This window comes from Arthrobacter sp. D1-29, from assembly GCF_054130585.1.
Map to the genome: position 1 here is coordinate 1,251,655 of NZ_CP096383.1, position 55,212 is coordinate 1,306,866.

General features: G+C 64.3%; 56 protein-coding genes and 4 pseudogenes (2 of these 60 cut by a window edge). 31 read left to right on the plus strand and 29 right to left on the minus strand.

Features of this window, described 5'->3' with window-relative positions:
• The 3 genes and pseudogenes from M1E17_RS05860 to M1E17_RS05870 form a co-directional block, all read right to left on the minus strand.
• Positions 1-298 carry the 5' end (the start) of a sacsin N-terminal ATP-binding-like domain-containing protein gene (locus M1E17_RS05860; RefSeq protein WP_457966077.1) on the minus strand. 4,388 nt of this gene lie to the left of the window's left edge, so only the first 298 of its 4,686 coding nucleotides appear in the window; it begins with the start codon at positions 296-298; its stop codon lies off the left edge, out of view.
• A 359-nt stretch (positions 299-657) separates the two neighbouring features.
• Complete coding sequence (locus M1E17_RS05865; protein ID WP_457967590.1) at positions 658-1,518, minus strand: DNA cytosine methyltransferase; 861 nt, start codon at positions 1,516-1,518, stop codon at positions 658-660.
• 33 nt (positions 1,519-1,551) lie between these two features.
• Positions 1,552-1,803: pseudogene (locus M1E17_RS05870) on the minus strand (DNA cytosine methyltransferase); the annotation flags it as partial.
• Positions 1,804-2,169: 366 nt separating this feature from the next.
• On the opposite strand from M1E17_RS05870, the gene M1E17_RS05875 reads away from it, so the two are divergent.
• From M1E17_RS05875 to M1E17_RS05885, 3 genes are all read left to right on the plus strand, one after another.
• Positions 2,170-2,367 (plus strand): hypothetical protein, encoded by a 198-nt coding sequence (locus M1E17_RS05875; RefSeq protein WP_457966078.1) that lies wholly within the window; start codon positions 2,170-2,172, stop codon positions 2,365-2,367.
• Between the two features lie 432 nt (positions 2,368-2,799).
• The gene (locus M1E17_RS05880; protein WP_457966079.1) at positions 2,800-5,601 is read left to right on the plus strand and encodes a DUF4365 domain-containing protein; all 2,802 of its coding nucleotides are present in this window, start codon (positions 2,800-2,802) and stop codon (positions 5,599-5,601) included.
• Between the two features lie 104 nt (positions 5,602-5,705).
• On the plus strand, positions 5,706-6,974 hold the full coding sequence (locus M1E17_RS05885) for a hypothetical protein (RefSeq protein ID WP_457966080.1): 1,269 nt from the start codon (positions 5,706-5,708) through the stop codon (positions 6,972-6,974).
• 362 nt (positions 6,975-7,336) lie between these two features.
• Here the strand turns inward: M1E17_RS05885 and M1E17_RS05890 are convergent, their stop codons facing one another.
• Positions 7,337-7,567 (minus strand): GNAT family N-acetyltransferase, encoded by a 231-nt coding sequence (locus M1E17_RS05890; RefSeq protein WP_457967592.1) that lies wholly within the window; start codon positions 7,565-7,567, stop codon positions 7,337-7,339.
• 447 nt (positions 7,568-8,014) lie between these two features.
• Here M1E17_RS05890 and M1E17_RS05895 point away from each other — a divergent pair, with 447 nt between their 5' ends.
• Positions 8,015-9,043: a DUF4365 domain-containing protein gene (locus tag M1E17_RS05895; protein ID WP_457966081.1), complete on the plus strand. Its 1,029-nt coding sequence runs from the start codon at positions 8,015-8,017 to the stop codon at positions 9,041-9,043.
• A gap of 370 nt (positions 9,044-9,413) precedes the next feature.
• Here M1E17_RS05895 and M1E17_RS05900 read toward each other — a convergent pair.
• Positions 9,414-9,638, minus strand: a pseudogene (locus M1E17_RS05900) (DeoR/GlpR family DNA-binding transcription regulator); the annotation flags it as partial.
• A gap of 49 nt (positions 9,639-9,687) precedes the next feature.
• Positions 9,688-10,554, minus strand: coding sequence for a ribokinase (locus M1E17_RS05905; RefSeq protein ID WP_457966083.1), 867 nt, complete (start codon positions 10,552-10,554; stop codon positions 9,688-9,690).
• Between the two features lie 142 nt (positions 10,555-10,696).
• Here M1E17_RS05905 and M1E17_RS05910 point away from each other — a divergent pair, with 142 nt between their 5' ends.
• Together M1E17_RS05910 and M1E17_RS05915 are read left to right on the plus strand one after the other, a co-directional pair.
• Entirely contained in the window at positions 10,697-12,139 is a 1,443-nt protein-coding gene (locus M1E17_RS05910) for an MFS transporter (RefSeq protein ID WP_457966085.1), read from the plus strand.
• 25 nt (positions 12,140-12,164) lie between these two features.
• The gene (locus tag M1E17_RS05915) at positions 12,165-13,175 is read left to right on the plus strand and encodes a nucleoside hydrolase (protein WP_457966087.1); all 1,011 of its coding nucleotides are present in this window, start codon (positions 12,165-12,167) and stop codon (positions 13,173-13,175) included.
• A gap of 5 nt (positions 13,176-13,180) precedes the next feature.
• On the opposite strand, the gene M1E17_RS05920 is transcribed toward M1E17_RS05915, so the two are convergent.
• Positions 13,181-13,963, minus strand: a complete 783-nt coding sequence (locus M1E17_RS05920; RefSeq protein ID WP_457966088.1) for a GntR family transcriptional regulator — start codon at positions 13,961-13,963, stop codon at positions 13,181-13,183.
• 120 nt (positions 13,964-14,083) lie between these two features.
• Here M1E17_RS05920 and M1E17_RS05925 point away from each other — a divergent pair, with 120 nt between their 5' ends.
• Complete coding sequence (locus M1E17_RS05925) at positions 14,084-14,461, plus strand: VOC family protein (protein WP_457966089.1); 378 nt, start codon at positions 14,084-14,086, stop codon at positions 14,459-14,461.
• A gap of 132 nt (positions 14,462-14,593) precedes the next feature.
• Entirely contained in the window at positions 14,594-14,947 is a 354-nt protein-coding gene (locus M1E17_RS05930) for a hypothetical protein (protein ID WP_457966091.1), read from the plus strand.
• Here the strand turns inward: M1E17_RS05930 and M1E17_RS05935 are convergent.
• The 7 genes and pseudogenes from M1E17_RS05935 to M1E17_RS05965 form a co-directional block, all read right to left on the minus strand.
• Positions 14,944-15,108 (minus strand): annotated as a pseudogene (locus M1E17_RS05935) (HNH endonuclease); the annotation flags it as partial. The gene M1E17_RS05930 and the pseudogene M1E17_RS05935 overlap by 4 nt on opposite strands.
• Before the next feature lie 180 nt (positions 15,109-15,288).
• Positions 15,289-16,014, minus strand: a complete 726-nt coding sequence (locus M1E17_RS05940) for a hemerythrin domain-containing protein (RefSeq protein WP_457966092.1) — start codon at positions 16,012-16,014, stop codon at positions 15,289-15,291.
• Positions 16,015-16,196: 182 nt separating this feature from the next.
• Positions 16,197-16,772, minus strand: coding sequence for an HNH endonuclease (locus M1E17_RS05945; protein ID WP_457966093.1), 576 nt, complete (start codon positions 16,770-16,772; stop codon positions 16,197-16,199).
• A gap of 118 nt (positions 16,773-16,890) precedes the next feature.
• Positions 16,891-17,310: a hypothetical protein gene (locus M1E17_RS05950; protein ID WP_457966094.1), complete on the minus strand. Its 420-nt coding sequence runs from the start codon at positions 17,308-17,310 to the stop codon at positions 16,891-16,893.
• A gap of 774 nt (positions 17,311-18,084) precedes the next feature.
• Positions 18,085-18,831, minus strand: a complete 747-nt coding sequence (locus M1E17_RS05955; RefSeq protein WP_457967977.1) for a tetratricopeptide repeat protein — start codon at positions 18,829-18,831, stop codon at positions 18,085-18,087.
• Positions 18,832-18,978: 147 nt separating this feature from the next.
• Positions 18,979-19,083, minus strand: a pseudogene (locus tag M1E17_RS05960) (DUF4236 domain-containing protein); the annotation flags it as partial.
• A gap of 613 nt (positions 19,084-19,696) precedes the next feature.
• Positions 19,697-20,644 (minus strand): TM2 domain-containing protein, encoded by a 948-nt coding sequence (locus M1E17_RS05965; protein ID WP_457966096.1) that lies wholly within the window; start codon positions 20,642-20,644, stop codon positions 19,697-19,699.
• A 593-nt stretch (positions 20,645-21,237) separates the two neighbouring features.
• Between M1E17_RS05965 and M1E17_RS05970 the strand changes: the two genes are divergently transcribed.
• On the plus strand, positions 21,238-22,587 hold the full coding sequence (locus M1E17_RS05970) for a flavin monoamine oxidase family protein (RefSeq protein WP_457966097.1): 1,350 nt from the start codon (positions 21,238-21,240) through the stop codon (positions 22,585-22,587).
• Between the two features lie 144 nt (positions 22,588-22,731).
• Here the strand turns inward: M1E17_RS05970 and M1E17_RS05975 are convergent, their stop codons facing one another.
• Together M1E17_RS05975 and M1E17_RS05980 are read right to left on the minus strand one after the other, a co-directional pair.
• Positions 22,732-23,226 carry a GNAT family N-acetyltransferase gene (locus tag M1E17_RS05975; protein WP_457966099.1) on the minus strand — a complete coding sequence of 165 codons (495 nt, stop codon included), beginning with the start codon at positions 23,224-23,226 and terminating at the stop codon, positions 22,732-22,734.
• On the minus strand, positions 23,223-24,086 hold the full coding sequence (locus M1E17_RS05980; RefSeq protein WP_457966101.1) for a ribokinase: 864 nt from the start codon (positions 24,084-24,086) through the stop codon (positions 23,223-23,225). Before M1E17_RS05980 ends, M1E17_RS05975 begins: the two co-directional genes overlap by 4 nt.
• A gap of 142 nt (positions 24,087-24,228) precedes the next feature.
• Between M1E17_RS05980 and M1E17_RS05985 the strand changes: the two genes are divergently transcribed.
• Both M1E17_RS05985 and M1E17_RS05990 read left to right on the plus strand, forming a co-directional pair.
• Complete coding sequence (locus M1E17_RS05985; RefSeq protein WP_457966102.1) at positions 24,229-25,674, plus strand: MFS transporter; 1,446 nt, start codon at positions 24,229-24,231, stop codon at positions 25,672-25,674.
• Positions 25,675-25,701: 27 nt separating this feature from the next.
• On the plus strand, positions 25,702-26,763 hold the full coding sequence (locus M1E17_RS05990) for a nucleoside hydrolase (RefSeq protein ID WP_457966103.1): 1,062 nt from the start codon (positions 25,702-25,704) through the stop codon (positions 26,761-26,763).
• A 335-nt stretch (positions 26,764-27,098) separates the two neighbouring features.
• On the opposite strand, the gene M1E17_RS05995 is transcribed toward M1E17_RS05990, so the two are convergent.
• Positions 27,099-28,025, minus strand: coding sequence for a LysR family transcriptional regulator (locus tag M1E17_RS05995; protein ID WP_457966105.1), 927 nt, complete (start codon positions 28,023-28,025; stop codon positions 27,099-27,101).
• A 102-nt stretch (positions 28,026-28,127) separates the two neighbouring features.
• On the opposite strand from M1E17_RS05995, the gene M1E17_RS06000 reads away from it, so the two are divergent.
• From M1E17_RS06000 to M1E17_RS06020, 5 genes are read left to right on the plus strand one after another with little or no spacing between them, the layout of a single operon-like run.
• Positions 28,128-29,768 carry a thiamine pyrophosphate-binding protein gene (locus tag M1E17_RS06000; RefSeq protein WP_457966106.1) on the plus strand — a complete coding sequence of 547 codons (1,641 nt, stop codon included), beginning with the start codon at positions 28,128-28,130 and terminating at the stop codon, positions 29,766-29,768.
• A 42-nt stretch (positions 29,769-29,810) separates the two neighbouring features.
• Complete coding sequence (locus tag M1E17_RS06005) at positions 29,811-30,848, plus strand: ABC transporter substrate-binding protein (protein ID WP_457966107.1); 1,038 nt, start codon at positions 29,811-29,813, stop codon at positions 30,846-30,848.
• A 13-nt stretch (positions 30,849-30,861) separates the two neighbouring features.
• Positions 30,862-31,653, plus strand: a complete 792-nt coding sequence (locus M1E17_RS06010) for an ABC transporter ATP-binding protein (protein ID WP_457966109.1) — start codon at positions 30,862-30,864, stop codon at positions 31,651-31,653.
• Positions 31,653-32,432, plus strand: coding sequence for an ABC transporter permease (locus M1E17_RS06015; protein WP_457967594.1), 780 nt, complete (start codon positions 31,653-31,655; stop codon positions 32,430-32,432). Before M1E17_RS06010 ends, M1E17_RS06015 begins: the two co-directional genes overlap by 1 nt.
• A complete protein-coding gene (locus tag M1E17_RS06020; RefSeq protein WP_457966111.1) occupies positions 32,429-33,217 on the plus strand; it encodes an ABC transporter permease in 789 nt (262 codons plus the stop codon). The genes M1E17_RS06015 and M1E17_RS06020 overlap by 4 nt, the downstream gene beginning before the upstream one ends.
• A gap of 78 nt (positions 33,218-33,295) precedes the next feature.
• On the opposite strand, the gene M1E17_RS06025 is transcribed toward M1E17_RS06020, so the two are convergent.
• A complete protein-coding gene (locus M1E17_RS06025; RefSeq protein WP_457966113.1) occupies positions 33,296-34,084 on the minus strand; it encodes a GntR family transcriptional regulator in 789 nt (262 codons plus the stop codon).
• 185 nt (positions 34,085-34,269) lie between these two features.
• Between M1E17_RS06025 and M1E17_RS06030 the strand changes: the two genes are divergently transcribed.
• Genes M1E17_RS06030 through M1E17_RS06040 form a run of 3 tightly spaced genes read left to right on the plus strand, consistent with a single transcriptional unit; the run spans position 34,270 to position 35,823 of the window.
• Positions 34,270-34,536, plus strand: a complete 267-nt coding sequence (locus tag M1E17_RS06030) for an antitoxin MazE-like protein (RefSeq protein ID WP_457966114.1) — start codon at positions 34,270-34,272, stop codon at positions 34,534-34,536.
• Positions 34,470-34,889: a type II toxin-antitoxin system PemK/MazF family toxin gene (locus tag M1E17_RS06035; RefSeq protein ID WP_457966115.1), complete on the plus strand. Its 420-nt coding sequence runs from the start codon at positions 34,470-34,472 to the stop codon at positions 34,887-34,889. The genes M1E17_RS06030 and M1E17_RS06035 overlap by 67 nt, the downstream gene beginning before the upstream one ends.
• The gene (locus M1E17_RS06040; RefSeq protein ID WP_457966116.1) at positions 34,840-35,823 is read left to right on the plus strand and encodes a hypothetical protein; all 984 of its coding nucleotides are present in this window, start codon (positions 34,840-34,842) and stop codon (positions 35,821-35,823) included. The genes M1E17_RS06035 and M1E17_RS06040 overlap by 50 nt, the downstream gene beginning before the upstream one ends.
• Positions 35,824-35,891: 68 nt before the next feature.
• On the opposite strand, the gene M1E17_RS06045 is transcribed toward M1E17_RS06040, so the two are convergent.
• The 4 genes from M1E17_RS06045 to M1E17_RS06060 are packed head-to-tail and all read right to left on the minus strand — an operon-like array spanning position 35,892 to position 42,724.
• Complete coding sequence (locus M1E17_RS06045; protein WP_457966117.1) at positions 35,892-37,160, minus strand: Wadjet anti-phage system protein JetD domain-containing protein; 1,269 nt, start codon at positions 37,158-37,160, stop codon at positions 35,892-35,894.
• Positions 37,150-40,587 (minus strand): ATP-binding protein, encoded by a 3,438-nt coding sequence (locus M1E17_RS06050; protein ID WP_457966118.1) that lies wholly within the window; start codon positions 40,585-40,587, stop codon positions 37,150-37,152. The genes M1E17_RS06045 and M1E17_RS06050 overlap by 11 nt, the downstream gene beginning before the upstream one ends.
• Positions 40,584-41,228, minus strand: coding sequence for a DUF4194 domain-containing protein (locus M1E17_RS06055; protein WP_457966120.1), 645 nt, complete (start codon positions 41,226-41,228; stop codon positions 40,584-40,586). Before M1E17_RS06055 ends, M1E17_RS06050 begins: the two co-directional genes overlap by 4 nt.
• Positions 41,225-42,724, minus strand: a complete 1,500-nt coding sequence (locus M1E17_RS06060; RefSeq protein ID WP_457966121.1) for a DUF3375 domain-containing protein — start codon at positions 42,722-42,724, stop codon at positions 41,225-41,227. Before M1E17_RS06060 ends, M1E17_RS06055 begins: the two co-directional genes overlap by 4 nt.
• 169 nt (positions 42,725-42,893) lie before the next feature.
• Here M1E17_RS06060 and M1E17_RS06065 point away from each other — a divergent pair, with 169 nt between their 5' ends.
• Complete coding sequence (locus M1E17_RS06065; protein WP_457966123.1) at positions 42,894-43,769, plus strand: NmrA/HSCARG family protein; 876 nt, start codon at positions 42,894-42,896, stop codon at positions 43,767-43,769.
• A gap of 18 nt (positions 43,770-43,787) precedes the next feature.
• Here M1E17_RS06065 and M1E17_RS06070 read toward each other — a convergent pair whose 3' ends face one another.
• The 3 genes from M1E17_RS06070 to M1E17_RS06080 form a co-directional block, all read right to left on the minus strand.
• Positions 43,788-44,321 carry a hypothetical protein gene (locus M1E17_RS06070; RefSeq protein WP_457966124.1) on the minus strand — a complete coding sequence of 178 codons (534 nt, stop codon included), beginning with the start codon at positions 44,319-44,321 and terminating at the stop codon, positions 43,788-43,790.
• On the minus strand, positions 44,318-44,587 hold the full coding sequence (locus M1E17_RS06075) for a type II toxin-antitoxin system TacA family antitoxin (protein WP_457966125.1): 270 nt from the start codon (positions 44,585-44,587) through the stop codon (positions 44,318-44,320). The genes M1E17_RS06070 and M1E17_RS06075 overlap by 4 nt, the downstream gene beginning before the upstream one ends.
• Positions 44,588-44,653: 66 nt before the next feature.
• Positions 44,654-44,992 (minus strand): hypothetical protein, encoded by a 339-nt coding sequence (locus M1E17_RS06080; RefSeq protein WP_457966127.1) that lies wholly within the window; start codon positions 44,990-44,992, stop codon positions 44,654-44,656.
• A gap of 224 nt (positions 44,993-45,216) precedes the next feature.
• Here M1E17_RS06080 and M1E17_RS06085 point away from each other — a divergent pair, with 224 nt between their 5' ends.
• Together M1E17_RS06085 and M1E17_RS06090 are read left to right on the plus strand one after the other, a co-directional pair.
• A complete protein-coding gene (locus M1E17_RS06085) occupies positions 45,217-45,849 on the plus strand; it encodes a hypothetical protein (protein ID WP_457966129.1) in 633 nt (210 codons plus the stop codon).
• Between the two features lie 130 nt (positions 45,850-45,979).
• A complete protein-coding gene (locus tag M1E17_RS06090; RefSeq protein WP_457966131.1) occupies positions 45,980-47,233 on the plus strand; it encodes a S8 family serine peptidase in 1,254 nt (417 codons plus the stop codon).
• 40 nt (positions 47,234-47,273) lie between these two features.
• On the opposite strand, the gene M1E17_RS06095 is transcribed toward M1E17_RS06090, so the two are convergent.
• Positions 47,274-48,128: an alpha/beta fold hydrolase gene (locus M1E17_RS06095; RefSeq protein ID WP_457966133.1), complete on the minus strand. Its 855-nt coding sequence runs from the start codon at positions 48,126-48,128 to the stop codon at positions 47,274-47,276.
• 79 nt (positions 48,129-48,207) lie between these two features.
• Between M1E17_RS06095 and M1E17_RS06100 the strand changes: the two genes are divergently transcribed.
• Entirely contained in the window at positions 48,208-49,080 is an 873-nt protein-coding gene (locus M1E17_RS06100) for a prephenate dehydratase (RefSeq protein ID WP_457966134.1), read from the plus strand.
• Positions 49,081-49,090: 10 nt separating this feature from the next.
• Here M1E17_RS06100 and M1E17_RS06105 read toward each other — a convergent pair whose 3' ends face one another.
• Positions 49,091-49,873, minus strand: coding sequence for an alpha/beta fold hydrolase (locus M1E17_RS06105; RefSeq protein WP_457966136.1), 783 nt, complete (start codon positions 49,871-49,873; stop codon positions 49,091-49,093).
• A gap of 120 nt (positions 49,874-49,993) precedes the next feature.
• On the opposite strand from M1E17_RS06105, the gene M1E17_RS06110 reads away from it, so the two are divergent.
• The 3 genes from M1E17_RS06110 (at position 49,994) to M1E17_RS06120 (ending at position 51,341) form a co-directional block, all read left to right on the plus strand.
• Positions 49,994-50,236 carry a hypothetical protein gene (locus M1E17_RS06110; RefSeq protein WP_457966137.1) on the plus strand — a complete coding sequence of 81 codons (243 nt, stop codon included), beginning with the start codon at positions 49,994-49,996 and terminating at the stop codon, positions 50,234-50,236.
• Positions 50,237-50,297: 61 nt separating this feature from the next.
• Positions 50,298-50,831, plus strand: coding sequence for a DUF2087 domain-containing protein (locus M1E17_RS06115; protein WP_457966139.1), 534 nt, complete (start codon positions 50,298-50,300; stop codon positions 50,829-50,831).
• Positions 50,832-50,906: 75 nt separating this feature from the next.
• A complete protein-coding gene (locus tag M1E17_RS06120) occupies positions 50,907-51,341 on the plus strand; it encodes a YciI family protein (protein WP_457966141.1) in 435 nt (144 codons plus the stop codon).
• A gap of 25 nt (positions 51,342-51,366) precedes the next feature.
• On the opposite strand, the gene M1E17_RS06125 is transcribed toward M1E17_RS06120, so the two are convergent.
• A complete protein-coding gene (locus tag M1E17_RS06125) occupies positions 51,367-52,035 on the minus strand; it encodes a phosphotransferase family protein (RefSeq protein WP_457966143.1) in 669 nt (222 codons plus the stop codon).
• A 127-nt stretch (positions 52,036-52,162) separates the two neighbouring features.
• Between M1E17_RS06125 and M1E17_RS06130 the strand changes: the two genes are divergently transcribed.
• From M1E17_RS06130 to M1E17_RS06150, 5 genes are all read left to right on the plus strand, one after another.
• Positions 52,163-52,552 carry a VOC family protein gene (locus M1E17_RS06130; RefSeq protein ID WP_457966145.1) on the plus strand — a complete coding sequence of 130 codons (390 nt, stop codon included), beginning with the start codon at positions 52,163-52,165 and terminating at the stop codon, positions 52,550-52,552.
• A 90-nt stretch (positions 52,553-52,642) separates the two neighbouring features.
• On the plus strand, positions 52,643-53,191 hold the full coding sequence (locus tag M1E17_RS06135; RefSeq protein ID WP_457966147.1) for a hypothetical protein: 549 nt from the start codon (positions 52,643-52,645) through the stop codon (positions 53,189-53,191).
• Entirely contained in the window at positions 53,188-53,676 is a 489-nt protein-coding gene (locus tag M1E17_RS06140) for an HAD domain-containing protein (RefSeq protein ID WP_457966148.1), read from the plus strand. Before M1E17_RS06135 ends, M1E17_RS06140 begins: the two co-directional genes overlap by 4 nt.
• A 41-nt stretch (positions 53,677-53,717) precedes the next feature.
• Positions 53,718-54,479, plus strand: a complete 762-nt coding sequence (locus tag M1E17_RS06145; protein WP_457966150.1) for an HpcH/HpaI aldolase family protein — start codon at positions 53,718-53,720, stop codon at positions 54,477-54,479.
• Positions 54,480-54,759: 280 nt separating this feature from the next.
• Entirely contained in the window at positions 54,760-54,963 is a 204-nt protein-coding gene (locus M1E17_RS06150) for a cold-shock protein (protein ID WP_024365339.1), read from the plus strand.
• Positions 54,964-55,096: 133 nt separating this feature from the next.
• Here the strand turns inward: M1E17_RS06150 and M1E17_RS06155 are convergent, their stop codons facing one another.
• Positions 55,097-55,212, minus strand: the final stretch of a protein-coding gene (locus M1E17_RS06155; protein ID WP_457966152.1) for a hypothetical protein. 361 nt of this gene lie beyond the right edge of the window; 116 of the gene's 477 nt are visible here — the last part of the coding sequence; its start codon lies off the right edge, out of view; its stop codon occupies positions 55,097-55,099.

Consider the following 55,212-nt stretch of genomic DNA (forward strand, 5'->3'; position numbering starts at 1 on the left):
CCCTCTTGTCGCTGAGGTACGCGTGCGTGATCGCATCGATGCCAGCCTGCTGGAACTCCTGACCGTCATTTGCGCAGTAGAGGTAGCCGTCGGTTAGGACAAGCTCGATTTTTCCCGTTCTTCCCGACCTAAGAATCGCGTCGGCCGCGTTTTGGACCAGCTCAGTGACTTGGCGACGTGAATAGCCACTTGTGCGGAAAGAGTTTTCTTGCCCCACATGCTCCTCGAGCATCTTGGGATCTTCGCTGTAGATCCGGGGTACCACCGAGCGCCATGTCTCCAGGAATTCAAGGAGCACTTGATCTGGTTCGTTCCAAAAAAAATCGTGCGACACTGCTGATTTCCCTCCCCAATAGACTCCTCGATCCTACGAGGCAGACAACGCTTCACGCGGACAATCCCCCAAACACTTGCGGTGTGGCGTGTTTCTGCATACCGCTTCGAGGAGCTACGAACGCGGGGTTGGTTGGGCTGCGCCAGATTCCTGTGCTTGCAGTAGAACAATAGAAGCAGCCAGCAATGAAGACATTCTTGCGTGCTGACGAGGTCACGACAGCGGGGGAGTCTCAACCTTGAGAATATGGACCGGCTAAAGGAAGTGGAAACGCGCCTCTTCGGAGCGCCACCCGAGCACACCGCTACTCTAACCTTCTTGGTTCACACCATCACTGCATCGTAGGCATCCGCAATGAGATGCGATCTAGCTATGGCCTCATCGTCAATGTCCGTCCATTTTGTTCTCGTCATCGAGTCGAGGAAATCTGCAGGGAGTTCTCGACCTAGCGCTGCCGCAAGGACGTGAGCGGCCAACCGGGGTGGAATGGCATTACCAATCTGTTGGGAGATGTCTTTACCGGACCACGGGTAGTCAGCTGGGAAAGTTTGAAGCCGGCCAGCCTCTGACAACTTAAGGCGATCAAGTTCACCTTCATCGGAAAACAGGCGATTTCGGGAGACTTTCCCAGTAACGGTAAACGCGGGTTCTTTAGAAGTTCTCCGGCCGCGGGCCTTGGGATCGCCCCCAGTCCCATAGTTGGAGACCAGTTCGAAGGGCTGTGGTCGGCCCAGCGTTTCGCCCATGCTGCGGCACGGCAGCAACGGCGATTGGTTCGTGGATTCCTTTACCGCTTTTCTTCTAAATTTTTGGTGCGTTGGGACAGGAAGAGCGGGCGTCCGGTACCGGTTCGCGATCAGGATCGCGCGGCGGCGGGTCTGCGGAACCCCGTACTCTTCGGCATGGAGGATGCCGGTAACCGTCTGATATCCCAGGGGTTCCAAGACCGTGGCCATAGCCTCCCAGACTGGCAGGACGGCCGGCACCTGCTCCAAGACGATCACCTCGTAGGCGTTACCCGCTTGGTGGGCCTGCAGTGCCCATCGCAGCGGCTGCAGGACCAGCCCGGTTCTTTCATCGTCCAGCGCACCTAATTCGGTCGTGACGTCGTCCCCGTCGGCCATACGGGTAAGGAAAGACAGGACCTGATCCAACGCTTTACGGCCAGCGCCGGCTCCGGCCACTGTGTACGTCTGACACGGAGGGCCCCCGGCGAGGATAGTCGCATTGGGGAACTCGGACGGCCCATGCTCCCTGACATCACCTTGCACCGTTCCCAGTCCGGCCGTCCGCCTGGTTGCGCAGGCATTCTCGTCCCACTCGATACCAGCCACGGACAAACCCAACCAGCGCGCAGCGACGTCTAGTCCACCCGGACCGGCGAAGAGATCCACCATATGAGCGTCAGAGGGAGTCGGATCCGATTGCACGAAGGTCATGGGACACGATCTTATCGCTCGACAGGTCATTGACAGGCCACATCCCGTCGTTCAATAGATATGAGCACTTCTGCGAGATCGACGGTGCAGTTACTCACGATAAGCGGGTATACGGCGTTGAACCTAGGCGCCTGTTGAAGACCGACAATCGTAGCGCATTAGTGACCCGGATAAAGGGCATGTGGAGCGACACCTCAGGACGAACTCAGGGACAAGGTCACAAGCACGGAGAAGAAGCGGGCCATCGGCTTCTGCGTCTTCGTGCAGCACGCCAGCTACATGGCCGAGGTCCCTAAACGCGCCAGCATCGCCTCTGTAGCCGTCGACGGCTACACGAATAATGCCGACCGTGAGGAGGCCATCAGGCGCCTGGGACAGCGGGAGATCAACTGAATCTTGGCCGTCGACCTCTTCAACGAAGGACTGGACCTGCCGTATGTGGACACTATCCTGCTGCCCCGGCCCACGCAGAGCGCAACGATCTTCCTCCAGCAGGTGGGACGCGGGCACCCCGTACCGAGGCCAGGCGGTACTGAGGCTCTGGACTTCATTGGTCAGCGGCGTCGTGAGTTCCGCTTTGATCTGCGTGCTTGAGAACCCAATTCGAGTGCTCGGCCGAGCCAGCTAAGCATCCAGCTCACGAACCTGGGGTTGGCACCTGTTGACGAACCAATGGCGTCTCGAACGACGCGTTACTTGCGAGATCCGATGCTTAGCGTGCGAAGTACCAACTCCCGGTACACCAATGTGTGATGACATCGGTCGCCGACGACTGAATCCCCAGACTCTCGGCCGTGCCCCATGCTTGACCCAGACAATAATCAGGTAGGTCAGAGGGGGTGTAGCCTCTCTGAATCCAAGCGTAATGGGCTCGATCTGGCCGTCGGATGGCCTCTCTCCGGACCCCGCGGCTGCCCGTAGACCAGCCCACGACACATCGCTCCGGCGGTGATATGACGCAGCGCCCAAGGCGCGACCACCGACTCCAAGGTGCGCACCCGCTGCCAGCTCTGCTTGAATGTGGACATGCCCCACATGCGCGCACCTAAGAACGAAGCCACTGGCACCTCGGGCCAATCATTCGTAAAAGGTGAATTCGAAGAGTTGGGGTGGGGTGCCGTCCCCAACCCAGAGCACGACCTCGGTACAGACCTGTGGCTGATGGCTAGAGACGAGAACCGATTCGACTTGGGTGCACTGGTCGGTGCTCAAGTCAAGACCGGAGACTCCTACTTCAAGAGCGCGAAGACGGACGAAGGATCCGGCGAGGTCGTTGGCTGGTGGTATGCGGAGGAGGACGACAGTCACTTTGACTATTGGAGTGAGCACACCACCCCGCACATCCTGGTGCTGCGTGACAAGAAGTCGAAGACCTCGCACTGGGTCCACGTGACCTCGGATGCGATTCAGTCTACGGGCAAAGGAAACAAGATCCTCGTTCCTGCTTCGCAGACGGTCGATGAAAGCAGTCGGGACGCTCTTACCGCCGTAGCAACAAGTCCCTCCAAGGCGGTCAGCCTAGATGGCAGCGCATGGGGATCCAACTGGAATGTGCCGCAGTCTGACCGACTGAGGTACGCGCTCATGGCGCCCAGATTGGTTGCACCGCATCCCAACAAGGGCCAAGTGCTCCCGGATGCAACAGAAGCCTTGGCGATGCTGATGCAGGGCCGTTTCAACGAATTGCGGGACGTTGCGTCAACTACCGCGCGCGAAGCAGCCGAAAGTGTCTCTGATGCCAAGTCCTGGCTCTGGGACCTGTTCGATGCCATCTGGAGTTGGGCTGTATCGGGCGACCTGTCCAACCTCGAAGCTCTGCCCGAAACAGCGAATGAGCACTACGTCGTGGCGGGAGCAGTCGCGAGAGCAACGGCCCTGATTGAATACGGGCGACCAATAGACGCTCTCGCTGCCGTGCGTGCAGTCGAGTCTCGAGGAGGTCTGGGCACGACCGATATTGCATGGCTCAAGAGCCATGAGGCGCGCTGCCTGGTCGAGCTGGGCCATTTGGAAGAGGCTCGAGACCTCGCTCTTGAAGTCCAAAAACTTCGAGCCATAGCTCCCAGCGATCCCACCGCTGGAGCGCTTGTCGCCGTAACCAGCACGCTCGTATTCGACATGAGTGGGTTTGGCATGCGCGATATCGGCGAACTCATACAGTCCATTGATACCTCAACCCGCTGGTGGCGTTCACAGACCATAGCGAGTGGGCTTGAGAAGCATTTCGATGGACAGTTCAAGACATGGGGTCGTGATTCGAGCGTCACCTGGGCTGCTGCCGATACAGTTTGGACGAGCCTTCGCTCGGCGACGCTCCTGGCCGGTTTCAGTGCGGATCACGGTGGCTGGCGAAACGCCATGTCGTTGCTGGCGCGTCGAGAACTAATGAAGGCGTGCGCGACGGACACCACTATCGTGTTGGAGTCGTTGACGGACTTGTTCAGGGCGGGTGCCAAGAAAGAGTTGGTGCTGGCAGTTCGCAGGCTGAGCGACGACGGTCCTGTTGAGCCGCTCGTCACCCTCATGGGCCGACTCGAACTGGAGTTAGCTCCGAGGTCTTGTCTTGCTTCGGCGCTTGCATTCGTGCGTTACGCAGGAGACTTCGCCGACGTCGCGGACGCCGACCGACACGCAACCTGGCTGCTCTCGTCACTTGCGAATCCTGACGAGCTACGTCAGCGGCTGAAGCCGACCTTCCTGATCGAAACTGACTTGCTTCAGTCTCTTGGTGGGTTGATGCGAAGCATGTCTCCGACGATGAAGCGTCGGGTCATGGACCACCTAATTAGGCTCCCGGTCATCGAAGACCAGAGTCTGGCAAGCGGTTACGGACGCATAGTTGCTCTGGTAGGTGACGATCAATGGTCATCAGAAGATCTCAGGCAACTATTTGCACGAACCAACGACAACTGGGAACTTCAGGACGACATTGATGGCGTCCTCGCAACCAACAGGCCGGACTTCCGGACTGGCCTTCTTACGAAGATCAAGCAGGGTGATCTGACTGCCCTAGGAAACTTCGGCAGGGTCACTGACCTTCCCGAAGACGCCGCTGAGGCGGCGATTTCGCGTCTGGTGACTTCCATCGACAATCAGGTGAAGCAAGCTCAGGGCGGGATGCATAGCTTAGGCGGACCTGATCTCGGACAGGCGCTCGTTGTCCTGAATGCCTGGCACCGCGATGTAGCACGGTGGGACTCCGTCGAGGCGTTGCTGACTGAGCCTAACGCCCACCAGAGCCACATTCTGGGAACCGTAGATTTTCTCGGCAGGGTTGCAAAGCAGGTTCCCGAGGAGGAGAAGCAGCGCCTTAGGCCCATTCTCGAAGCCATCACGCAGAGGCCCGCTTATGAACGCGATATGGCCTTCATTTCGACCAGCTCGAGCCCGCAATCAGCTGCCAAGCTTGCGCTTCTTCGCCTCTTTCCGGAGGACGTTACAGATACCACAATGCAGGGCTTGCTTGCAGGATCATCCAGCGATAGGGAGGTGGCTGCCACCATCGCAGGCGAGAGGTCGGCGACGGGTGATTGCAATCTACTTATCTCCCTGGCAACTGACCCAGACCTTAAGGTCCGCGTCGCGGCGATTGTGAGCCTGACGAAGCGGCTTGGGAGCGACGATGTTCCCTCCAAAACATCAGCGATGATCTGCGAACTTGTTGGCCGCGGAGGACCGCTCACGGCCAAGCAGGTGAGCGGGTACCTGCTCGAAACGCCAGAGAATGAGGCGCGCAGCGTCTTGTTGGGGTCACTCGCCGACCACGCCTCGTCTCTTGTGCGGGCCCGGGTTGCGTCCTCCAGGGCGATCGGTGGGTTGCTCAACTAAGCCGCCATTACCCCCGGACAAGCGCCCGGCTGGGGTATTTGCCCGAGGTCACCGAAGCCGCATCACCCGCACCCACACCGACGACCACACAAGAAGAGACCGACATGAACGCTCCCGCATCTAGCTCAGCACGGAAAGACGGAGTCGTGTACCTGACGCTCGAGGATGAAACAGGTACGCTCGCAATCTCGCCCGAGGACGCAGACCCGGATCAAACCTACTCGCATAACCTCTTCATTGGTACCGAAGGATCGATTGAAAGGATCAAACACGGGCCTCTTGTCATCGCCTATAAGGACCTCGCACGGGTCACGCTTCCAAGCCTCCGTGATGCTCTAAAAGTAAACCGATGCTGCCAGCGTTCTCCCGAAATTGTCTGCGTTGACAAGGGGGACGGCCCGATTAACCACAACCTTCTGAACCTCGACGACGTTCATCTTGAGGTGGACGATTCGCAGGTCGTTGCCATTGTTACGCATAGCCACGAGTCTCAGCCGAAGATGTCAGAGGCCGAGTACGCCGAGTCACTGAGAGTCGTCATGGAACGCTATGGCTGCAGCGTCGCCGGCGTTCGATACCTGACCGCCGACGGAGGTACCTTCGATGGACTTGGATTCGACTACTCAGGACTCGGACTAGACCTGGAAGTAGAAGCCAAAGCAGCCGCCGACAATGCAGAGATTATCCGCAACATGGTGCATGTCGTTGAAGTCAGCCTCATCACCGATGACGATGATGGAGCGACCAAACTCATTGACGCCGGGAGAGCCCTTGCCGCCTACCTCGAAGCGCATAAAGGCGGATCATTAACCGCCGGAACGATTGTTGACTTGCTGCGTGGGGGTCATAACAAGCTACTGCTAGGGCACAAGGAGAGCGCGTTCCTCGACGTCAAATCACAGCAATACAACGTGGGTGTACCAGGCAAGCCTGGTGAACAGCAGAAAATCGAACTGGCTCAGGACGTGGCACGTTTTGCTAACGGCGATCAGGACGCCGTTCTCGTGTTGGGCTACGAAGAGGGCAAGTCCGGACAAGACTCCGTCATCCAGAACATCAAAGAAATCAAGCTCAAAGATTTCGATCCAGCGACTTACGTGAACATCCTCGACGCCCGGATTGTGCCAGCGGTTACAGGCCTTACTGTGGACAGCGTAGAGACTAGTCCCGGCAAGGGAATTATTTACATATTTGTTCCGGCTCAGCCTGCCGAGATGCAGCCCTACCTAGTGCACGGCGTTGTGGCCGAAGGAAAAGTTGAGGGCGCCTTCTTCAGCATTGTGCAAAGGAGAGGCGAGGGATCTATCACCATTACAGCGAGCCAGATCCATGGCTATCTTGTGGCGGGTAAGGCGTTCTTGAGAGGTAAGTAACAGGGTGTCTGGCGGAAAAGGGATGGATAGGTGACCGGCCCGCTCCAGGCCAGCGGTAGTCGTACGGAGGGCCCGGGAGCTTTACATGATTCTCGGACGTTCCGCAAGTTCACAACATGATGTCAGTTATGTTGTGGGCTTGGAGAGCAACTGACGGCGCGGGCACGAGGAGAGTCGGCGCTGGAGGGCCGAGTACCCGGTAGCCAACACTCCCTCCTGACGTGTCGCGCTGGGGTTCGGCTGGCGCTGACGGGGCCCTCTAACCGCGCTGGATCTCCCATACGCGTATCCCTGGCCTCGGGGAATACCCAAGTACTTATCTGGGTAGACCCCGAGGATCACCCTGTAGATGCTCGCAGCCATTAAGCCAGCGTATCCCTTGTTAAGGGCGTGGGCTGCAAGGTTGGTTCTTGCGTGGCCATTGCAATGTTTCGCTGTGGCTCCACCGCGGCGGCAGCGGAGAGAAGTTGCTGGCCGATGCCGCGGCGCTGGGCTTCTGGGACGACGGCCACGACCTGCACAAGGAGCGGGGAAGGTTCAGGGCCAAGCGAGGCAAGGACGACGCAGACATGGACTCGTTCGATCTCTGCGATGAGGACTGATGCCTTGAGATGGTTCCCGCATTGTCACGAAGGGGCATTGGTGTGATCGGTACGCAGGCCAATTGGATGTCGCGCGTCCGTCGGGCATCTGCCGCCGTTGGCAGTGCTTCGCGGACTGTCGCGGGTGCATCAGTCAACGACGGAAGCGCAGCACGCCAGTTCTGGTAGATGACATTATGTCGCGCGCCCAGAGTTGGACTTCAGCTCTTCGAAAGTAGCCTTGTCCATCTCTTGACTTACTGAATCGAACTCAGGCAATGGGGCGCCTCAAGGGATTGTCTTGTAACAGCCGAGGGCATATTTAACTGACTCGTGGACAGGCCCAAGAGCGCCTTCGAATATTCCGCTTCTACCTTCAATTTGGTCCACGAGCCCTGCGCCTGGCACCGAGCCGCCTAAAATGCTCCGAGAGGAAACAACTGCTAGTGAGGAGCCGATATGGACCCTCCGATTGATAAAGAGGCGCAGAAGACGGGACGCATTGCCGCCGACCTCGTCTCGGCTTGGCTGCAGAAAAACGACTTAGTAGTACGGCGCGAAGAACAGGGAACTGACTTCGGTGTTGACCTGGAACTGGAGCTGCACGCGGGGAATTCCGTATCGGGGCTTCTTGTAAAGTGTCAGGTGAAAGGCACGAAAGGCCCAGCCTTCGCAAGTCGCGAGACCGAGCTCGTAGGCATCAAAAGTTCAACACAGAATTATTGGGCGACCCTGCCACTAAATGTTATGTGTGTGCTCTGCGATACTTCCAGCGGGGCCATTTATTGGCAACCTGCGTCAGCAACCCTCGTGGATACCGCAAACACGAGTCTGCGGTTCTCGAAATCAATGCGGGCAGATCAGAATCCGACGGCGTTTCTTGATGCGCTTGCTCGGCTGGCGGAGACCCCGACAAGCTCGATGGTTCTCTCTCTGGTCCCAGCGTGCATGAGGTTGTTTGCCGAGCTTTCGCTTGGGGCAGACAGCGTGTATGACCGAGGATTCGAAGCCACGGCTGACATCGACGGGTCCATTCGTGTCTTTTACGAGCACTTGGAGCGACTTTGTATCTTTACAGGTGTGGAGGAGCTCCCGGCCCGATGGCTTCTGTGGGAACGACGTAACTCAGTGATTCAGACAGCGCTTGAATCCAACGACTCTGGACTGCTGGACGGCAATGTAGTCGGCGAGATCATCAGATACGCAACACCCTTCTACGAGGCGGCACTGAGTCGCGTAAAAGGCTGCGTAGACCCGTCGAACATTGAGGAATCCAACCCTGGCCTTGCGGATATGCTGCTGTCGGGCACCCTCGACGCAGAAACAGTCCGTGAAGCGTTCCAAAGACTGGACGCAGGAGGACAGTTCTATCTCGGATCAAACATGCGTTATTCGTTTGGAATGGAGCCAGCACACGAGGACATCGTGTTCGGCAACGAGTTGAGGCGTCGTGGAGTCGCCGCTTACAACGGGTTGTCTGCTTCGTAGCCCACATCGCGCGGTTTCAACCGACCGTCCCTCCGGACGCGATTCGGAGCCAGCGTCATAACCTACACATACGCTAACTGATGTCCAGCACCCCAGTACCGATTCATTCGCTCGGGCGAAGAGGGTGGCGCGACCCGCTAACGGCATCGGTCGCCCTCGAAGTTCACTCGAAGGCGGTGAGAGTGCTGGGCCCGCACTCCTGGATGGACTCGTACTCAGAAAAATGCACCATAGATGCACCACGAAGACCTAGAAATGCAGAGAACCCCCGTTTCCCGGGGGTTTCTCGGTGGCGGTGACGGTGGGAATTGAACCCATGTTGGCCGCACCATAATCGTCTTGAGTTTTGCACCTTCGGCGGGTCTGGCGCGTCCCGGCCGCGGCAGGCCGTGACTTCTTTGAGGCGGGTTTGGGCGTGGTCTGCTTCGCAGATGCCGTCCCTGGCGGTGCCGGCGTCGGTACCCAGGAACACCGGGACGAAGCTCATCCGCTCCAGCGCCGCTTCGGCCAACGGGCCCACGAAACTCTGGGAGAGGCTCCGCAGCCGGCCACCCAGGCACTCCACCTCGATGCCCTCGGAATCGGCCAGCTCCTGCGCCGGACCTCAGAAAAATCCTCCTGCGCAGCCCGCCTGAACACGATGCTCATCGGGCTCCCACAGTCGCAGTAGTCCGCTCCACGTAATGGCCCAGCTGTGCCAAATCCGGCTGCGACGACGGGTCGCCCACAGCGTCCCCGCCCACCGCGTTAGCCACCGCAAGCGCCCGGCCGTAGTCCATCCCGTTCCGGAGCGCCAGGACCAGCGCGGCGCAGAACGCGTCCCCGGCGCCCACGGTGTTCACCACCGTCACCGCAGCCGACGGCGCCGCGGCCACCTTCCGGCCATACTCGAACATTGCCGAGCCATCCCCGCCGTACGTCACGGCCACCTGCTTCGCCTGCGCGAGTGCGGGGATCAAGGCGTATTCGCTCTCATTGACGATCACCAAGTCGCAGCGCTCCAGCAGTTCCCCCGGCAGGTCCATGGCCGGCGCGGCGTTCAGCACAAAGTACCCGGTATGCCGGCGGGCGGCCCCCAGCACAACGGGCAGCCCGACCTCCAGCTGGCATAGCACCGTCTCCTCGGGCCCGAACTCCACCCCCTCCAGCGACAGGTGCGAGTTGGCGCCCGGGCACACAACGATCTGGTTCTCGCCGTCGCGGTCCACCACGATCAGCGCCGTCCCAGTCGGCTCCGACAGGACGGCAACGTCCGTGGTGTCCACCCCAGCGCCAGCCAGCGCGTCAAGCATCCGCTGCCCCTGCGCGTCGCTGCCCACGGCGCCGACCATCCGGGCACTGCCGCCCAGCCGCGCTGCAGCCGCAGCCTGGTTGGCGCCCTTGCCGCCGGGCTGTTCGGACAGGACGGCGCCGCCGATGGTTTCGCCCGCAGTGGGAAGCCGTTCAGCGGTGGCGATCAGGTCCAGGTTGATGCTGCCGATGACGGTGACGGCAGGAGGTCGAGTGCTCATGGGAAGTCCTAACGGGGGAGGGGCCGGAAGCGGCCGGATTGAGAAATAGTGTAGACCATGGTTGTACTTGTCCGTCATACATGGTTGTATAACAACTCACATCCCAAGCGCAGGACTCGCCTGCAGAACAAAGGAGTTTGATGTGAACACCCCAACCCCGGCGGTAGCGGCGCCATCCGCGGAAGCCGCCTCCGCCGTCGTACTTGCCGATGACCAAGCCAAGTTCGCCGGCCGCCGCGCCGCCCTGCTGATCTCCACCTTGCTGCTGGGCGTGCTGTCCTTCCAGCTCAACGCCAGCATGGTCACCCCTGCGCTGCCGCAGATCGCCGCCGAATTTGGCCAGGGTGCCGACAGCGCCGCCCCCGTCCAGTCCATGTTCTTCCTGGCCGGCGCCATCGCCGGGCCCGTGATCGGCCGGTGGAGTGACTTCATCGGCCGCCGCGCCGCGCTGCTCCTGGTCCTCGGGATCATGGGCGCCGGCACCATCCTCTGCATCGCCGCCCCCACCCTGCCGCTGCTGGTCACCGGCCGGTTCCTGCAGGGGGTCTCCAGCGCCGTCTTCGCCCTCGCCTACATCGTGCTCAGCGAAAACCTGCACGCCAAGGTCTTCGGCACCTCCGTGGGCATCATCGCCGCCATCAACGGGGGAGTGGGCGGCGTGGACGGCTACGTGGGCGGGCTCATGGCCGAGACCCTCGGCTTCCGGTCCATCTTCGTGGTGGTCCTGGTCCTCACCGCCATCGCCGCTGCCTGCATCATCAAAATAGTCCCGGCCGGACGGCCGCAGGGCGTGCGCGGCGCCATGGACTGGTGGGGCGCCGGCTCCCTCTCGCTGTTCCTGGTGTTCACCACCTACTTCGTCTCCGGCGGATCTTCTGCAGGTTGGACCGCGCCCTCCACTTTGGTCCTGCTGGCCGGCACCATCGCGTCCTTTGCCGCGTTCTGGATCATCGAGAAACGCCGCAGCCACCCGCTGATCGCCGTCCACCACCTGCGCTCCCGCCAGGTGTGGCCGGTCATCGCCACCACCGTCCTCACCCTGGCCGGCATCTTCGCCATCATCAACTTCACCGTGGTGCTGCTCAGCCAGGACCCCGACGGCGGCTTCGGGCTCACCGCCTCCATCTCGGCGCTGCTGTTCCTCACCCCCGCCGCTTTGATTGGCGTGTTTGCCGCGCCTTTGGCCGGCTGGCTGGCCGACCGCCGCGGCTGGATCAAGACCCTCCGGCTCGGCACCGGGCTCAGCCTGGCCTGCGCCATCGCCGCCGCCACCTTCTCGGACAACCAGCCGGCGGTGCTGATCGCCGTCGCGGCCCTAGGCATCTTCTACAACGGCTTCTTCCTCACCGCGATCAATGGGCTCTCGGTGCTCCTCTCACCCAAGGAAGCCCCGGCTGCCCTGCCCGGCATCAACGGTGCCTCCTTCGGCATCGGGGCGAGCCTCGGCGTCGTCCTCGTGGCGCCGTTCGCCGCCCAGGCCACCGCCGCCGGGTACGCCACAGCCCTCTGGATCTCGGTGGGCATCACCGCCGCCGCATTCATCGTCAGCCTCTTCGTCGCCGCCCCCAAGGGCGAGACCGTCTAACCCCTATGACTGTAGGAGAACCACCATGACCACGCCCTCCCCGTTCTACCTGGACTGCGACACCGGCATCGACGACGCCCTCGCCCTGGCCTACCTGCTGGCCTCTCCTCTTGCTGATGTTGTCGGGATCGGGACCGTCAGCGGCAACGTCAGCGCCGCCGCCGGCGCCCGCAACACCCTGGACCTCCTGGCGCTTGCCGGCTCTTCTGATGTGCCGGTGGCGCTTGGCGCGCACGACCCTCTCTTTGGCGCGTTTGGCGGCGGGGCGCCGTGGGTGCACGGCGAGAACGGGATCGGCGGAGTCTCGCTGACGACGGCGTCTGCCGGCCCGGCGCCCGTAACCGCCGCCCAGATGCTGGTGCGGCTCGCCCATGAACACCCCGGCCGCCTGCGGGTCCTTGCCATCGGCCCGCTGACCAACATCGCCGAGGCCCTCCGGCTGGAGCCTTCCCTGCCGTCTTTGGTGGAGTCGGTCACGGTGATGGGCGGGGCGGCCCTGGCTCCGGGGAACATCACCCCGGTGGCCGAGGCCAACATCTTCAACGACCCCGAGGCCGCCGCGCTGGTGCTGGCCGCCGACTGGGACGTGACCCTGGTGCCGCTGGACGTGACCATGAACTCTGTTCTTGAGGAGACGCACCGGCAGGCGCTGGTGGCGTCTTCGTCGCCCGTGGCTCAGGTGCTGGGAGAGATGCTGCGCTACTACTTCCGGTTTTACGAGGACATCTACGGCCGGCCCTGTTCCGCGATGCACGATCCTCTCGCGGCGGCGCTCGCCGTGGGCGCTGTTATGGCCGCTGTTGCGCCTGTAGTGCGTGCCGCCGTCGACACCTCTGACGGGCCCGGCCGCGGGCAGACCATCTGCGACCTCCGGGGGCTGTATGCGGGCTACCCGGAGGTGGCGGGGGCGCGGTGCCGCGTGGTGCTTTCGCTCGAGGAGGACTTCGTGCCGCACCTGGTGGAGACGCTGCTTTCCTCTGAGGAAAGTACGACGGCGGTTCCTGCCCTCACCGGAGCGGTTCCGGGCCAGGCCTGAGCTTCTTAGGACTGGAGGGACTGCATCACCGAGAGGTGCCCGGCCCGGGCCGCGATCAGGCATTTGGCCAGGTAGAAGGGCTGGTTGCCGAATCGAACGTACTGGGTGAGGACCAGCACGGGATCGGACGGGCGGAGGTCCAGCAGCTTCGCGCGGCTGGGCCCCACCTGGCTGAGACTGATCTGGCACTCTCCCGGCCCCGGTAGGCGCCCCAGCTGGTTGTTAAGCGTGGCAAGCAAGGTGGCGCCGCCGTCGTCCTTTATGTCAAGGGGCGCTGCGGCGCTCTGGCCGATGCTGACGGGCTGGGCGGAGATGTTTTCCTGCAGGTGGGCGATGGCCTCGCCGTCGCGGATCAGGACGGATTCCCAGAGCCAGCAGTCGGTTCCGGGCTCGACGCCGACACCGGGGGCGGCGAATTCGGACGCGGGCTGGCGCGCCACCTGGATGCGCTTGACCTCGAGCTGCTGGCCGGGACTGCCGAGGACTTCCTCGAAGGGGCGGATGCGTTCGATGCCGATGCGAGGGAGCGTGTCCGAGACGAAGCGCCCGACGCCGCGCCTTGCCCTGATGATGCCGTCCTCCTCGAGCAGCATGAGTGCTTCGCGGATCACGGTGCGGCTGACTTTCATGTCGGCACCGAGCTCGGTTTCGGTGGGGATCATGGAGCCGGGCGTGAGGAGGCCGTTGCGGATGGCCTCGGCGATCCGGGAGTATACCGCGACGCGGAGGGGTGAGCCGGGCTGGGCGGCCACCGGCTGGGACAGGAACCGGGCGGCGTCCTGATGCACGTTATGCCTCGCTTGTTGGTAGGGGTCCGGGGCTTCCAGCCTAGTGCAACGTCTGATGCGTTTGTTGGACAAGCGTGCTTTTGCTGACCGTTCGGGTAGGGCCTCCGTACACTGGGGTCCGTGGTCTCCCGTATCAGCGAACTGGTCCTCAACTGCGCCGATCCGGAACTCCTGGCAGAGTTCTGGCGCGGCGTCCTCGGATATGTCGAACTCGACCGAGAGGACGGTGCCATCGAGATCGGCCCGCCGGACGCCGGGTTTGGGGGTCTGCAGCCGACCATCATCCTGAGCCCGAGCAGCAACCCGCGGCCCGGGCGCCTCCCCCTGCACATCGACGTCAACCCTGTGGACCGGGACCAGGACGTGGAGCTGGAACGGCTGCTTGCTCTTGGGGCCCGCACGGCCGACGTCGGGCAGACGGGCGACGAGCAATGGCGCGTCCTGGCCGACCCTGAGGGCAATGAGTTCTGCCTCCTGCGCAGGCGGCTTGACCCCTGACCCGAAGGGGCGCCGTTGTCCTCCGCTGTCTTCCGGAAGTTGTCGCGGCAGCGATCTGCTCTGCGGCAGTCTGCGAGACTAGGCTGTCAGAAGCCGGGGCCAGAGACCTCGGGCATCACTTGGGGGACAAGAATGACTACAGAGATAACTGCCGGCGCGGATCAATCGGGAGGCGCGTGCGCCCGCGTGCGCCGACGGGTCCACTGGATGTTTTGGCTGCCAACCCTTGCAATCTGTTTGCCGCTGATCTTCCTGCTCATCACCTTCTGCTGGGAAATTTCCCTGCTTGCCGCATGGCTGGTGTTGGATGAAGTCGTTCCCGGGCACCCTGACTACACAAACGTCCAGGGCCAGTTGAACGTCAGGGTGATAGGGGCGGGGGGGCTGGTCGTTCTGCTCGGTGGCTACCTGTTTGTCTGGATCGGGTGGTATCGAAAGGCGCTGAGCCGGGCCAGAGTCAGCCGGACGTTGGGTGCACCAAACTAGGGGAGCGGCTGCCGTTCGACGACACTGACGGGACCGTCGGGCGTGACGTACTCCCGCCGTCGTCGTTCCAGCCGCTGCTGCCCCGGGGACGGGATCCGGGCGCGCTTGGTGCGGTTGCATGTGGCGCAGGCAGCCACGAAGGTCTGCAGGCTGGAGGAGCCGCCCTTAGACCATGGATAAAAGTGGTGACCGTGCTCGGCGGGACGGCCACAGCGGGGCCGAACCCCGAATCCAGTTCACAGCCGCCGCCGGCCCTCGCAATCCCCTGGCGGCGCTGCTGGTGGGAGCACTGCAATCCACACCAAGATCCCGGTTGCACGGACCAGAATCACCAGCGTCGTTTACAGCGTCTCGGGAATCGAGCGCCCCGGGAAAAGTGTCGAGTACTGCTTCCGGTACATCCTGCGCCCCACGAGGCGGTAGCCAAGGCGGACCGGCGCGGGGATGTCCTTGATCATTTCCTTCTGGTCTTGGGGTGGATTCGTGGACAACACCATCCCGAGGTAGCCGACCAGGAACTTCTTGTCGAGCTGATCGATCCCGTGCTTCGCGCCCTCCTGCAGTTCCTTCTCGGTCAGCACCCTGTCCACGACGGGCATCACCTCGGTGACTTCGCGCCGCAGGTGAACGTTGAGGACGGCCTTCAAGTCCTCGTAGAGCTCAGCGAGTTCCCGGCCAACTTCTGCGTCCGCTGTTTCCATCCAGCGAAGGCGGACCGGCTCGATGCTCTCGAGCCGCTCCGTCACCTGCCGGTGCTGCTGAATCATCTGCGCTACGTGCAACGCACACGCCGGCGCCCTTTCCTCGAGCTGCGGGTACATGCTCTGGTCCTCGCCTTCGTGGTGCAGATGGAGCACTTTGTCGAAGTTCCCCAGCGCGTCGCCCACATAAGCGGCGCGCGCGGTGTCACCGGCTGCGGCGGAGCGCACCAGTCCCGGCGCCTCGTCGTACGCCCACAGGAAAAAGCGGTGGATGCGCCGCATGCCGGCCGTTCCCTGACACAGGACGGGTCCCGGTGGCAAAGGCGCTGCGGTCTCGCCCGGCTGCATCGTGAAGAAATCAGTCATTGGATTGGCCCCTAACGGTCGACGTGCGAGACCAGGACCTCTCCCCGGCAGCATCGTATCGCTGGCCCTGTTGGCGCACAATGGCCAGACGCCAGCGGCGGCTAGCCCAATGGTCGTGTGACTATCTGACGTATTGCATGAGGACCAGCACCGGGTCCGCCGGGCGCAGGCCCGGGAGGCGGTCAGGGGAGCGGCTGCCGTTCGCCGACGCTGACGGATGCGTCGGGCAGAAGGTAGTCCCGCCGTCGTCGTTCCAGCCTTTCCTGCTTGCCCGGCGACGGAATTCCGGCCCCTTTGGCACGATTGCATCTGGCGCAGGCAGCAACGAAGTTCTGGAGGGAGGTGGATCCGCCTTTGGACCACGGATAAAAATGGTCCCCCTGCTCGGCGGGCCGCGAACAACGGCGCCGGAACCCCGCCTCCATCTCACATTGGCCGCCGGCCCTTGCCATTCCCTCGCGGCGCTGCTGGCGGGAGAAGCGCCGGACCGGATCCCGGCGTCGGACGTCCTGGGCACGGATGACGGCGGCCGTGATTGTCAGGACGACGACGAAAAGGCCAGGCACTGCGACAGCGGCGAGAACGCTGTCGAACATGCCGCGAAAAACGTCCGCGACCGACGTGGCGCTCTCGCCGGTGCCGGCGTTTGCCTTCGGCATCAGGGCGAGGGCAAAAGATACGCCCAACCACAAAAGCACAGCCGAGTAAGCCGCACGCAGTATCCGGCGGCCCCAGTAGATGCGCTTCAGTTCCACCATGGCGTCGTCCCCCTCACTTCGCTCTACCCCGCATCTTTAGGCGCTCGGGGCAGGACGGACGCCAAAGGCCCTTGGAAGCCACAGACGCCCGCCCTGCTTTCCGTTGGTTAGCAGGTGATCACTCGCATCCGAAGCCGTCGCCATCCCTGTCGAGACCGTAGATGTCAGATCCGACGACGGTCACAGGTCCACGTACGTACGCGGGACCATTGCCGCTTCCGCCGGCGCAGTCGACGTCGGACGCAATAGGCACGCATGGCCCTGCATAGTTTGGATCGCACCCGGAGGGAGCTGCGGGGATGGCAGGCTGTACGGGTGCCTGGACTTTCGGGGCTGCCGCGGCCGCCGCTGCGGCCTGCTGCTGGCGCGCTGCCTCCTCAGCCGCGGCCTGTTGGCGGGCCGCCTCCGCGGCGGCCTGGTCCGCTGCCGCCTTTGCTGCGGCGTCTTGCGCTGCTTTGTCTGCCGCAGCCTTCTCGGCAGCCAGCTTTTCAGCCGCCGCTCGCGCGTCCGTTACCTTTTTTGATTCTGACTGCTCCATCCACAGCAGCTTTCCTGCATCGGTCTTCGTACAAATGAAGACCTTTGGCTCGTACTTTTCAGTCGCGCTTTCGGTGAGGCAGGCGGATGAAGCGGGCGCAGTGGGAGTGGGTGTTGGCGTCGCAGTCGAGGATGCGGACTCAGTGGTCAGATCAGCGGCGGACGATGCTGCCGATTGACCGCACGCCGTCGCTGAAATGACAACGGCAACAGCTACGGCAGCGCCAGCCATTCGACGTCGAGAAATCCAAGGACGCGGGCGAGCCACGAGCCTCTCCGCAGCCTCCTTGTTGCCCTGCTTTGGTGCCTGATTGGATCGAAGACGTGAATTCATATGTATTGCCCCCATAGTTCGAAAAGATGCGAACTGCTCGCAGATCGTAAGCCCGTAGCCTGATGCAAAAACGGGTCATGAGCACCACAAAAATCATCCGAGATGGATGCCACTGTCATGCTGCGAAACCTGATCTCCGCCGCAATCCGACTGGAGACGAGACCAGTAGAGTCCGACTGATATTGCTGGGCGAGTGTGCCGTTGCGTCAGCACGTGAGGTGCGTCGGCTGATTGCGCGAAGATCAGGGCCATGGGCGCAATTCTCACCCTCTTGCCTCAAAACCTCCGCAGGTTCTTCCCACCATTGGCTCAAGAACCATACGCACACCCTTGGGGCTCGTACGTACTGCCACCGGGCAGCGGACACAGGCATTCTCCACCGCCTTGATCACGGGTGGGATACCGGGAGGCTCGTCCTCGACTTTGTCCAGTACAGGCAATTCAGGCTTCGAGTTTGGCGAGGTGTTCCCGAAGCCCCGGGTAGTTGCTGTTTTCGGCAAGAACCCTTTCGAAGTCTTTACGTGCCAGTGATCGCTTACCTTCGGTCAAGTAGGTGACCCCGCGTTCGATGAGTGCGCGCTGACGAAGTTCGACTGGCCGGGACCGCACCCTCAAGGCCTCCTTGAAGGCCTCGCGGGACGCATCCGGGAAGCCTTGCTCGCGCAGTGCGATGCCCCTCTGGATCAGAAGGTAGGTAGCAGCTTCGTCATCATTCTGGAGACCGTCGGTCAGGGTGATCACTTCTTCCCAGCGGCCCTGGACCGAATAGAGCTCGGCCAAAGATATAGCGGTCACAGTGCTCGGTGTGAGCTGTTCCACGATGTCGACAGCAGAAGGTATGCGGCCAGCGGCCTGATGCAATTCTGCAAGGGCAAGACCGATGAAGTTATGGTCAGCCGGAATCTCCACCGTGATGCCTTCTGCGATGCTTACGCTGGCTGCTCCTCCCGGCAGGTATTTCTGGAGGAAATCATCCGATGTCGGGTCATAGCCGGTGCTGAATAGCCAGTTAAGCAGCTCGGTGCCCCGGGCAAGGTCGCCATTCGGGATCGCATCTGCGGTCGCTTCAAAGAAGGCCGCCAGCGGGCGAGCCTTCTCGAACTCCTTGCCGATGCGGGGCAGATCGTTGAAGTTCGGATGCGACACGAGTGCCCGATAAAGTTCCTTTTCCCATTTGGGGGCGAACATGCCTGGGGAGGAACGTCGGGCCGAGGCCGCCGCGGGTGCAGCGGGAGACCGGTTCGCTAGGGAGCCGCTTGAAAGTGTCTTGACGTGCGAGACGCCGGACCCCGGGATACCGACAGTTCGGGTGACACGCCCGGAAGTGTTCGCGGAGATCCGGGCGCCGTTCACTCCAGCACTGAGGCCGAGACTTTTCGGCGTCACCGTCATACGTACGCCCGGAGCAATCTTGAACGATTTGCGTACCCTGAAACCCATATCCACCCCTGTTTGGTGTGCCGTTTCCAGTCTTTGCCTTCAGTATAGGATCAGGCTGGGCGAAGCTGACCAACATACTTTTGCCGGTGCACATGGCCAATGACCGGTGTTGATTTGGACTGTTTTCAATCATGTCGTGTCTGCAGGAACTGCACTCATGGTGCATGTTGAGCATCTTGTCGAATTTCCCCAGTACTCGCCCACGTAGGCGGCGCGGGCGGTATCTCCGGCCGCGACCAAGCGGACCATGCCGGGCGCGTCGTCGTACGCCTAAAGGAAGACGCGGTGAATGCACCGCATGCCCGCCGACCCGCTGCAGAGGAAAGGCCTTGGTGGCAAAGGGGCAGAGGGTCTCGCCGGGCTGCATGAGTGAAGTCCGTCATCGCAGTACTCCTAGCGCTAGTCAGTGCAACCAGAAACCTCTCCCCGGCAGAGAGTCTTAACGTTTGCCCCTATGCCCAATGGCGAACGAGCGGCGGCTGCGCGCATGCTCGTATGAACGCAGACCTGGCCCTCTGCCCTCATTAGCATCTTGGCCGTTCGGGGCAGGACCGTCGACGATGGCCTTGTCGAGCCATCGTCAACCGGCCTGCTTCCAATGGATACCAGGCCATCACTCGCATCCCACGCCGTCCCTGTCCGTGTCGAGACCATAGATGTCAGATCCGACGACGGTGACAGGTCCGCGTACGTACGCGGGACCATTGCCGCTCCCTCCGGCACAATCGACGTCGGAGGCAATAGGCACGCACGGCCCTGCATAGTTTGGATCGCATCGGGATGGAGCTGCGGGGATGGCAGGTTGTACGGGCGCCTGGGCTTTCGCCGCGGCCGCTGCTGCTGCGGCGTCGGCTTCGGCTTTTGCTTTGGCAGCTGCGTCGGCCTCAGCCTGAGCTTTTGCCGCCGCGTCGGCTTCGGCTTTTGCTTTGGCAGCTGCGTCGGCCTCAGCCTGAGCTTTAGCCGCGGCGTCGGCCTCGGCCTGGGCTTTTGTTGCGGCGGCGGCGGCGTCGGCTTCGGCTTTTGCTTTAGCCGCGGCATCGGCCTCGGCCTGGGCCTTTGCGGCGGCCTCGGCTTCGGCTTTTGCTCTAGCCGCGGCGTCGGCCTCGGCCGCTGCAGCGGCTGGATCTGTTGTGGCAGCTGCAGGGGCAGCAGCAGCGGTAGCCGTGGCGGAGGCCCCTGGAGTGGAAACGGCTGAGGTGGACGATACGTTAGAGCCACCCCGGGCCGAGCTGGCCGCGATCATCAAAAGAATGAATGCGCCCGACACGATCAATGCCAGTTTCTTGTTCGTGTCGTAACCCGCTAGCGGAAGTCCGTGCTTATCGCGGGTCATGTTCGCAAGCACGAGAATCAGATCAACAAGGGCCCAGATGCCAAGGCCACCGAAGGTGACTAACTTCAGTATTCCGGTTCCCACCTTACCGAGGTAGAACCGGTCCGCGCCGAAAATGCCGAGAAGGAGGGACAACAACCAAGTCACGAGGAAAGACTTGTTGCTCTGCTGCACCTGCCCATAGCCGTAGGCCGGGGGAGAAGGGGCAAGATTAGGGTTTTGGCTCATGAGAGTCCTTTCGTAGGACACCTGACCGACTTGCGATGGGAATCGTGCGGGGGGGGTGCGGTTATGGACGCACGTGGAGGGAAGCCAACGTCGATCGCGGGCCTCAGAGGGTACATTGCGCCAATCGACAGTGAAAAGCATCTTCGCTTCCCCACAGCGTCACGCGCGTAGATGCCCTTAAGGCGGATGCTACTCGCTATCTGCGCAACCGTCTGCGGTTGCATGAAAAAAGACATTCGGGCACGGAAAAGTTCAACATGGGCAGCGAGGTAACCTCCGAGATCCTTCCCGCGGCCCTGACAGTCAAGCAATCGCTGGCGCAACAAACCCCGTAGCGGCGGTGCGGCCGGCAGGGAAGCGGCCGCGCCCGTCGTCGTCGTGCCGTGGACGCGGCTCATGGACATGAACCCAATGTTGTGCCGGCTGTGTTGGCTCGACAGAAGCATCGTCCCGCAGACCATTGGTCCAAGAAAACCAACCTGGCCTCACATTCTCGTGGCCCGTAACTGCGAGCAGCTGGTGGACTCCAGCGGGAGTCGTAAGCTCGTGTCTAAGTCAATGCAAGCGGCTGGATCGATGTGGAGGATCGCAAGATGCACGATGTGGATGTCGTCGTCATGGGCGCTGGCCTGGCTGGCCTGAGTGCAGCGCGAAAGCTTGTTCACGCGGGCAGGACAGTTGCCGTGCTGGAGGCGCGCGACCGCGTGGCCGGCCGCACCCTGGGAGGCTTGCTCAGCAACGGGGTGCCGGTGGAGATGGGCGGCCAATGGGTGGGCCCGACGCAGGACGTGGTGCTCGGGCTCATCGAGGAATTGGGCCTGAAGACCTTCCCCACTTACGACCAGGGCGACGCCTTGACCGTTTTCGACGGCAACGTGGTCCGGTACGCCGACGAGACCTTTGGCCTTCCGCCGGAGTCGGCGATGGAGGTGGGCCGGCTCTGGGAGGACCTGGAGATCCTGGCCTCCACGGTGGCGATTGAGGCGCCGTGGGAAACTGACGGCGCTGAGGACCTGGACCGGCAGACGCTGGACGGGTGGCTGGTGGCCAATACCGAAGACAGCATCGCGGTGAGGTTCTTCCGCATGGTGGTGCCCGTCCTGTTCTCCGCCGAGTCTCCGGAGCTTTCACTCCTGCACTTCCTCTTCTACCTCAAGTCCGGCACCAGCCTTGAGGCGCTGATGACGATAACAGGGGGCGCCCAGGAGAGCCGCGTTGTCGGCGGCACGCATCAGATCTGCGAGCGGATGTCCGCCGAACTGGGCGGCGCGGTCCGGCTCAATGCCGTGGTCCGGACCATCCGCCAGGATGAGACGGGCGTCCTTGTCGAATACGAAGGCGGCAGCGTCAAGGCCGGGCGCGTCGTCGTCGCCGTACCTCAGACGCTGGCCGGCCGGCTGCGCTACGTCCCGCCGCTGCCCGCGCTGCGCGACGGGCTCACCCAGCAGATGCCGGCCGGGGCTGTGATCAAGCTCCAAGTCGGTTACGACGCCCCGTTCTGGCGCGACGACGGACTGAGCGGAACGGTCCTCAGCCTCGACGACGCTTTGAGCGTTGTCCTGGACAACAGCCCCGACGACGGCTCCTGCGGGGTGCTGGTCGGCTTCCTCGAGGGCGCCCACGCCCGAGCCGCGAGCTTGATGAGCGCAGCGGAGCGCCGCGAGCTCGTTATCGGAGCGCTGGTGAAGTACTTCGGCCCGACGGCGGCACACCCGTTCGACCTCGTCGAGCAGGACTGGAGCGCTGAGGAGTTCACCCGCGGCTGCTACGGCGGACGGCTGGGCGCGGGCGCCTGGACCCAGTACGGCCCGGCCCTCGCTGCGCCCGTGGGCCGGATCCACTGGGCAGGCGCAGAAACCTCCACGGTCTGGAACGGCTACATGGACGGCGCCATCCGCTCCGGCCGCCGAGCCGCCGACGAGATCCTCACGGAACTCTCGTAGGCAGCGTCCTTCTCCTGGGGATAGGGGGCGGTCGGGGGAGTGCCCGCGGCTTAGGCCGGAGGCTCGGGCAGCAGGTTCGCTGCCAGCGTTCTGGCGATAAAGCGAGCAGTAACTAGGAAAAGGGGTTCCGGGGCGCGTCGTGCCTTAAATCTCCAGCCGGAACACCCACAGCAGCACGTCCTCGCCCGGCACGTACCAGTCCCGCTCCGGCACCCGCCGAAATCCCAGGGACTCGTACAGCCCGTGTGCGCGTTCCATGAACGTGGCGCTGGTGATGCTGATCGCCCCGATGCCGGGCAACTGCCGGGCGTGCTCCACCACCTTGCCCACCACCGCCCGGCCCACGCCGCCGCCCTGGCACGCCGGGTCCACGGCCAGCATCCGGAACTCCAGCTCGCCCTCGGCGGCGATCTCACTGTACGGCTGGCCGGCGAACGCCAGCGTCACCGCCGCCACCACCCGCCCGGCAGCCTCCGCCACCCACACCTGCGCGTGCTCGGCACGGTGCTCCACGTCCTCCAGCACACTCATGTACGGATGGTCCGCGGCGAAGTGCCCGGCCCGCAGGTAGGCGTCGCGCGTGATGCGCCGGACCTCCGGAAAGTCCGACGGCGCCGCGCGCCTGAGCGCGACGGTCACCGTGCGCCTGCGGTTGCGGCAGTCCGCTCCACGTAATGGCCCAGCTGTGCCAAATCCGGCTGGGAGGACGGATCGCCCACGGCATCCCCGCCCACCGCGTTGGCCACCGCCAGCGCATGCGTGTAGTCCAGCCCCTGCCGCAGGGCCAGGACCAGGGCGGCGCAGAACGCGTCGCCGGCGCCCACGGTGTTCGCCACTGTCACAGCAGCCGACGGCGCCCCGGCCACTTTCCGCCCGCGTTCGAACATCGCGGCGCCGTCCCTGCCGTACGTCACGGCCACGAGTTTGGCCGCGGCGAGCGCCGGGATCAGGGCGTACTCGCTCTCGTTCACGATCACCAGGTCGCAGCGCTCCAGCAGCTCCGCCGGCAGGTCCATGGCCGGCGCCGCGTTCAGCACGAAGAAACCGGAGTGCCGCCGGGCGGCCTCCAGCACCACGGGCAGCCCCACCTCCAGCTGGCACAGCACCGTCTCCTCGGGGCCGAACTCCACCCCGTCCAGGGACAGGCTGGAGTTGGCGCCCGGGCACACCACGATCTGGTTCTCGCCGTCGCGATCCACCACAATCAGCGCCGTCCCGGTCGCCCCAGGAAGCACCATCACGTCAGCGGTGTCGACGCCGGCACTCTTCAACGCGTCCAGCATCCGCTGCCCCTGCGCGTCGCTGCCCACGGCGCCGATCATCCGGGCGATGCCGCCCAGCCGCGCGGCTGCCGCGGCTTGGTTGGCGCCCTTGCCGCCCGGCTGTTCGGACAGCACTGCGCCGCCGATGGTTTCGCCCGCTGTAGGGAGTCTTTCGGCGGTGGCGATCAGGTCCAGGTTGATGCTGCCGACGACGGCAACAGGAAGGGAACGGCTCATGGGAATTCCTAACTCGGTGATGCGGGAAGCGCCCGGGATTGAGAAATAGTGTACGGCATGGTTGTACTTGCGCGTCATACGTGGTTGTATAACAACTCACATCCCAATGGCAGGATCGGCCTGCAGAACAAAGGAGTTTGATGTGAACACCCCAACCCCAGCGGCCGCCGCGGTTTCCCCGGAAGCCGGTCCCGCCGTCGTCCTACCTGCCGCGGAGGAGGCGAAGTTCGCCGGCCGCCGCGCCGCGCTGCTGATCTCCACGCTGCTGCTCGGTGTGCTGTCCTTCCAGCTCAACGCCAGCATGGTGACCCCGGCACTGCCCCAGATCGCCGCCGACTTCGGCCAGGGTGCGGACAGCGCCGCCCCCGTCCAGTCCATGTTCTTCCTCGCCGGCGCCATCGCCGGTCCCGTGATCGGCCGGTGGAGCGACTTCATCGGCCGCCGCGCCGCCCTGCTGCTGGTCCTCGGCATCATGGGCGCGGGCACCATCCTCTGCATCATTGCCCCCACCCTGCCGCTGCTGGTCGCCGGCCGGTTCCTCCAGGGCGTCTCCAGCGCCGTCTTCGCCCTCGCCTACATCGTGCTCAGCGAGAACCTGAACGCCCGGGTTTTCGGCACGTCCGTGGGCATCATCGCCGCCATCAACGGGGGAGTGGGCGGTGTGGACGGCTATGTGGGCGGGCTCATGGCCGAGACCCTCGGCTTCCGGTCCATCTTCGTCGTCGTCCTGGTCCTCACGGCCGTCGCCGCTGCCTGCATCATCAGGATCGTCCCGGCCGGACGCCCCCAGGGCGTGCGCGGCGCCATGGACTGGTGGGGCGCCGGATCCCTCTCGCTGTTCCTCGTATTCATCACCTACTTCGTTTCCGGCGGCTCGGCCGCAGGCTGGCTGGCGCCAAGCACCCTGGCCCTGCTGGCCGGCACCGTTGCGTCCTTCGCCGCGTTCTGGATGATCGAGAAACGGCGCAGCCACCCACTGATCGCCGTCCACCACCTGCGCTCCCGCCAGGTGTGGCCCGTCATCGCCACCACCGTCCTCACCCTGGCCGGCATCTTCGCCATCATCAACTTCACCGTGGTGCTGCTGAGCCAGGACGCCGGTGCCGGCTTCGGGCTGACAGCGTCCGTCTCCGCGCTGCTGTTCCTCACCCCGGCGGCCCTGATCGGCGTCTTCGCCGCCCCGCTGGCCGGCTGGCTGGCCGACCGCCGCGGCTGGACCAAAACCCTCCGGATCGGCACCGGGCTGAGCCTGGCCTGCGCCATCACCGCCGCCACCTTCTCCGACAACCAGGTGGCGGTGCTGATCGCCGTCGCGGCCCTGGGCATCTTCTACAACGGCTTCTTCCTCACCGCCATCAACGGGCTCTCGGTGCTCCTCTCACCCAAGGAAGCCCCGGCTGCCCTGCCCGGCATCAACGGCGCCTCCTTCGGCATCGGGGCGAGCCTCGGCGTCGTGCTGGTGGCGCCGTTCGCCGCCCAGGCCACCGCCGCCGGCTATGCCACCGCCCTCTGGATTTCGGTGGCCATCACGGCCGCCGCGTTCATCGTCAGTCTCTTCGTCGCCGCCCCCAAGGGCGAGACCGTCTAACCCCCTTATTTCTGTAGGAGAACCACCATGACCGCCACCTTCCCGTTCTACCTGGACTGCGACACCGGCATCGACGACGCCCTCGCCCTCGCCTACCTGCTGGCCGCGCCCACCGCCGAGGTGGTGGGCATCGGCACCGTCAGCGGCAACGTCAGTGCCGCCGTCGGCGCCCGGAACACCCTGGACCTGCTCCAGCTCGCCGGTCACGCGCACATCCCGGTGGCCATCGGAGCCCATGACCCCCAGGCCGGCACGTTCGGCGGCGGGGCGCCGTGGGTCCATGGGCACAACGGCATCGGCGGAGTCTCGCTGACGACGGCGTCTGCCGGCCCGGCGCCCGGAACCGCCGCCCAGATGCTGGTGCGGCTCGCCCATGAACACCCCGGCCGCCTGCGGGTCCTCGCCATCGGCCCGCTCACCAACATCGCCGAAGCCCTCCGGCTGGAACCGGCGCTGCCGTCGCTGGTGGAGGAAATCACCATCATGGGCGGTGCCGCCCTGGCCCCCGGAAACATCACCCCCGTCGCGGAGGCCAACATCTTCAACGACCCCGAGGCCGCCGCGAACGTCCTCGCCGCCGACTGGAACGTGACCCTGGTGCCGCTGGACGTCACCATGTCCAACGTGCTCGAGGAGAGCCACCGGCAAGAACTGCTCGCTTGTTCAGGTCCCGTGCCGCAGTTGCTCGGGGAGATGCTTGGCTACTACTTCCGGTTCTACGAAAGCCAGTTCGGCCGGGCATGCTCGGCGATGCACGATCCCCTCGCCGCGGCTCTTGCGGTCGGCGGGATCAGGGCGGCCGTCGCCCCCGTGGTCCAGGTCGACGTCGACACGACGGATGGTCCCGGCCGTGGCCAAACCGTCTGCGACCTGCGCGGACGGTACATGGGCTACCCCGAGCAGCCCGGCGCCCGCTGCCGGGTGGTGCTGGAGCTCGACGGCGACTTCGCGCCGCATCTGGTCGAGGTGCTGCAGAGGTTCGACGGCGGGGTCCCCTTGGTTAACGCGGCTGGCAGCCCGGGGGTCAGCTCGGGGCTCAGTTCCGCGCTCGATTCGGTGCCCAGCCGGGCGGTGCCGGTCGGCGCTTAAGGCGTATCTCCTAAATCGGGGGCTCGCTGGCTGGAATGCTTGAGGGGTGCCGCGAACTTCCGTCTTGAGTGATGATCAGTGGTCCCGCACCGAGCCGTTGCTGCCGAGTTAATCCGGATCCGGATGAATTGGCTGAGAACCGGCCTCGTCTCGCAGGCTCTACGGAGGCCTACGTCAATGGCGGAAGCTTTCTCTTGGCCATACGTGTCTCCTGCCGCCACGTCCCCAGTGGCTATCCGCAATCCATCAACCGCACTGGCTGTACTCCAGCTGGTGCCCGCGTCCGTTCCGCCCACGCGTCGAGACGCACGTTACGGTCCTTACTAAGAGGGCGTTCACGCGGCGAGGGTCGAACGCACTGTATCCAGAAACCACGCCGTCGCGGGCCCCGCGGCGGCATCGTGGTGCGAGATAAGATGCACGGACGTCACAGGCGACGGAAAAGGAAGCTCGAGCAGCTTCACTCCTGCAGGGACCGCCAATGCGGCGAAGGCATCGACCGGGACGATGGCGACGAACCCGCACCGTGCGACGATCCAGGGCAGCGAGGTGAACCGCGGCACCTCCACCTGGGGGCTGCGGGAGAGGACGCCCGCTCCCAGCGTGGCGACGGCCTCAGTGATCGCCCGATGACCCGCTGAGGGACCGACTCTCGCCTCGGGCAGCCGCTGCAGGTCCTCGACCCGGATCCGCCCGCCGTCGTCCTTCAGGCCGGCTGGCACCAGACAGGCGTAGCGGTCGTGGAAAAGGATTTCCTGGCGCACTGCTCCGAGCACCGGCGAGCTCGTGACCGCAGCGTCGAGGTCCCGGGAAAATACATCACGCGCCACTGTCTGAATGTCGAGCGGAACGACTTCGATCTCGATACCCGACCCCGCGCTTCCGGTGGCCTGCAGGATGCGGGGGAGCAGCACCGCCTCACCGAGGTCAGTGAGTGCAATCCGAAAACGGCGGCGTGAGGTCGCTGGATCAAAGCGGGTGCGGTCTTCGGTGCTTGTCTCGATATGCGACAGCGGGCCGCTGATCTCGGCATAGAGGTCGGCGGCAAGACGGGTGGGACGGAGGCCGGTACCCGTGCGGACAAAAAGTGGATCGTCGAAGTGCATCCGGAGACGTTTGAGGGCATGGCTCACCCCAGGCTGTGATATATGCAGCGTCTCCGCCGCTGCGGTCAGGTTTTTCGCGCGGTAGACGACCACGAAGGTCCGCAGGAGGTTCAGGTCGACGTTGAGTAGCATGGTCCTATTATTCTTCATGCTCATGTCAGGGATGCCAAGTATTCATTAGACGAAGACCGCCGGGTCTTATATCGTTGTAGAAGGACGCCGATTAAGTGGAGGCGGATTGGTGCAATGGCGCAAATAATGAAAGTTGCCGATGCTCTCGGGTCCGTGCTCGTCGAATTGGGCGTGTCTCAGGTGTTTGGAGTGGTCGGCAGCGGCAATTTCCGTGTAACCAATGCGCTCGTGGCCTCCGGCGCACGCTTCGTTGCAGCCCGCCACGAGGGCGGTGCAGCATCCATGGCCGACGCCTATTCCCGGCTCACCGAGGAGGTGAGCGTACTGAGCCTGCACCAGGGCTGTGGCCTCACGAACGCTCTCACGGGTGTGACCGAGGCCGCGAAATGCCATACACCACTGCTGGTCCTCGCTGCGGACACCGCGGTCGGCGACGTAACCTCGAATTTCCACATCGACCAGGACGCGGCTGTACTGGCTCTCGGGGCGACGCCGATGCGCATCCATTCTGCTGAGACCGCCGTTTCCGACGCAGCACGGGCCTTCCGCCTCGCCCAGACTGAGCGCACTACGGTTGTTCTTTCCATGCCCATCGACCTCCAGGAACACGAGGTTCCCTATCCGGGAGCACGTCCCGTGTCGAACATCCGCGTGCCGAGGCCGGTAGTTCCCGCCGCAGAAGCGGCGGAACTCGCCGATCTTCTCGCCAAGGCGGAACGACCGGTCATCATCGGAGGCCGCGGGTCGCGGCACGCAAAAGGGGAGCTTCGCGATGTGGCCGCCGCGGCAGGAGCCCTTCTCATCGCCTCGGGGGGCGGCCGCGGCGTCTTCGAAGGTGACGATTGGGCCCTCGACATTGTGGGCGGTTTTGCCACCGAGAGTGCCGCAGACCTCGTGCGTGAGGCCGACCTCATTGTCGCATTCGGGGTGGCGCTGAATGACTGGACCACTCGCAGTGGCTCGCTCATCGAGGAAGTAACCCTCGTCCACGTCGACGACCGCGTCGAGGCGATCGGGAAGCACCGGCCCGTGGACCTGGGCATAGTCGGTGACGCGGCCGCCGTGGCCCGGGCGGCCTGCGAGGTGCTGACGGCCAGAGGGCCGTCCAGGGTGGGGTATCGCACCCCCGAAGTCGCCGAGCGGGTTCGCCGTGCCCGGTACTGGTCAGAGCAGCCCGTCGAGCCGATCGACGAGCCGGGATTCGTGGACCCTGTGGCTCTCACCAACGCCCTCGATGCGATGGTGCCCGAGGAACGGGTAGTTGTGGTCGACGGCGGGAACGTGAACGCCTACCCGGGTGCCCACCTGCGGGTGCCGGACGACGCTGGTTACGTGCTCCCCCTGTCGTTCCAATGCATCGGTCTTGGCCTGGGCAGTGCGATCGGCGCCGCCGTCGCCCGTCCGGACCGGATGGCAGTACTCGGCACCGGTGACGGATCACTGCTGATGGGGGCAGTGGAACTGGAGACGGCCGTGCGACTCCGGCTCGGAATGCTGATCGTTGTCTACAACGACAGCGCCTACGGTGCAGAGATCCATCTGTTCCCCGAGTCGACGCCCAAAGAGCAGGAGATCGTTCGCTTTCCCGACACGGACATTGCGGCGATTGCGCGCGGCTACGGCTGTGACGCCGTCACCGTGCGGTCGCTCGATGACCTTGGCGGGGTATCCACCTGGCTCCAGTCTGATCGGGACCGCCCCCTGGTGATCGATGCAAAGATCACCGGTCGACCGTCCTGGCTCATGGCCAGGGAAGGTGGTCACTAACGCAAGAAACCCTCGGACACGCGAGAAGCAAGGGAGTTCCCCATGATGCACGCCACCACAACCCATACCCGTCGGCTTATTGCCGCTGCCGGAGCGGCCGTAGCACTGGTCCTTGCAGGGTGCACCGCTGATCCCGAGGGCGGCGAAGCCGGCGAGGGCGGCACGATACGGGTCGCTTATCTGGCCACAGGGTCGGCCCTGCCGCTCTTTGTCACTGCTGAAAAATACGCCGAGGAGGCGGGTGTCAATGTAGAACTCGTGGAGGTCACTAGCGGTAACGAGTCCATCACCGGCGTTGCAACCGGTCAGTATGACGCGGGGTTCGCCGGAATCGGCTCCGCAGCCTACAACGCGTTCGCCGAGGGATTGCCTGTGCAGTACGTAGCACCGATGCACTTCGGCTACATCGAGGACTATTTCATCATCTCCTCGCAGCTCGCCGGGTCCAACGAGGAGGCGGCCAAGGTGGCAGAGGACATGTCGCAGTTGACGGGACAGGCGTTCGCCGCGAATGCCCCAGGGGTAGTGACCGAGGCACTGCTTGGCTTCGCCCTCGAACGCGGAGGACTGTCAATCGACCAGATCAGGCTCGAGTACATCCCCTTCCCCGATCAGGTACCAGCACTCGCCAACGGCGCGATTGCCGGGGGCATACTGTCAGAACCGTTCCCCACCCAGGCGGAACAGAATGGGTCCGGCTACCGTCCGTGGGAGACGCCGACGGATGACCCCCCGCTGCCGTTCACCGGCGTTATCTACAACACCGACTGGGCCGAGCAGAACCGGCAGGCGGCGGAGGACTTCATGCGCGCATACGCCAAGACCGCCGAAGATCTTGCCGACAACGGCTGGAACACCGAGGAAATGCTTGCGCTGGTGGAGAAGTACACCGGGGCGAATCCGGAGGTCATCGCGGCATCTCGGCAGCACCATATCCCCGCCGACCTGAGCGTCGATTTCGATGTGCTGCGCCGCTACCAGGAGTTCTTCATGGAGCGGGGCTCGCTGAAGTACAACGAGATTATCCCCGACGAAGAGATGTGGAACTTCACATGGCGTGACGCAGCGCTCGGGAACTGACGCGGGGCCAGTCATGAGCGCACCTCCCAAGGCAAAGGTCCGGCTGCTGGACGTGGCCAAACAGTTTCCGGGACGGGAGAACGTGACCGCGCTGGAGGATGTTTCCCTGGAGATCGCCGAGGCTGAATTCGTAGCGATCGTGGGACCATCGGGATGCGGGAAGTCGACCCTCCTGCGGCTGGTGGCCGGGCTCTACGAGCCCTCCTCCGGGACAGTCAGCATTGAAAGCTCCAAGCCCGACCGGCCGAAGACGGCGATGGTTTTCCAGGAGCACGCCCTGTTCCCCTGGATGTCGGTGCGTGAGAACGTCATGTTCGGGCCGCGCAACCGCAATGTGTCCAAGAAGGAGGCTGCCGAGATCGCTGACGAGCAGCTGGCGCAGCTCGGTCTGGCACGTTTTGGCGACTTCTTTCCCCACCAGCTCTCGGGCGGGATGAAGCAGCGCGTCGGCATTGCTCGCGCGCTTGCCCAGGATGCCGAGGTCCTGCTCATGGACGAGCCGCTCGGGGCGCTCGACGCCCAGACCCGAACTCTGTTACAGGAGCAGATCCTGGAATTGCGGCAGCAGACAAAGCCGACTGTCTTGTACATTACGCACGCGATCGACGAGGCGGTGTTCCTCTCTGACCGGGTGGTACTTATGACGGCTCGGCCAGGCCGCATCCGCGACATCGTCGAGCTCGACTTCGGCCCCGACCGTACTCCTGAGTTGCGCGGCACGCCAGAATTCGCAGCATTGTCGCAGGACATCTGGAACCACCTTCGGGACGAGGTACAGGCTGCCATAGCGATGGACGACCGGTGATGCTGCGCGCCCTCCGTGAAAAGTGGGCCCTGCTCGTTGGTCCGGCGGGCATCCTCCTGGCATGGGAACTCCTCAGCCGCACCCACGTCATCCGCCCAACGTTCTTTCCGGCCCCAACCGAGATAGTTGCCCGCGGCGTGATCGTATTCGACCCCGGATCAGGGCTGGGCGGGGACATCATTGCAACGGTGCTGCGAGTGCTCGCGACGATCGCCCTCGCGGTGCTCCTCGGGGTCGCAGCCGGGATCGCGATCACCGCGTCCCAGTGGATGGAGCGCGGCACCAATACGCTTCTGGCGTTCCTGTATCCCATTCCCGGCGTACTCTTCTTCCCCTTCCTGACGTTCCTTCTGGGCCGTACGGAAATGGCTCTCATCCTTACCGCGCTGGTGACCCCACTGATCGTGATGGTCCTGTATACGGTGGCCGGAGTGCGTAGCATCGACCGCACCCTCATTGAGGTGGCGGACAACTACGGCTCTCGGGGCACCCGGCGCTTCTTCCGCATCCTTGTCCCCGGCGCCCTTCCGTCGATTGTCACCGGCATCCGCGTCTCGCTCGGCTTCACATTGATCGCGGTGATCGCTATCGAAATGGTCGGGGCCTCGAACGGGTTGGGGCAGTTCCTCTGGTCGAACTGGCAGATCTTGCGGGTCACTGACATGTATGTCGCGCTGTTGATCATCGCGGTGCTCGGCCTGCTCAGCTCGGTCGGATTCGATTCGGTCGCTGACCGGATGCTGCCGTGGCGTCGAGACGTGAAGGGGGCCCAGGCATGAGCCCGTCGGTGCGCGGATGGGCGCAGACCTGGACCATACCGGTTGTGGTCCTCATGCTGTGGGAGGTCAGCACCCGTGCGGGCCTGCTGGATCCGCGGTTCTTCCCTCCGCTCAGCAACATAGCCGTCACTGGCGTCGACCAACTCCTGAATGGGCGGCTTGGCCTTGACCTGTTGCTCACGATCCAACGGCTGCTGTTGGCGTTCACGCTCGCGGCGGGCCTTGGGGTTGTGATCGGTGTCGCGTCGGGACGGTGGCGAATCGTTGAGTTGCTGATCCGGCCGGTCACCGACACGCTGTACCCTCTGCCTAAGATCGCGCTTCTTCCCCTGTTCATCATCATCTTCGGCCGCGGCGAGGTCGCCTACATCACCACCGCCTTTGCCACCGGATTCTTTCAGATCATCATTAGCACGCGCGGGAGCGTGCGGGATATATCGACGGACCTGATCGAGGCTGGCCGCAATTTCGGCGCGACGGGGGTGCGGTTCTTCACCCGGCTGCTGTTTCCTGCCATAGCCCCGGGACTGCTTAACGGCCTGCGGCTGGGGATGGCGACCTGCCTGATCACGCTGATCGCCGCCGAGTTTGTGGGAGCCCAGTACGGACTGGGGGCCCTGATACGCCGGGCGGGACAACAGTTCGCTGTGGAAGAAGTGTATGCGGGACTTGCACTCACCGGGCTGCTGGGCCTGCTGATCAACGTCGCTTTCCGGCTCGTCACGCCGCTTGTGCTCCCGTGGGAGCGGCGAGCACATCGCGCGGATAGCGGGCAGAAGGCGTAGAGTCTGGCTGCCAAACGGAGCCGTTCTCCGAGCAGTCAGCATCTGACTGGCCACTTTAGGAGCCACTTCCTAGTCCGGTCAGGACTGGACGGACTGCATCACCGACAGGTGCCCTGCCCGGGCCGCGATCAGGCATTTCGACAGGTAGAACGGCCGGTTCGCATGCTTGACGTACTGCGTCAGCACAAGGACGGGGTCCGAGGCCCGCAGGTCCAGAAGCTTGGCCCGGCTCGGGCCCACCTGGCTCAGGCTGATCTGGCATTCGCCCGGACCCAGGACCCGTCCGGCGTGCTGGTTCAGGGCGGCGAGCAGCGTGGTGCCACCGCCGTCGTCGAGCTCCAATGGTGCAGCCTCACCGGAACCGCTGCCAAAGCTGACCGGCAGCGCGGAGATGTTTTCCTGCAAGTGGGCGATGGCTTCGCCGTCGCGGATCAGGACCGACTCCCAGATCCAGCAGTCCGCGCCGGGATCGACCGCTACGCCGGGGGCGACGAACTCGGAGGCGGCCTCCCGCTCGATCCGGACCCGTTTGATCTCGAGGTGCTGCCCGGGCCCGCCAAGGACTTCCTCGAAGGGCCGGATCCGCTCGATCCCGATGCGGGGGAGCGTGTCGGAGACAAACCGGCCGACCCCGCGGCGGGCCCTGATGAGGCCGTCCTCTTCGAGGAGCATGAGGGCTTCGCGGACCACGGTGCGGCTGACCTTCATGTCCGTGCCGAGCTCGGTTTCGGTGGGGAGCATGGAGCCGGGCTGCAGCAGGTTGTTGCGGATTGCCTCGGCGATCCGGGAGTAGACGGCAACCCGGAGCGGTGAGCCGGGCTGGGCCGTCATCGGCTGGGACAGGAAACGGACGGCGTCCTGATGCACGTTATGCCTCGCTTAATGGTCTGGGATTTCCAGCCTATCGGTGTGATGCGTTTGTTGGACAACGGCAGGTCTGGTGGGCCGACTCTCAGAGGAGGGCTGTTCGAGAAAATGAACATAGGGCCGCGACTGTAGTACCGCCGGCGTACTTCTGATCCGCGCCGGGCCGGTACATGTAACGTTGATCTATGAGCGCTAGGGATCGCGTTGCGCAGCACAGGGTAGCAATGCGCGAGCGTGGCTTTCGGCAGGTTCAGCTGTGGGTCCCGGACACGCGCACGGAGGAATTCAAGCGCGAAGCCTGGCGGCAGGCCCTGGCAGTGGCCGCCGCGGACCGTGCCGGCGACAACCAGGACTTCATTGAGCAGACTTCGGAAGACTGGCCGGAGTGGACCGAGGCGAACTGTGGACGGTCTCAGACGGAACGTACGCGCAAAAGCCCGGGCCGGCACTGATCATCCAGGATGATCTGTTCGCGATGTCAGAGTCGGTCACCCTCCTGCCCTTGACGTCCCAACTCGCGAACGCCCCGCTGCTGAGGCTAACGGTTGAACCAGGCCAGCTCACTGGCCTGGAACGCGTAAGCCAGATCATGGTGGACAAGCTGACCACGGTGCGCCGCACCAACCTTGGCGCGGGCGGACCGAGGAGCCGAATCCAATTCTCGGCCATACGGATCATGGTACGCCGCAGCACTGCCGGCGTCAGCGGTGAACGGTTACCGCATCAGCTCGCCGACGGAACTGACTCACGGGGATTTGGTTCAGTTCGGCCAGGCCAGGCTGCGGTTCATCGACAGGAACGCTGACGGCCGCGGCACACCCTCCGGGACGGGCGGCAAGAAGGGAACGACGCCGGCCCCGCAGCCGCCGGGGGGACGGCTGGGAACGGCACTGATGTACGCCGCCGGCATCAACGTCGTCGGGAGTCTAGGCAACAGCCTCGCCGCCTTCCTGACCGAGCTGACGCCCACCTGGACATGGTTCATCACCCCCTTCATCGGGTTGCTGGTGGCCCTGCTGATAGAGACCCTCGGGTATTACCGGAAGGGACCCGGCACCCCGCAGCGGCCGCCCTCCGGCCACGAACCAAGGCCCCACGAACCCGGGCCGGAGCGCAGGCCTGCCCCGCAGCGGCCGCTGGCCGTCACCGTGCTCCTCACGCTGTTGCTGCTGGGAGGCGGCGGATGGCTGGCCGCCGCCGGGGTTAGCTACGCCGTCGGCTACTTCTCCGGCAACGAAGACGGCGTGCAGCGGCTGGAACGCCAGGTGGTGGCCGAAGCGCAGGGGGTTCGGGTGACGGTCCTGGGCGTCCAAAGCACAGCCCACTTCACCCGGGTGGGGATCCTGGTCAGCAACGGGACCAGCAGCTCGATATCCCTGCCGCTGTTCCAGAACGCGCTGCTCACCGGCCCGGGCGGCACCACCGTCGACGCCAGTGCCTTCCGCAGCAACTGGCAGCCCAAGATACCGGCCGGCGTGCAGCGCAGGGAACCCTCAACTTCGAAAGCCAGCTGCCCGAAGGGCCTACGACGGTGTCGCTCAGCTTCGCCACGGTCTTTGTGCAGGGCTTCGACGGCCCCCCGTCCATCACAGTTCCGAACATTCCCCTCAAGCCGCTGGACACTGAGGTTTCGGCGTCGGCTGCAGGGGTTTCCGGCCCTTGCTTTTCGCCACCGGGCGGTCCTTACTGATGGAAGGAACCTGCCATCCGGGTGGATTCTGGATGACCTGTTTGCGTAACTTTTGACCTGGGCCGCAGGGGCTGCCCGCAGAAACAAAGGAGACTGCGGTGCACCAGAGTCCAAAAGTTACGCATTTGCGTTGCAGTTCCCCGCAAGCCGTGCCAGAGCCCAGTCCCAGCGGATCAGCTCCTGCTCCAGCCTGACGGACGGGCCATAGGAGTCACGGCCCAGCGCTTCATAGAGCGCTGATTCTTCGGCGGTCAGCCTGCTGAGCGCAGCCCGGGACGGCGACGGTTCCCTTCCCCAAACATCCCGGTGCTCCAGCAGGGTCTCCTCATCCATCAGCACACTGGCCACGTGCGGGTGGACCGCTCGGAGCTGGTCCAGGATCCGGAAGCCGTGAGTGTCCAGGTCGCCCCAGTACAGGACTTCGCAGTCCCGCAGCCAGTCGGCATCGCGGAGGGAAGAAAAACCGTACCCGCCGCCGTAGATCGCAACAGCGCCGGGCCGTTCGGGCAGCGCCAGGAAGTTGACCAGGTTCTCGGTGACAAGCACCGTCCGGACCGGCAAGCTCAGGGAGCGGAACGCCTCCGCCGTCACCGTCAGATCGCGGACCTCACCCAGCAGCGGCACGCCAGGGTCCAGCAGCCGGAACCTGACCAGCTCGGGCGGATGCACAAACCCGTGCCTCGCCGCGAAGCGGGCCGCAGGAGTCCGCGCCGCCGGCTGCCCCAGTAGGGAACCGGGTTCCGCCGGCACGTCCGGACTGATCTCATCGGAGGGCTCACCTTCGGAGAGCGCCGACGGACGCAGGGCCTCCACCAGTTCCTCGATCACCCGCCGATGGGTCTCGATGAACTTGGTGTGCACTCCCGGCAGGCTCAGCTGCCGGACGTAAACACCTGGTTCCGGATTGTCGCGGAGCCACAGTGCCACCCGGCCAGCCGTCAGCGCATTAGTCCCAAGGTCCAGCAGCTTGAGTGGCCGCCGAATTGCCCAGGCACGGAACGCGGGGTCCAGAGCGGCCAGCCGGTCGGCAAGCTCAACAAACCTGGCCGCGTCCTTGACCCTGCCTACAAACGCAACCTCATCGCTGGCAGACGCGAACACCGCCGCCGCGGGAAGCTTGTTGGAGCCGATCGTGGTGCGGCCCACCTCTGCCGTCTCCAGGGTGAAGGGACCGACGGCGGCCAGCAGCTCAGCTGCCCACGCACGTGCCGCCGCATAATCGCTCAAGAGGGATGCCGCCGTCGGACGCTTCAACGCACGACGGCGGGGGTACAGCCCGCTGGGCTCCAGCAGTTCGCGCAGCAGTGCACCGCTGGTCCACGCCTTCAGCGACTGCGCCCGCAGGTCTGCCAGCGTGGTCCAGCCGGAGGGGGAATCAGCCGGCACGGCGGTCTCGCTCGTCGCGGTACTCCTGGATGGTCATGTTCCGCAGCTGGGAATCGTTGCCATTGGTGTTGGCCACGAAGCCCACGTGTGCCACAAACGGCTCGATCACGTGGATCTTCTGCAGGGGCGTGACGATCAACAGCTGCAGCTTCATCCGCTGGAACAGCTCCAGGCCGTACCGCGCGGACTCATCCGAGCCGCGCCCGAACGCCTCGTCGATCACCACAAACCGAAAGCTGCGGCCCTTGCCGGCACCCCTGCCCAAGCCGGCGCCGGCACCGGCGGCCGGGCCGGCGCCCTGTCCCGCTCCCAGGCCGAACTGGAACGCCAAGGCCGCGGCCAGAATCGTGTAGGCCAGCTTCTCCTTTTGCCCGCCGGACTTGCCGCCGGAATCGGTGAAGTGTTCGAACTCCTCGCCGGTCTCGGTCCACTTCTCCGAGGCGGAGAACGTGAACCAGTTCCGCACGTCCGTGACCTTCGCCGTCCAGCGCTCGTCCAGGTTGGTGAAGCCGTCCCTCCCGCGGAACCGCTCAATCAGCCGCTCCACCTGCAGGTACTTCTGCTCGGAGTACTGGTCCTCGTCCCCGATGGTGCCTTCCGAACAGGCCCTCAGGTCCGTTCCGAACTGGCGCACGTCCAGGTCGGTGGTGTTCTGGTGCTCCAGCTGGATGTGCCGGCCACGGTTGTACTCGATGGTGGCCAGCGACAGGTTGATCTCGGTGATCCGGTTCACGATGTCCTGCCGGCGGCTGTCCAGGAACGCGTTGAACGCCACCACCTCGTGGATGGTGTTCTGGTTCAGGGACTCCTTGAAGTGAGCCTCGTACTTGGGAAGATCGTTTTTCTCCAGCTGGTCCAGCAGCCGTTCGTAGTCGACGGCGGCATCCAGGGATGCATCAATTTCGGTGGTCTCGGTGGGGTACCTGTTCCGGAAGTCGGCCATCAGCCGCACCGTGTCCGTTTCCGCCCTGGCCAGCCGCTTGGACAGCGCATCAATGGCGGCTGTGAGTCCGGAGCGGACCAGGCTTTCAACCGCCACCGTGTTCTTGTAAGTGAGGACTTTTTCCCCGGGCGCCGCGGCGGCCAGGCCGGCCACGGAAGCCAGCACCCCGGCGTCGTCCGTCAGTGGCTGTTCCTGCAGCAGGTCACGGCACTCCGCGATGGCCTCCGCGAGGTTCTCGCTGTCCTTCTTGTTGGCGCCGAGCCGCTCCCGGATCTTGTCTGCCCGGTCCGACTGCCGCGTGAGCTCGGCGTTCAGCGCGGTTTCCTTGGCCGCCAGCTCCTGCAGGACGTCGCTGGCGGATTCCAGCGCGCGCCGCTCTTCCTTGAGCTCCTCGATCCGGCGGGCAGTGACTTCCCAGCTGAGCTCGCCGAAATCAGCGACGGACCGAACGGTACCGAGCTGCTGGTTCTTCCGGCCGATCTCGCCCAGTTTCCGGTCCACCTTGTCCAGCTGCGTTCCCACCACCTGGAGCTGACCGGTGACCTCGTCCAGCTCGGACCGGAACCGGTTGATCTTGTCCTGGTTGTCCCAGCCCAGCACGTAGTTGCGCCGGTCCGCCAGGTCCTTCCGATCGTCCTTTTCATGCCGGCCGCGGCCGCCCTTCAGCTGGCCGTTCGCGGTGAGGGCTTTGGGATGGCGGCGGAAGTCCGCCAGGTTGTCGCAGCAGACGTAATCGAAGCGGCTGGCCAGCTCATCCAGGAGGAAGTCGCGGAACGGTGTGCCCTGCTTAATGGCGATCTTGGCCGCCAGCGTCCCGGGTTCCGCGGCCCTGGGGGAGTACCCGTCGCCCACCTTCAGGTACACCAGCCGGCCCTTCAGGTTGTTCGCGTCCACCCAAGTGCTCACGGCAGCGTAGTGTTCCGTCGGCACCAGCAGCGACAGCGCGAAGCCGCGCAGGGTGCGTTCTGCCGCGCCCTCCCAGCCTGCTTCGCCGTCGCGGACGCGCAGCAGCTCGCCGGCGAACGGCAGGTCCTTCTCCGCCGCGCCTGTTCCCTCGCACAGGCGGCGCCGGATCTCCAGTTGCTGCAGCGGCAGCAGGTTGCGCCGGGACTGGAGACTTGTCAGTTCCGCTGCGAGATCGTCGGCGCGTCCGGTGAGGACAGTGCGCGTCATGGTCTGTTCGGTGCGGCTTTCCTGCAGCCCGTTGTACTGATCAGCCAGCCCGGATTCGACGGCGGCCAGCCGGTCCCGGTTCGCGTCGAACAGCACCCGGTCTTCCGGCGCGCGGAGGTGCAGTTCCGCCGCGGCTGTGGCGTAGGTCTGGTAGCGGGTCCGCTGTGATGCGGCCTCGGTGCCGAGCCGGGCGATGTCGGCGTCGATGGCTGCGAGCCGGCCGCCGCCGTTGGAGCGGATGTCGTCGGCCACGGCGGTGAGCTGGTGCCGGAGTTCCGTGATCCGGGCGGTGAGGGACTTGTTGTCCTCGCGCAGCCGTTTTCCGGTGCTCTCCAGTTCGGCCGCGTGCTCCAGGCTCAGGATGAGGCGCTGGTTGGTGAACCAGGGGTGCAGCTGGTCCCGCTGGGCCCGGGCCAGCTCGTCCTCTGCCGTCAGCGTGGCGTGCCTGGCGGCTCCCTCGCGAATGGGCGCCAGCAAGCTGATTTGGTCCTTGGCGCGAAGCACGGCGCCGTGGGCCTTCTTCAGGTCATCGAAGTGGCTGATCAGTTTGCCGATCCGGGCTTCGACGTCGTCCTCGTCCAGCATGTTGGTGCGCACGAAGTGGGTGATGTTCTCCACCTGCTTCATGGACACCGTGCCGTGGAACAGCTCCATGGCCTGGTTTCCGCTGATGCCGAACTGCCGCTTGAAGGCTGCGGCGTAGGGCTCGAACGTGTCATGGACAGCGGCGCCGTCGGCCTTCAGCCTTTTCTTGAGCTTGGCTGGGTCCTGGCCGAAGTTGGAGAAGTTTGCGGCGATGGACTGGTCCCTTTCCGCGAGCGAGTAGAAGCGGTTGGGCGTGCCGGCCTCCTGGACAGCCCACAGCGTGATGGCCAGCGTGACGGACTTGTTGAGCGCCGCGTTGTGGAACACAGCCAGCACCACGGTGAGCGCACCCGTTCCACGCAGCGACACCGGTTTGGAGTTTTCCCCGCCGGTGCTGCGCGTGCTCTTGTGGTACCCCCGCACGTAGGACATGAGGGAGCGTTCCTTCTTCTGCGCCCCCGCGGCCTTGTTGTATTCGATCTTGTTCGCGGGGAGAAGCAGGGTGGTGATCGCGTCCACGACGGTGGATTTGCCTGAGCCGATGTCTCCGGTGAGGAGGCTGTTGGCGCCGTCCAGGCGGAACGTGCGCACGCCCTGGTGGAACGTGCCCCAGTTGAGCAGCTCCAAACGGTGCAGCCGGTATCCCGGGGGAGTGCCGGCGTCGTCCGTAGTGTCCTGTTCCGTAGGCTCCAGGCTGAAAAGGCTGTCCTGCAGGTCCGCGGTCACGGGAGCTCCCCCTCGTTTGTGTCCGGAGTACTGGCCGTTGGCGACGCTCCGGCGAGCGAGGCGCGGTAGTCCGCCAGCCGCGCGTCGAACTCCTCCAGCCACTGGGCGTCCACGTAGGCCTTCAGGATCCGGGCCACCTCGTAGGTGTCTGCCTGGCCGCGGAGTTTGCGCAGGAACCCGAGCTCCACCACCTTCTTGATGTTGGCGCCGAGCCGGTCCATGATGCGGGCCTGGTTGCTGGATTCGGGCAGGAACACGGCCACCATATCCGCGATCTCCTGCTCGGTCATGATGAGCCTGAGCTCGCTGCTGTTGGTGTCAAACTCGAGCATCCGGCCGCGCAGCAGGGCCAGCAGGAGACTGACGTCAAAGGTCAGCCGGCGCCGGGGGATAAGCCGGGGAAGGTTGCCCTCCGGATCCTCCCTGGACCGCAGGAACGCGTAGCCCTCCGACTCGTCCAGGATCAGGTCCAGTCCCAGCACGGCCACGTAGTCGCGGGCCTGCGACTCCAGGGTGATCAGCGACTGCCAGACCTTCTCGTCCGACTCCGCGTACACCACGCCCCTGAACAGCCGGGTCACCACACCGGGGAGTTCCTCGGGGGTGCGGGCCTGTGTTTCGGTGGTGTCAGTGGTGTTCATGCCGGCCTCACAAAAATGATCTGGTCGATGGTTGCTTCGCGGATGCTGCCGTCCGGGAGGTGCCACTGCAGCTGCTGGGGAACGTCGTCACGGATGCTGGCCCACTCGGATTCGCTGGCCAGCTGGTAGTACGCCACAATCTCGGCGAGGCCCTGTTGGAGCGGATAGGCGTTGGTGATCTCGGCGAGGGTGGCCTGTTCCGCGTCCGCCAGGACCGCGTCCACATTGGTTTTCAGGCGCTCCTTGTCCACATGGAACTGGCTGAACAGGGCGCCGGCGTCCACGTCGGCGTCGTCGGCGGTGAGGACGGCGTCGTCCACCATCACCTTCCGGCTGGGCTCATACAGGGGCCGCTCAAACGGCAGCGCCACGTCCACTGACGGTGCCGGGATGTCCATAAAAACGCCCGACGGCGGCGCCTCCCTTGTGCCCAGCGCACCGGACTCGATGCTGCGGATCAGCCGCATGATGCGTTTGTTTTCCAGGAAGACCTTGTCGTCAAGAAGCCGGCGCATCTGCTCAGAGAGCTGCCGCACCGTTGCTTGCGTCTGGTCTACAGCCGGCAGCCAGTCCTGGTGCAGCGTGGTCACGGCGTGCAGGTCCTCAACGCCGGAGAGCGCCTCGATTTCGGTGGCGCGATGCAGCAGGTCCTGCAGTTCGCCGCGCAGCTGCGGCGACATGAGGTAGTCCCAGAAACCCTGGAACGTGCGGCCCTGGAGTGAGCTGCTGATGCCCTGCTGGTTGGCGAAAATCGACTCCAGGAGCTCGCCTTGGCTGCCTTCCCAGGTGGCGATCTGTTCCCGGACCTGGCGGTCCAGCTTGCGGAAGTTCTGTTCGACTTCACGGAAATCGGACAGGAGGTCCTTCGCCAGGGTGGTCAGCTGCTGGAAGTGATCCAGGGCCTCCGGGGCGGTCATGACCTTGACATGGCCGTCCCTGATCCGCTGCATCTCGGCGTCGATCCCGTCCCGCTGCCGCTGGAGCTCGGCGAGCCTGACCTCGGGGTCCGTTTCCGACTGTTGGACCAGGGCCTTGAGCACGGCGAAGATGCTGGTGAGCCGGGACTGGGTTGCCACGAAATCCCGTCCGCTCAGGCTTTCCACCCACCGCACCACGTCCTCGGCCGCGGCCGTCAGATCGTAGCGCGGCTCGTCCTGCCCGGGCACATAGTATTTGCGCAGCCAGGCCCGCTCGGGGGCAGCCCAGTCATCCAGATACTCTGAGGCAGAGCGGGGATACTTGTCCTCGCCGAAGACGTCCCTGAGGCCGAACAGGACGTCGTCGAGGTGGTCCATGAGCTCCTGGCGGCCGATGTCGCGCTGGTTGGGCCCGGTAAAGGCCTTGATGAAGAAGGAGATGGCCAGCGGGGCGTTCTGCGCGCGGAGTAGAGACCAGCCTGCATGGTTATCACGCAGGGCGCTGATGTCGTAGAAGTCCATTGCTTCCCTGGGACGGATGTTGGTGGTCTTGTGGCTGTGGTCTTGGGTCCGGTGCACCGATGGCCCGTTACGCCCAAGCTACACGGGGCCAACGACATTTTACTGTGGAGGAGCAGTGGCGGACCGGCTCATTACGGTTGGCCCCCGTGACCCTCCGTCGCTTAATGGGCTGGGACTGTTCCTCCCGCCCCAAGTTAAAACTTCGGCCCAAGTGGGATACTAAGCCATGGCTTTTTCCTCTGGCGGGGACACTCGGGGTGTTGTGGCAGTGGTCGGTGCAACTGGCCGGCAGGGATCGGCCGTAGTCCGTCACCTGCTCAAGGACGGATGGCAGGTGCGTGCCCTGACCCGGAATCCCTCCAGCGACGCCGCACAGGCGCTGCTCGCGCTGGGTGCCGACGTCCAGCAGGCCGACACCGAGAATCCCGGCACTCTTCGGACGCCGTTCCAAGGGGCCTACGGGCTCTTCAACGTCCAGAATCCGCAGACAATCGGGGCCGAAGCTGAAGTGCGGCAGGGCCGCAATGTGGCGGAGGCAGCAGCTGAAGCCGGCATACGCCACGTGGTGTACGGGGCGGCGGGAGTCAGCGATCAACCGACAGGCGTGGGCTCCTGGGACTCCAAGCTGGTCATCGCCCAGCACTTCCGCGAAGTGGGACTGCCGCTTACCGTCCTCCGGCCCATGGCGTTCATGGAACTGATGACGGACAAAGGTTACTATCCGCAGTTTTCCACCTGGCACCTGATGCCAAAGCTGATGGGCCAGTCCCGGCCGGTGGGGTGGCTGTGCGTTGACGATCTGGGTGCCATCGCCGCCCGGACGTTCGCCGACCCCGAACGGTGGAGCGGTGCCGTGCTGGGACTGGCGTCCGACGTCCGGTCGATCGAGCAGTGCCGCACCATGTGGCAGGAACGCGCTGGGCGAAGGCCGCGTGGGTTACCGATGCCGGAGAAGCTCTTTGAACGGTTCGTGGGGAAGGACCTCACCACCATGTGGCGGTGGCTGCGGACCGGGCAGTTCGACATGAGCACCCAGACGACGCTCGACATTCTGCCGGAGGCCTTGAATGTACGGCAGTGGCTGTCGCAACTGCCCAAGTAGCGTGCTGGAGTTGCAACACTATTCGGCGGGGCCGAGGTACTTCCTGGCCGTAGCCACCTTCATGTACAACCTCAAGTTGCTGCCGCCAGTCGAAGCAAACCCGTGCCGTTCGTACCACCCAACTAACCCTGCGTTGTCCGCGTCGACGACGATGATCTGGCCGCCGCCCACCTCCGAGGCGCTGATGATTCTTTCCAAGGCCGCACGCAGCAGCTGCGAGCCCCACTGATGGGCTGTGTCGCCACGCCTAGTGTGGTCGAGTGCCAACTTGGCCAGGAGCCAGCCCGGTGCGCTGCGTAGCACTTTTCGTTGGAGTGGCTTCGGCATGTCATCGCGGACTACGAGAGTTGGGCAAATCGCGAAGTATCCGACAACGCGCTCCTGGGCAGTTGGCGCCGCCTCCAGAAGCAGGTAGACCATGCTGGCTCCGGCGTCAACCGCCTGCATTGCATGATCGGTCAGCCATTGGTTGTACGAGGGCTCACCGCAGTCAAAAGCCCCCAGATCATACCCGGGGGCCAGCTTGGCGATGCGGAAAGACGATACGCTCATCGTTCGATGAGCCGGGGGAGCCTGGCCAGTTCCGCCAGCCCCGCGGACTCATCGGGAGTGTCGAGGGAGGCCATCATGACGTCAAAGACCTCGGGCGCCATGAGAGTCATATCGGCGCGAGAGACGACCTTTTGTGCGGCCTGTCGTGCAGCGTCGGCCACGAACGCGGACTTGGTCACGTGAAGCAGTTCGGCTGCTTCCGTGATGAGGGCGTCGGTGCTCTCATCAGTGCGCAACTCAAGCCGACGTGATTTGGTGTTGGGCATAGTTGAACCTCCGCTCCCGACTGTACGGCATTTGTACGGTCAACGGTAGGGCTCACCGACGGGCACCTACTCGCGGGAGCTCAGGGCGTCGAACTGCTCCTGCCAGAGGGACAGCTCGCGGTCCATGTACTGCCTGCGCGCCGCCGTCCATTTGGGCCAGATGTCGGAGGTGACCTCGGCTGCCGCCCGGCGGGGGACTTGGGGTACTTTCGCCCGCTGGGGGAGCGGGGCTGCTTTCGGCTTACGGGGTACCGGGGGTACTTTCGGCCTGGGGCCGACAGCGGGCGTGGGGCCAGTGAGCCGGGGGAGGTCCATGAGCCAGAGCGCCAGTTTGCACACGCACCAGACGATGCAGGCGAGGACGAGAACGCCAAGAAGGAAGGCAACGTATAGTAGCCAACCCATTGCAAGGAAGACCCATGGTCCATTTTACCCACCCAAACCTCGTTTTTATCAGGTCTCCCTCCGGCCCTTGGGGTGGACGCCTGCCTGCGGCGTGTGATTGTCACGGGTAACAGGATTGACCGTTGCACCACGGTCCCGGGCGGCACAGACTTGACCTCAGTGACGCGGCTTTGCGCCCGGCCCCCAGGTCCTGGGCGGTGGCTATGCAAGCGGAAGGCTGAGTAATGCAGGAAAAGGATTCTCTGCAGCCCGGAACAGGTGCCGGTCCGTACCTCACTGGAGCCGCCATGGCGCAATCGCGGTTCGTTGCTGTTGCTGCCGCGCTTGCCGGCTTCGCCTTCGGAGTTCGGGGCGTGCTGAATACTTTGGGCGAAATCAGATACTGGAGTCCGGAGACTCCGCTTGAATACACCGCCGTGGCACTGCTTTCTGTGGCGATGCTGTTCCTTAGCGCCGCCCTGTGGGCTCTTGGGAGCTTTTGGGCAACGCACGATCACCTGCCCGGGCAGGCCGCACAGTGGAGCCGGTTCGCGGTCCGCGTCGCCGCCGTCGCCGCTGTGCTCGTTTCGGTTTCCAACTTCCTGGAGGACTACCTGAGGCTGCGCTGGTTCGGGCTGACGTTCGTCATGGGTTCAATCGCGCTGCTCCTGGGCCTGCTGGCTGCAATCGTCCTGCGGCTGGCGGCACCCGGAGTGGACAAGGTGGAAGGCATCCTGCTCGTGGCGCTCACTGCCGGCGTGGTGCTGATGTCCTTTGCGATGGGCGTGGGCTCCGCGTCGCTTCTGCTGCTGGCCGCCTATCACGCCTGGTTCCGGGACCGGCGGCGCGTCGGGCCACGTGCCGCAGGAGCGACGTAATTCAGGACAGTACGACGGCGGCGCCTGCCTCCGTGCTTCCCGCACCTGTGTAATGAGGATGCGGAATTAGGTAGGGCAAGTTGCCGGTTTCCCCTACCCAGCCGGTACAGATCGGAGCAAGATAACCTGCATGAAAAAGACTTTTATGGCTGGTTTCGCAGCGGCGATGATGGCGTTCGGGGCAGTGAATTCGGCAGTTGTGACCAACGCGGCGCCGCCCGAGCCATCCCACACGGCGGGGCAAATCATGGTCAAGTTCCGTGACAAAGCCGCGGCTGCGGGCACCCTGCGCCAGCATGGCCTCAGTGAGGGGCCGGGTATCGGTAGCACCGAAGCACAACTCATTAAGGTCCCGGCCGGCCAAGAACTCCGACTCATCGAGGCACTCAGCCGGAACCCGGCAGTGGAATACGCGGAGCCGGACCACATCGTTACTGCCGCCACAGATGACAAGTATTTCCCCAGTCAGTACGCGCTGCAAAACGACGGCCAGTCCTTCACCAACACCGCTGGCACACTGACGGTGGACAAGGGCACGGCGGATGCTGATGTGGACGCCGTCGAAGCGTGGACCGTCACCACCGGCCTCAGCATCAAAGTTGCCGTTCTGGATTCCGGTGTTGCCAACGACAACCCGGACATCCACCCGAAGGTGGTTGCACTCGCTAACTTCACCAACGGGGAGACTGGCGATGACAACTACGGCCATGGCACCCACGTGGCCGGCATCGTCGCGGCCACCGCCGACAACACTCAAGGCGTGGCTGGTACCTGCCGTGGCTGCAGCATCCTGGACGGCAAGGTGCTGAACGACAGCGGGGTCGGATCGAGCTCAGGCCTTGCGAACGGCATCAACTGGGGTGTCAGCAATGGTGCCAAGGTGATCAACATGAGCCTGGGGGTGCGGTCATCGCGAACGCTCGAATCTGCGGTCAACAACGCGTGGAACAAGGGTGTTGTGCTGGTGGGCGCGGCAGGCAACGGCGGCAATCAGACCAAGATCTACCCGGGGGCATATCCCAACGTGATTGCCGTTGGCGCCACCGACAACACCGATACCAAAGCGTCGTTCTCAACCTACGGAGCCAGCTGGGTGGACGTCGCGGCGCCGGGAGCCAACGTCTACTCAACGTTCCCCAACCACACATTCGTCCTCGGCACCCAGAACAAGCGCTCCTTCGGTTACGACGTCGGCAACGGAACCTCAATGTCTTCAGCTATCGTGGCCGGCGTTGCCGCAATGGTCTGGAGCTCACATCCCGGCGACACTCAGGCATGGATACGTGAATACGTTGAATCGACTGCCGAGATGAAATCCGGCCAGGAGACCTTCTGGGCACATGGCCGCGTCAACGCAGACAGGGCTGTCCGGGCTGTCCGGTAGCCGGAGCCGAGGCATCGAGACGGTCAACTGTCCCCGACGATCAACGGTCCCCACGGACGTCGTCCAGAATCTCCGCAGTGCTGGATTCTGACGTGACGCCCGGCAGGACGCGAAAGTCTGCAGGCACCGCGGCCGGGCTGCCTTCCGCAGCTTCCCAGTGCCGGCGGAGCAGCTCAGCCAGCCGCTCCGGCTCGATCCGATGTGGCGGGTCGAAGTGATGGCGGTGGGGAAACACCTCCAGATGGAAGTCCGGGAAGAAGACCCTTGCCAGCCGGCCGGCAATTTCGCCGTAGTCATCCGGATTGCTCAGGCCGCCCAGGGCGAAGAACACAGGCCGCGGGAAGGCGGCCAGGCGCTCCCGCTCCAGGTCATAGCTCTTGAAGGTCCGCAGGAAGGCTTTGATCCCGGCGGGCCGCTTGGCCATCCACGGCGGAGGGGGACCCGGCGGCGGCGGAAGGACGACGTCGGGCTTCACTCCCAGCCTCATAAAGGCGGGCATGAACTGCTCAGGCGGCAGGGCTTCCAGCTCCTCGTACTTCTTCCAGAGCTCTGCGTGGGCGGGGCTCCAGTCCCAGCTGCCCGCCCAGGCGGGCTCGAGCAGCGCCAGGCTGAGCAGCCTGTCCGGGTGCTTGGCGGCGAAAGCCAGCGCCGCCGCCCCGCCGCCTGAGTATCCGACCAGATGGAACGTCTCCCAACCGAGGGCATCAGCCTCGCGGAGCACGCCGTCCACCTCTGTGTCCAGGCTCCAACCGGGCGGGGGCTCGTCGTCGGCGTAGAGTTCCAGGTCCTTGGCGACGGCCTGTACCCCGGGTCCCAGGGCTTCAATAAGATCGCCATAGGCCAGCTGGGCGGGGAGCACACTCCCGGGAAGAAGGATGGCCCGAATCGGTTCCATAAGCGAACCATACGCCCGGGCCGGCCTTTCGTGACAGGTGGAACGCAGAGGGTCCCCGTGACGTGGGAGCATGTGCTTTATGGTTCGAAATATTGCATACCAGGGTGAACCCGGGGCCAACTCACACATCGCCTGCTTGGAAATGTATCCAGACATGGAGGCAGTTCCCTGCGCCAGCTTCGAGGACGTCTTCGCGCTTGTCACGGCCGGCGAGGCGGATTTGGCGATGATTCCGATCGAGAACTCGATCGCCGGACGGGTCGCTGACATCCATGCCCTCCTCCCGGACTCCAACCTGCAGATTGTGGGTGAACATTTCCTCCGGATCCGCTTCGACCTGCTGGGGATACCCGGCAGCACGATCGAACAGGCCAGGGAAGTGCACAGCCATTTGCATGCCCTTGGCCAGTGCCGCAAGCTGATCCGTTCCCACGGGCTCAAGCCGGTGATCGCGGGGGACACCGCCGGTTCGGCACGGGAGGTGCGGGAATGGAATGACCCGTCAAAAGTCTCGCTGGCCCCACCGCTGGCAGCGGGAATGTACGGGCTCGATGTCCTCGCGTCCGACGTGGAGGATGACCCTACCAATACAACCCGCTTCGTGGTCCTTGGAGAGAAGCGTCCACTTCCGGCGCGCGAAGACCTGCCGGAGTCCGTCATCACCAGCCTGGTTTTCCGGGTCCGGAACGTTCCTTCTGCCCTCTACAAGGCGCTGGGAGGATTCGCCACCAACGGAGTCAACATGACCAGGCTCGAAAGCTATATGGTGGGCGCGGAGTTCGCCGCCACCATGTTCCTTGCCGATGTTGAAGGGCACCCGGAGGACACCCCTTTAAGCCTGGCACTGAACGAACTGGAGTTCTTCACATCTGAGGTACGGATCCTCGGCGTTTATGCAGCCCATCCTTACCGGACGGGCGTTGAAACCGCAGCCGGCCCGCCAGTCCGGTAGTTACGCCGCGTTAAAGGGCGACGTTATGCTCCCTGCCTTCGGCCCTGTCCCAGAGCTCCCGCAGCAGCGCCGCCAGCCGCAGCGGTTCGGCCCGGTGCGGAGGGTCGAAGTGGTGGCGTTCCTCGAACACCTCGACGCGGAAGTCCGGGAAGACCTTGGCCAGCCGGTCCGCGATCTCCCCGTACGCGTCCGGGTTGCTCAGGCCGCCGAGGGCATAGAACACGGGTTTGCGGAAGGCGGCGAGCTTTTCCCGGTCCAGGTCGTACCTCCTGAACGTCTCCAGGAAGGCCCTGACGCCGGCGGGCCGCCTGTCCATCCACGGCGGCGGCGGGGCGCCTTCAACGGGCGGCGGAAGGACGACGTCGGGCTTCACGCCCAGCCTGGTGAACTCCAGGATCAATTCATCCGGCGGAAGTTCTTCCAGTTCCCGGTATTTCTTCCACAGTTCTTCGTGGGCGGGGCTCCAGTCCCAGCTGCCGGCCCAGGCGGGCTCGAGCAGCGCCAGGCTGAGCAGGCGCTCGGGGTGCTCGGCGGCCACCGCCAGTGCCGCTGCGCCGCCCCCGGAATAGCCCACAAGGTGAAACGTCTCCCAGCCGAACGCATCGGCTTCGCGGAGCACGCCGTCCACCTCGGTGCCCAAGCTCCATCCGGGCGGCGGCTCGTCGCGCTCATAAAGTTCCAGGTCCTTGGCGATGGCATCAACGCCCGGGGCCAGGTCTTCGATCAGGTCGCCATAGGCCAGCTGGGCAGGGAGGATGCTCCCGGGAAGCAGGATGGCCCGAATCGGTTCCATGGAAAAACCCTACGCCGGGTATCCGGGCAGGCCAACGGGTTAGCGGGGGTTGATGGCCCTCTGGAAAGTGGAGCCCGCCGGACCCTTCCTCAGCGGTCGCTCGAGTTCTACGGTTGCCTCATGGCTCGAATGACACCGCAGGAAGCGACGGCTGTAAACATTTTGCTGGGCTACTTCGCCGGAAGGCCGGAGCTGCCGCCACGGGAGATTGTGCGGTCTCTCGAAATACTGGCAAACAGGGCGCACAACCGGCTGCAGGGTGGCTGGGACGAAGTAGCGGTACGTCGGCAATGGCCATACGCCTACGAGGATGACGCGCCGGAAGGGGCGAGTACGGCACAGGACACAGAGGACCAGACTTAGCGCTCGCGGTGCGGCCGCCGTCGGGATTTTTTGTTCTACAACCTGGGCGCAGCAAGGGGAGGTGAACGGATTGGCCGGAGCATCCAATCAGGGCGGACCGCACTGGCGCCGGGTGGTGGCGGCGCTCGCAAACCGGGAAGCGCGGACCGCCTACGCGCAGATAGTGCTCGGGGCCAAGCCACCGGATGCGCTTGCCGAAATGCGCGAACAACGGTGCACCCGTGCTATCGAGGTGCTGCTGACAGCCGGCCTGGTGGAACGGACCGGCACCGGTGAACTGCAAGCCTCCGCCACCATCTTCCAGGACCTCCTCACCCAACAACCCAAGCGTGTGCCACAGACCGGGGTGGACCGTTTCATGCGCCTGGGCCGGATCGAGAGGTACCCGGCCAACATGGCACAGCGCCGGGAGCTGCTCGCCTGGATTGCCGGTGACGCCATCCGGCCGGGCGAGGAGCTCACGGAACAGCAGGTCAACGAACGGCTCCTGAGCTACACCGACGACGTTGTGCTGCTCCGCCGCTACCTGATCGACTTCGGCCTGCTGACGCGGACGCCGTCGGGATCCTCCTATTCCCGTCAGGAAGAACAATAGGCAAGCCTTGGGAGGACTGTTTTTCCAAAGTAGGCTCGGCGATGTCGATCTCCCAGCCCCGGCCCCGACTTCTTGATGTCACGGCCGCACGGCCACGCCTTCGAAAGGGTCAAGCTCATGAAGTTCGTCATCCTTATCCACTCCAAGCCGCAGCCGTGGGGACATCCCACCGGTGACTACGTGGCCGAGAACCTGGCTCTGCCGAAGGAGCAGCGCGAGCAGATGAATACCGAGTTCGACGCGCTGCTCACGCAGCTGCAGGAGAACGGCGAGCTGCTGGGCGGCGAAGCGCTCGCCGATCCGGCGACGTCGAAGCTGTACCGGTGGCAGTCAGGCAAGGCCATCGCCACGGACGGGCCGTACGCAGAGTCCAAAGAGCAGTTCGCCGGGTTCTTCATGATCGACGTTGCCACCCGCGGGCGGGCCGAGGAGATTGCCGCGGCGTTCTCCGGCCCCGGCGAGACGATTGAGCTGCGTCCGGCGATGTGGCCCGGCGCGGACGACCAGTAAGCCTGGTCCACATGCATCTGCAGGATTAGTGCTCGCTCCACTGGGCCGTGACGGTTGCGCGGTCCTGCCACAGGGCAGGGCCGCCGCCGTCGGGGTCCATGCGCCGGCTGAAATCCTGCAGCCATACACAGCGGCTGATCATGGCGGCCTGCCGCACGGGCCACGGGGGAACCGGCCCGTAAGCACGGTGGAATGCCGGGAGCGACCCCACCGCAGCGGGGTGATGCATGCGCACGATCCACTCGCACCACGCCACATCCAGCACCGCCTCGCCGGGGCCGCTGAACTCCCAATCCAGGACGGCCGTCACCGCACACGCCGAATCCAGGAGTATGTTGTTTGGCCCGAAGTCGCCGTGGGTCAGGACGTGCCCCCGGTTTGAACCCAGCGGAAACACCGTGGCGACGTCGATGCTGTGCAAGGCGCGCAGCGCCAGGCCACAGGCATGCAGCACCTCTTCCGCCCGGCCGGCGTCGATAAGGTCCTGGCCGTGCCCGCCCGGAACAAATCCAAGCAGCAGCGAACCGGCCCCCTCGTCCACGACGTCCAGGACTTCCGGCACGGGATACCGGCCGGCGAGGGCACACAGGACCCGCAGTTCGTTGTCCTGGCGCGCCGAGGAATCAGGGCCGGCGTACGTCTTGAGAACGGCGCCGGGCACCCGCCGGGTCGTATTCGTATACCCATGCTGCATTCGGCCATTGTTTCAGGGAGCAGCGGGCGGGCACTGCCTCACACACCTTCGAATGCAGGCAACATTTGGCGCCGCAATTCCGGTAGATTGCGTCCGGGAACAGAATCCAACACAGGGGGAGACGGACATGGAAACGCAGGTCAGCGGAAGCACCGAACTCAAGGACGCGCCGCCGTCGTACATCGCTTCGATCATGGTCAGCGCTGTGGATGCCGAGCGGCTGGCTGCCTTCTGGTCCCAGTTCCTGAACCTCGAGGTGGCCTCGCGGATCGATCAGTTCATCTGGCTGGCGGCTGCCGGCCCGGGAGTGCCCCAACTGGGTTTCCAGCAGGTGGCCGACCCCACCGGCGGGCGGCGCCGCCTTCACCTGGACATCCATACCCCGGATGCGGCCAGCCTACGCAGGCACGCCGAGTCGCTGGGGGCCTCGTTTGTGGAGGGTCATGACATCGGCGATTTCCATTGGGACGTGATGCACGACCCCGAAGGCAACGAGTTCTGCATCGCCCAGGACTGAGCCGGCCCGCAAATACGACGACGGCGGAGCGACCAAACGGGCCATCCGCGGGTAACCTCCATGTGGACGTTCTAGAGAATGGCGGTTGCTGTGGACATATTGAGCGGCGTAAGCGTGGACTGGCTCAAAGCTCTCACGTGGCTCTCTGCCATCGCCACCGGACTGCTGCTGGGCTTGTGGCGCCCCCGCCGTCTCCACTTGGCTGCGCTGGGGTCGGTGTTCGTTTTTCTGGTCGCCAACGCCGGGGCGGGCATCTACGTTCTGAACCACGTTGGTGACCCCCGCTGGAGCGGCAAAGATGAGGACCGTGTGGGGGTGCCCCCGCTCACTGATACGCCCGTGGTGGGACGTTTCCTGGAATCCCTCGAGACCCAGCTGCGTGGAATAGCTGACAACGTCAATGACTTCGTTGACTTCAGCGCTGCCCTTCCCCGGGCCATGGAGTTCTTTGTGGCCGCAGGCTGGGCGCTGGTCATTTCCCTGCCGCTGGCGCTCGCCGCCCTGATTGCCGGCTACCTCGAAGCAAGACGCCGGAAAGCCGAATTCCTCACGTACAAGCTTCAGGTGGAAGAGCTCAAACGTGACCTCGAAGACGTCAAGCGCCAACTCGCGTCACCGGAACGGGGGTCGCCGTCATGAAGCCGGTCATCCTGCTGGACATCGACGGCGTGCTGAACCCTGTGGTGCGTCCCGGCGCCGACCGTCCGGAACTGTCGCTGCCGGCCGGCAAAGTGGCCCTGGTGCGAAGGCTGGCACGGTGCGGCCGGATCGCCTGGGTGTCCACCTGGCCGCCGGATATGACTGCCGGACTGGAATCGCAGCTGGGGCTGGACGTTGCCTCCTTGCGTGTGACGCTTATGTTCCGTTCCGCCGATGATGAGGAGCCGACGCCGAAACTGCGGTCGGTGAGCCGGTGGCTGGCCCGGATGAGGGACTCCGGCGAGGCAGATTGGGACTCGGTGGTGTGGATCGACGACGTGCTCGGACCCGACGCCCGCGAGTGGGCACAGCAGTACGATCAGCCGGTCCTGCTGGAGAAACCGGTGCCTGGCCAGGGCCTGACAGAAGTGCACGTGGTGGCCGTCGAAGTGTTTATCGACAGCGGTGAAGAGACCGGGCGGTAGATTGGCCTTAATTCTCGCCGCCGACTGAAGAGGAATCTGCCATGAGCGCCGCATCATTCGCCGCCAAAGCCCGGGCCAACCAGATCGTCGTCGGATATTGGGTGGTCCTGGATTCACCGGTATCCACCGAGCGGGTGGCGCGGCTCGGTTACGACTATGTGGCGCTGGACGCGCAGCACGGCCTGATGGGCTATTCCGGCTGGCTCCACGGTTTGATGGCCATCGACGCCGCCGGTGCAGCCGGGATCGTCCGGGTACCGTCCAACAACGCCGCCTTCATCGGGCAGGCGCTCGACGCCGGTGCCGCCGGCGTCATTGTGCCGCTGGTTAACAACGCGGAGGAAGCCGCCGCGGCGGTGCGTGCCGTGCGCTACCCGCCGCACGGCATCCGGTCCTACGGACCCATGCGCTCCGGGCTCCGGATCGGGCCGGTGCCCGCGGAGGCAGACGCCACCGTCCTGTGCCTGGCCATGATCGAGACCCCTGAGGGGCTGGCCAACGTCCGGGAGATCTGCGCCGTTCCCGGGCTCGACGGCGTCTACATCGGACCGTCCGATCTTTGCCTTGCGGTGGGCGGCAGGTTCCCCGATGATCCGGAGGTGGCAGAAGAGTTCGACGCCGCCCTGGTCACCATCCGTGACGCGGCCCGGGACGCGGGCATCATCGCAGCCATCCACACCGGCAGCGGCGAGATCGCCAGGCGGCGGATCGCCGAGGGCTTTACGTTCGTGACAGTGTCCTCGGACCTGACCCACCTCGAAGCCGCGGCGGCGCAACATCTTTCGACTGCCCGGGGCGAGTAGGCGGGGGAGCAGGCGCGTGAGCAGGCGGGGGAGTAGGAGCGTGAGCCGTCTGCCGCCGTCGTACGCGGTCGCGGTCCGGGTGAGCCCCATGGACGGTTGGTAAATCGTGTCCGGATTCTCGTGTAGAGTCGATCCTGTTGTTGTGTTTTTAGCAGTTCGTAGTTCAGGCAGTACGCGCGGTCGAAAGTCCGCGTTCTTCTGAAGTAGCGGTTTTGAACACCCCACACCGGAGGACCCGAAAGTCGGGACTTTTCCTCCACCTTCACGAAGGACAAAAATAATGGCTACTGGTACCGTCAAATGGTTTAACGCTGAAAAGGGCTTCGGTTTCATTTCCCCCGATGACTCCTCACAGGACGTTTTCGCTCACTACTCCGCGATCGCCTCTTCCGGCTTCCGCTCACTCGAAGAGAACCAGAAGGTCTCCTTCGAGACCGAGCAGGGCCCCAAGGGCCCGCAGGCCGTCAACATCCAGGCACTCTAATTCATTAGAGAATCTGGGGCCGCAAGGTTTCTTTTTCTAAAGCAGGGCCGGTCATTGACCGGCCCTGCTTTTGTTAACCCGGGTGTGCTTTGAACTTGGCCGCGCGTTTCACCGCCGCCAGGACAGAGTTTGGTCAGGGCACCGAAAACTGGATGGGCGGTGTGGTGATGGGTCCGCCGCACTGTTCGGTTCCACCCACCCTGGTCCACACTAGATCCTGATCTTTCTCGGCAATGACGGAGCCGTCCG

Coding starts and splice junctions, on each gene's coding strand:
- M1E17_RS05880 (WP_457966079.1), top strand. CDS start 2,800: ATGCCCCACATGCGCGCACCTAAGAACGAAGCCACTGGCACCTCGGGC.
- M1E17_RS05885 (WP_457966080.1), top strand. CDS start 5,706: ATGAACGCTCCCGCATCTAGCTCAGCACGGAAAGACGGAGTCGTGTAC.
- M1E17_RS05895 (WP_457966081.1), top strand. CDS start 8,015: ATGGACCCTCCGATTGATAAAGAGGCGCAGAAGACGGGACGCATTGCC.
- M1E17_RS05905 (WP_457966083.1), bottom strand. CDS start 10,554: ATGAGCACTCGACCTCCTGCCGTCACCGTCATCGGCAGCATCAACCTG.
- M1E17_RS05915 (WP_457966087.1), top strand. CDS start 12,165: ATGACCACGCCCTCCCCGTTCTACCTGGACTGCGACACCGGCATCGAC.
- M1E17_RS05930 (WP_457966091.1), top strand. CDS start 14,594: ATGACTACAGAGATAACTGCCGGCGCGGATCAATCGGGAGGCGCGTGC.
- M1E17_RS05940 (WP_457966092.1), bottom strand. CDS start 16,014: ATGACTGATTTCTTCACGATGCAGCCGGGCGAGACCGCAGCGCCTTTG.
- M1E17_RS05945 (WP_457966093.1), bottom strand. CDS start 16,772: ATGGTGGAACTGAAGCGCATCTACTGGGGCCGCCGGATACTGCGTGCG.
- M1E17_RS05950 (WP_457966094.1), bottom strand. CDS start 17,310: ATGGAGCAGTCAGAATCAAAAAAGGTAACGGACGCGCGAGCGGCGGCT.
- M1E17_RS05955 (WP_457967977.1), bottom strand. CDS start 18,831: ATGTTCGCCCCCAAATGGGAAAAGGAACTTTATCGGGCACTCGTGTCG.
- M1E17_RS05965 (WP_457966096.1), bottom strand. CDS start 20,644: ATGAGCCAAAACCCTAATCTTGCCCCTTCTCCCCCGGCCTACGGCTAT.
- M1E17_RS05970 (WP_457966097.1), top strand. CDS start 21,238: ATGCACGATGTGGATGTCGTCGTCATGGGCGCTGGCCTGGCTGGCCTG.
- M1E17_RS05980 (WP_457966101.1), bottom strand. CDS start 24,086: ATGAGCCGTTCCCTTCCTGTTGCCGTCGTCGGCAGCATCAACCTGGAC.
- M1E17_RS05990 (WP_457966103.1), top strand. CDS start 25,702: ATGACCGCCACCTTCCCGTTCTACCTGGACTGCGACACCGGCATCGAC.
- M1E17_RS05995 (WP_457966105.1), bottom strand. CDS start 28,025: ATGAGCATGAAGAATAATAGGACCATGCTACTCAACGTCGACCTGAAC.
- M1E17_RS06000 (WP_457966106.1), top strand. CDS start 28,128: ATGAAAGTTGCCGATGCTCTCGGGTCCGTGCTCGTCGAATTGGGCGTG.
- M1E17_RS06005 (WP_457966107.1), top strand. CDS start 29,811: ATGATGCACGCCACCACAACCCATACCCGTCGGCTTATTGCCGCTGCC.
- M1E17_RS06010 (WP_457966109.1), top strand. CDS start 30,862: ATGAGCGCACCTCCCAAGGCAAAGGTCCGGCTGCTGGACGTGGCCAAA.
- M1E17_RS06015 (WP_457967594.1), top strand. CDS start 31,653: ATGCTGCGCGCCCTCCGTGAAAAGTGGGCCCTGCTCGTTGGTCCGGCG.
- M1E17_RS06020 (WP_457966111.1), top strand. CDS start 32,429: ATGAGCCCGTCGGTGCGCGGATGGGCGCAGACCTGGACCATACCGGTT.
- M1E17_RS06030 (WP_457966114.1), top strand. CDS start 34,270: ATGAGCGCTAGGGATCGCGTTGCGCAGCACAGGGTAGCAATGCGCGAG.
- M1E17_RS06055 (WP_457966120.1), bottom strand. CDS start 41,228: ATGAACACCACTGACACCACCGAAACACAGGCCCGCACCCCCGAGGAA.
- M1E17_RS06065 (WP_457966123.1), top strand. CDS start 42,894: ATGGCTTTTTCCTCTGGCGGGGACACTCGGGGTGTTGTGGCAGTGGTC.
- M1E17_RS06070 (WP_457966124.1), bottom strand. CDS start 44,321: ATGAGCGTATCGTCTTTCCGCATCGCCAAGCTGGCCCCCGGGTATGAT.
- M1E17_RS06075 (WP_457966125.1), bottom strand. CDS start 44,587: ATGCCCAACACCAAATCACGTCGGCTTGAGTTGCGCACTGATGAGAGC.
- M1E17_RS06080 (WP_457966127.1), bottom strand. CDS start 44,992: ATGGGTTGGCTACTATACGTTGCCTTCCTTCTTGGCGTTCTCGTCCTC.
- M1E17_RS06085 (WP_457966129.1), top strand. CDS start 45,217: ATGCAGGAAAAGGATTCTCTGCAGCCCGGAACAGGTGCCGGTCCGTAC.
- M1E17_RS06090 (WP_457966131.1), top strand. CDS start 45,980: ATGAAAAAGACTTTTATGGCTGGTTTCGCAGCGGCGATGATGGCGTTC.
- M1E17_RS06095 (WP_457966133.1), bottom strand. CDS start 48,128: ATGGAACCGATTCGGGCCATCCTTCTTCCCGGGAGTGTGCTCCCCGCC.
- M1E17_RS06100 (WP_457966134.1), top strand. CDS start 48,208: ATGGTTCGAAATATTGCATACCAGGGTGAACCCGGGGCCAACTCACAC.
- M1E17_RS06105 (WP_457966136.1), bottom strand. CDS start 49,873: ATGGAACCGATTCGGGCCATCCTGCTTCCCGGGAGCATCCTCCCTGCC.
- M1E17_RS06110 (WP_457966137.1), top strand. CDS start 49,994: ATGGCTCGAATGACACCGCAGGAAGCGACGGCTGTAAACATTTTGCTG.
- M1E17_RS06120 (WP_457966141.1), top strand. CDS start 50,907: ATGTCACGGCCGCACGGCCACGCCTTCGAAAGGGTCAAGCTCATGAAG.
- M1E17_RS06125 (WP_457966143.1), bottom strand. CDS start 52,035: ATGCAGCATGGGTATACGAATACGACCCGGCGGGTGCCCGGCGCCGTT.
- M1E17_RS06130 (WP_457966145.1), top strand. CDS start 52,163: ATGGAAACGCAGGTCAGCGGAAGCACCGAACTCAAGGACGCGCCGCCG.
- M1E17_RS06140 (WP_457966148.1), top strand. CDS start 53,188: ATGAAGCCGGTCATCCTGCTGGACATCGACGGCGTGCTGAACCCTGTG.
- M1E17_RS06145 (WP_457966150.1), top strand. CDS start 53,718: ATGAGCGCCGCATCATTCGCCGCCAAAGCCCGGGCCAACCAGATCGTC.
- M1E17_RS06150 (WP_024365339.1), top strand. CDS start 54,760: ATGGCTACTGGTACCGTCAAATGGTTTAACGCTGAAAAGGGCTTCGGT.